We start from the raw sequence: 56,305 nt of genomic DNA on the forward strand, positions 1-56,305 counted from the left end.
AGCTGAATCATCAGCTCGTAGCCCTCGGCCTGAAGCCGGGCCGCCTCCAGCTGCTTTTCCAGCTCCTGGATGCGCTTTTGAAGTACTTGCGGATCTAACGGTTGCTCTGTGTCCAAGACGAACTGGACTTGTTGGCGTAAAGTAACAGAGTTTTCCGCTCTCCTCAATACAGCGGGGGTGGAAATGTAGCCTAGCTTGCGCATCCAGTTGAGCAGCTGCCCGTGCTCGTTTGATTGGCCGGTGTACTTGTGCCACAGCTCGGCTTTGGTATAGCGGCCCGTCAGGTACTCGGCGATCATCGCCTCACGCTCCTGCCAACTCAAAGAGCCGCCTGTTCTTGTGTTCTTCTTTTTGTCCATATCTGGCTTACTTGGTTGTGTAAACCTATTTCAGGACAAGACAAAGTTTTATAGTTACCGTGGTCCAACCACCCCTAACCCCTCCTTGTCTAAGGCGGGGAATTTTCTTTACTTACCAAAGTTGCTGCTTATCTCCTGAAGCACAGCATCAAGTTGCTGGAATACATCTTTGTTTTCGAAGCGGAGGATTTTGATGCCTAATTCATTTAACGTTTGATCTCGCTCCATGTCTGCTTGCTCTGCAGCGGAATACTGGTGTACTTGCCCGTCTAGCTCAATTGCCAACTTCTCAGAAGGACAGTAGAAGTCAATAATGTAGCTACCAATACTATGTTGGCGCCTAAACTTGCGTCCTAACTGCTGACCTCCCTTTAAATACTTCCAAAGTTCACCCTCAGCGCCAGTTGAGTTGTTCCGTAAATTTCTTCTAAAGTTTTTCAGGTATTGCCTGTTATGCAGTTTCATCATTCAGTAGTGTTTGCTATCTGCAGACAAAGGCAACATAACAAAAATTCCCCGCCTTAGACAAGGAGGGGTTAGGGGTGGTTGGACCACGGTAACTATAAAACTACTCCCGCTCCCACTTCACCTCCGGAAACACCACCTCCAACTGCCTTTTAATCACCCGATAATTCCCTTTCCAAAAACTTGCCAGATCAGACACGGTTGTAATAGGCTTCAAATCAGGAGTGAGCAAAGCCAACTCCACGGTCATTTCCCCGTCATCTACTTTCGGGCTTTCTTCCCAGCCCAGCACATCCTGCAGGCGTATCTCCAGCTTTGGCTGACTTCCATCTGGCTTATACTCCAGCTCTATATCGGAACCATCCGGCAAAGCTATAGTTGCAGGGGCCAGTACCTCCAGTCGTGCGCGTTGCTCGTCAGTTAAAAACTTCTCCAGTATAGGCAGCAGCTCCAGCTCCATTAGCTCGTCCGGGTGCTCTATGTCGAACAGGTAGGACTTCAGCCAGTCCCAGTTGGTCATGAGTAGCGTGGCGGTGCTGACGTCGGGCCAGAACTCGGAGGGGCGCCATTTGCGCAGGCTCATTACGCGGTTTTGCCATTGGGTTACGTCGTGGTTGAAGTCCAGCAGGTGCTCGCCTTCGTGTTTGATGGCTTCGGAGATCGCCGGAACGCGGTACTTCTCGTCGGGTGGTGGCAGCGGTTTGCTTTGCAAAACTATACTTCCGATGCGGGTATCCATAGAAGCCGTTAGTTCGCCGTCATTCACATCCCAGGTATAGACGTCCTGCTGTTTTACGAGCGGGGCAAGGTCGCGGGGGTTGAGCGGCGAGGCCAGGAAAATGCGGCCGGGGTTGTCGCCGGTGCCGGCGTGCAGGTGCGCGATAGCCAGCCAGGGCTCGTGCGCCAGGTCGTCGCGGTGACCTGCAGAAGCGTACTGGCCACTTGCCAGCTGGAACTGTGCGTTGTTGCCGGGGCGGGCGTAGGCAATACGCTCCGGGTAGCAATGCGTGAGCAGCACACCGGTTTCATACTCATCAAATTTGCCGTTATCAGAATCTATACTGAACAGCTGGCGGTACGAGCGGGCTATCTTCTCTATCTTGCCGAAACGCTTGCCCTGCCCCTGCTCTTTTCTATACCTTCTGAGGGCTTCAATTCTTAAATTAATGTCGATGCCGGCGTTGCGGTCCAGTGGGTCGCGCTCTTCCAGGATGGCAGCAATATCACTTGCCAGCGCCACCTGGTCGGTTTCTTCGGCTTTGAGCAGCATGTGCGCGATACGCGGGTGGCAAGGCAGCGTGTGCATTTTTTTACCGTGCTCGGTAATGCGGCCATGCTCCAGCGCCTGCAACTGGTGCAGCATTTCGGTGGCAGATTGCAGTGCAGCGCGCGGCGGCGGGTTCAGCCAGGTAAGGCCACGGATATCCGTAATTCCCCATTGCGCCATATCGAGCACCAGGTTGGCCAGGTCGGCTTCCATGATCTCGGGGGTGCGGTGCGGGGCCATGCGCTCCTGCGTGGTTTTGCTCCACATGCGGTAGGCTGTGCCTGGCCCCAGACGTCCGGCGCGACCGGCACGCTGGTCGGCGGCGTCTTTGGAGATGCGCACCGTTTCGAGGCGCGACAAACCAGATTTCGGATCGAAGCGGGACGTTTTGCCGAAGCCTGTATCCACCACCACCGAAATGCCTTCTATGGTTAAGCTGGTCTCGGCTATACTTGTCGCCAGCACTATTTTGCGTTTGCCCTGGCGGTCGGGCATGATGGCGGCGTATTGCTTGCCGAAGGGCAGCATGCCGAACAGCGGGTGAATCTTAAAATCGCGCAGCTGCCTGCGGAGTAACTCTTCTACTTTCCGGATGTCGTTTTCGCCGGGCAGGAACACCAAGATATCGCCTTCCTGCTCTTTGGCGGCCTGCTGCACTACTTTGGCCGTCATTTCGGGCAGCATGCGGTCGTCGGCGTCGCCGGTGTAAAAAGTTTCGATGGGGTATTGCCGCCCCATACTTTGCGCCACCGGGGCCTGCAGCAGTTTGGTAAGCTGGGGCATGTCCAGGGTGGCCGACATCACCAGAATGCGCAGGTCCGGGCGAAGCGTGTGCTGCGCCTCCCGGCTCAGGGCCATGGCTACATCGGCATGGATGCTGCGCTCATGAAACTCGTCAAAGATCACAATTCCCACACCCGTAAGCGAGCGGTCGCTGTGGATCATGCGGGTAAGGATGCCTTCGGTTACAACCTCGATGCGGGTTTGCTCGGAGATGCGCGTCTCGAAACGAATGCGATAACCGACGGTCTGGCCTACCTCCTCGCCCAGCAGCTGCGCCAGGCGCTCGGCAATGGTTTTGGCCGCCAGGCGCCGGGGCTCCAGCATAATGATCTTCTGATCTTTCAGCCATACTTCATCGAGTATGGCCAGGGGCAGCAAGGTGCTTTTACCGGCTCCTGGAGGGGCGTTTACGATCAGTGTGTTCTGCGCCGCCAGGTGCTCCCTAACGGCAGGTATAATTTCCCGAACGGGTAAGTCTATGGTAAATGGGTTGAAGGGCAAGTTGATAGAGTAGCTTTAATAATGAATGTATATCTTGATTATAAACTTTGTTTGTAAAAGGTAAAGAAAACAGAAACTAGAAATAAAGTTTAATGATAAAAAGAGTAATCATTTATAGTTGTTTTTAGAATCAAAAACTATTTTATATTGTTTAAAATAATAGCACAAACTATCTAACTACCTACTTGAATTCTCGTAAATAAACTATAGATTGCAATATAGTATTTACTTAATACTGCTACTTACACACATCAACAGTAATTTTCTAATACCTTTGCTTTTTCATAATCTATTCAAAGATAAAAGGTGAGCCAGTTCGACTACATAAAAGATATTGCTAAATATGGTCTTGAAAATGATCAGGAAAGGTTATTAGCTGTATTGAATGAACTTATAGATCACTCTAAAAAGACAAGAAAACTTAACTTTGCTATTCAATTACAATCTATTTTAAAAGATTCGATTAGAAATCAGCAGATAAGTACTTTCTCAAAAGTTGATTCCACTCATTTTTTTACTACACAAGAGGACAAAGATTTAGATGGTTTAATTTTAGAAAAACTCACTTCTGATTATAGCTTTGAAAATATTGTTAGTGATGAATTTGTAAAACATGAATTACAATATTTCGTTCAAGAGCACTCTCATTCTGACCTTCTTAAAAGATTTGATTTACCAATTGCTAACAAAATTCTACTTCATGGACCTTCTGGATGTGGTAAAACTCTTGCATCGTATGTAATTGCTGGAGAGTTGCAGAAGATTATGATTGTTGTAAATCTAGGAGCTATAGTTTCATCTAAGCTTGGGGAAACAAGCAAAAACTTAGCAAAAATATTTAGAAAAGCAGCATCTGAAGACTGCATTATTTTCATTGATGAATTTGATTCTATAGGAAAAGTTAGGGATTATAATCAAGATCATGGGGAGATGAAAAGAGTGGTAAATACGATTCTCCAGTTATTTGATTATCTCCCTCAAAGTAGTATGGTAATTGCTGCTACTAATCAAGTTGAAATGATAGATGAAGCACTCTTAAGAAGATTTGACTTTAATTTAAAATTTGATTTACCTAATGCTAATCAAATTAAGGAACTGATTGATCTTACTTTAAGTAAAGGGCATTTTAAACTTGATGATAAACGAAAGTTGAATTCAATGGTAAAAGACTGTGAAGGATTATCTTATTACAGCATTCAAAAAACATTGATTTCAGCGATCAAACGTAGTTTATTTGAAATGACTAAAGATTCTATTCCTATGTCTGCTTCAATTAATATAGATATATGGAAGAAGTTAATAATTAATGAAAAAAAGGCTCTTATAAAATAAGAGCCTTTTTTTAAACTTCTAAATCTAAATTTAATTCGTTATCTAAGTCTACTGTATCTAAAACTTCAATATCATTTTCACTAACTAAACCTTGATATAGCTTACCAGTTAATCTTTTCTCTGGAAGTTGCTCCTCAATTTTAACAACCAAAGAGAAATTGTGACCCAATTTATATTTTTCTATTTGGCCAGGAATTAATTGGCTTCCGAGTTTACATAAAACTGCAATTTTGAATGTATTGCTCTCATCTTTCAACTCCTTTACCCCTATAGTGAAAGATATTTTATGTGTATTACTGTTTGCTTTGGGGTTTGTTTTGTAATATCCATCCTGAGTCCATCTAGCACGTAGAATTGAGTTTTCGTAATCTTCTTTAATATCATCTATATCTTTATTACGAAAAACTGAGAATGCCATAAATATAGGGCAATAAGATAACTGATTGTGTAGAACTGGCTCAAAACTAAAACATAAAGTTGCAGTAATACGCACAAGTTGGTTTTGTTTCTTTAAGTCATCTTTGATAAGATACTCTGGAAACTTAATTGGATAGGTTTGAATAATTTCAGGCTCTATAGAGTCTTCTATTATAATAGTGGCTGAATTGTTATCTGAATACACAGTTTTATCTGGGTCTACTAATCCATGCCCTGCAATTCTATTAAGCATATCATCTGGTATAGGATGACCTATATTAGAGAGAGAAGCTGCGTTAACTATAAGTGCCTTAATGGTCTGAGAACGTAAATTAGGATATTTCTTCAGAATCTTAGCTGCGATATTAGCAGCTAAAGGTGCAGAAAAGCTAGTACCAATGCTATAACAAAAACTTTCTGTTGGGTCAGAAGAAATGACCTGTACTGAAGCAGATGGTCCTTTGTCTATAAATTTTAAATATTTAGTTTCAATTAATTCATAGTCACCACCAGCCTCTATTACATCCGGTTTAAAAATTCGATTATTAATTTTTCCTTTTTTAAAGTATCTTCTAAAGTCTACATGGTACTTACGAGAGTAGAGTGTTGGATATTCTTTACTTGGTGAGATCCCTAGAAATGTGCCATCCCTAAAGCATTCAGCTGCAGCCCCTATTGTAATATTATTCATACTCTCTGAAGGTACAGAGAGATTACAATGGTGCTGATTAAAGTATAAGTGATCATAATCTGTATTAACACTCGAAGCATGATTGTTATTTGAAGTACATATAAATATTAAACAATCATTTTCATGTGCAAATTTGTCTAGTTCATAAGCATATCTAGATATTTCTTCATCGTCTTTCTTATTTTGTGAGTAACATATGGTAAGAGTATAAATCTTTAATTGAGGATATTTTAATTTTGCTTCCTTCAATAATTTTAATACATCATTATCTGAGATACCTCCATGGCCACCATCTAATATTTTAATTGACAATAGTCTTGCATCAGCAGAAAACTTCCCTCTGTACCCAGTTAAGTATGGATCTCTACCAAGAGCCGCTAATCCTGCTACGCCCGTACCATGATTTGCATTATCAATAAAAGATGAAACTCCGGTTACATTCAAGTGATCATCATTTATCAAGATAGACCTGAGAGGAGTAGTGTTGCTAATACCTGTATCTATAATCCCAACTATAGGTAGATTTTCATTGGCTGGCTCTATTTCAAATCCATAGCTCCTCTCTGGTTGTTGATAGGTAGAAGGGCTTATTATAGTTGCTAGTCCAGAAATAACATTCTGGACTATGTCAAAATTATCAACTACTTCTAAAAGATCTTCTCTTGATATTAACTGTATTTCAACAGTTTGTGTAGTTGGATTTAATTCCTGAATAATTTGTCTCTGCTCGAAATACTGTACTAAAGAATCATAAATTATATTAGGTGTATGGACTGGTATTGGATAGTCTATCAGTTCTAACTTAATATGAGAAAGGGGCTTACTTAAATCTAAATTTATCATATCATTTGAACTCAGCAATTCAAACTTATCGATAAATAAAATATTAGGATCAAAAGTTTTTGTTCTCCCATTATCTAAATGCAGTTTTACAAATATTTCTAACTGATTAAGTAATACTGAAAATTTAAATGTATCTGCAACGGCAAAAAGTACTGTGCTATTGAATCTTGTGAAAGAAACAGCTAACAAACCGTAATTGTGATAATAGATATTAAAATACTTAGGAATATTGAACTGACTATGAAAATGGATTTTGATATAATCTACATGCCTAGGAACCTGTAAATTCTGATTTCGCTTCTCGTACCTAAGTGTTTGTGCGGAAGATAAACTCGATAGGGAATAACTAAAAGTTTCTGCTTTGTTTATATAATTTGGTACAGCTTCATCTGAATTTTCCTCATCATTATCTCTTTTCTTACTTCCACTTAAATCTCTCTGCTTATAAGTGAACTTTTCATAAAGTTTAATTCTATCAACATTTAATTTTAAATGTGGGTTTGTTTGTTTCATAATAGACTTAATCCAATGAATATATATAGTTCTGGCAATAAAATAAAAATACATTGCTCATTGGTTTTAATCCAGTATTTTTTAGCTGCTCTCCCCGCTGGTGCGAACTTATAGCTCGTGCCTGTTCTTTATACGCAGCTATACCTTCACCACGAGTACCAGTACGAGCTACAATCTTACACTGGCTGACGATAAATGAACACTATAAACTATAAAAGCGCGGCTCTAAGGTTATGCACCAGCCCCGCTTTTATTTATGCTATTAAATATAATTTCTTTTCTGCAGCTACAGACCTAAGCCTCCTGTTTCTGAGCAGCCAGTAAGGCATCAAGGTTTTCCATGGCCATTGTCAGGCCTTCTTTAAAGCCTCCGCTGGCGCGAGCTTGTAGCTCGTGCCTTTTCTTTTCCACGAAGGTATACCTTCAGCAAACGTAACAGTACGAGCTACAAACTCGCACTAGCAAGTCTCCTGATCTCACACAAAGGCACCTTCTGGAATATAAGCAGGTATACCCCGTTGCTATTCCCTTTAAATGCGTACCTTATAGTATGAAAGACAACAAATTCCCCATTGGGTCCGACGTGTTCGCAAATGTGAATCCAGATCTGATATTAACCATTCGCCAATACCTGAAACGCATTTATTACTGTACTGTAAAAGATCATCCTTCGCAGAAGGACCTGGTATACTACGAGCGTGAGTTAATACCTGTACCGATAAAATAAACTATAAAGCCCCTGCCAAAGCAGGGGCTTTTTTTATGCCGGTTAAACCGTTGTTGTAAAGCTAATCTTCGAAGCCTTCCCGCAGTCCTTTCAGGTGGGCGTAACATAGGGGCTGCTGTTTTCCTTCCGCTCGGCTTTTTCCTTTACCAGTTCCTCGTAGTTGTCTGGGGTGGCTAAGATCCTGCACTTCGGGTAAAGCACTACGCCCCGCCTTACGATCTTACTGTTTACCTCTATCTCCTGCGCGTTTACCCCTTCCGCCCCATACACATGAATCGTGAAGAAATGATAGTTCGTTTTCTTCGCATACCCTTCTGCCGTTATCCTGCCGGTTATCGTCCGCTCCCCGATAAAGTCTGATATCTCTCCTTCTGTATAAGGCGTGTACACCGACTCTGTCCACTCTACTTTACAACCTACTGTCAAATTCATACTCCTGCTATATGCTTTATCAGTTTTACGTGTACCGTGCCGCAACATACAAGTTCCCGGGCTCAATCTTCTGGTATACCCTGCACCGCCAGCCAACTATTATTCAAGAGAAGCTAATTCCCCTGCTGCCACGAGCTTGTACCCTAAGGCATTTCTTCTTTACGCAGACATACCTTCTGCTGCAGCGTTTGTTTTCCTTCCATACGGTGCCACCCCCGCTAAATCCAAACCTCAGTTAGAGGCATTCGTACCTAATATATACTTACTTAAACGTATTCCATTTAAAACTAAAATAAAGCACCTGCATATGGCTAAAAGTAACACTTCGGATGACGCTGCTGAACCTCGCTTTGTGGAACGGCTGGCTGAAAAATTAGGCACAGCGGCTAACAGCACTACTATTTATGGCGAGCCGGTAGAACGGGAGGCTGTTACGGTCATTCCTGTATCAAAAGCTACCTTTGGTTTTGGTGGCGGTGAAGGTACCGGCAAAGAAGGAAACGGAGCAGGCTCTGGCGGCGGCGGCGGCATGGTACTGGCGCCCGTAGGGTATATTGAAATTAAAGACGGCGAAACCCGGTTCCGTACCATCCGCGACCCGCAAACGGTGGTAAAAATAGTAGCCATCGGAAGCTTTGCGCTGATGATGACAACCAAGAGCATTGTCAGTATCTTTAAAAACAAGAAAATTGTAAAGCTATTGACGAAGTAAGTTTACGGTGGCAGATAAGATGAAAATACAGCCTCTCCCCGCTGGCGCGAGCTTATAGCTCGGGCCTTTTCATTTCCACGCAGCTATATCATTAGCAAAAGTAACAGTACGAGCTAGAAGCTCGCACTAGCGTGATACTACCAAAACACTGACGCAGCTGTTACAAGTATAACTTGGAACATGAGCCGGAAGTATAAATTTCATAACCCGGAAGGGCTATACTTTGTCATTTTTGCGGTGGTGTACTGGATAGACGTATTTACGCGGGAGGAATACTTTTCCCTACTTACCGAAAGCCTGAACTACTGCCGGAAGAACAAAGGCATGGAGATCTATGCCTGGTGCATTATGCCCAGTCACGTGCACCTTATCTTCCGGGCCAAAGATAACAACCCGAGTGTGTTGCTGAAGGAGCTGAAGACCTATACTTCAAAACAACTACAAAAAGCCATAGCCGAACATAACCAGGAGAGCCGGAAAGAGTGGATGCTCTGGCTGATGGAGCGGGCTGGCCTGAAGAACAGTAACATAAAGCACCGGCAATTCTGGCAGCAACACAACAAGCCTATAGAGCTTTGGAGCCCTACGGTCATAGATCAGAAAATCGACTACATCCATAACAACCCGGTAGAAGCTGGCTTTGTGTCGGAGCCGGAGCATTGGAAGTATAGCAGCGCGATAGACTTTAGTGGAGGTAAGGGTGTGCTGGAGATTGATATAACTTGATGTATGGAGGTACGAGCTACAAGCTCGCACCAGCGGAAGAATATAGTAGCAGGTTGTCGTTTGCTGGCGCGAGCTTGCAGTACATGCACCTTCTTTTCAACGCAACTATACCTTCAGCACAAGTAACAGTAAGAGCTATCCCCCCACCCGCTGGCGCGAGCTTGCAGCTCGTGCCTTATCCTTTCCACAAAGCTCTACCTTCAGCACAAGTAATAATAAGAACTACAGCCCCCTCTCCCATTAACCATAGCCCACCTGCACACAAGCTGCTAAAGAATACTTCTCTGCTAAACCCCGTATGTATAAACCTAACGGAAGTTTGCGCTGCGCCAGTTAGGGAGGCAGCGACAGGCGGATATGGTTAAACTAAATAAACAACAAGTGCTATGTCGAAGAAAATGAAAGCCGCTATTTACAGGGAATTTGGCGGGGCAGATAAAATAGAAGTTACTACCGTTGATGTGCCCGAGATAAAGGAAGGCGAAGTGCTGGTCCGGATAAAAGCCGCTGGCGTAAACCCCGTTGACGCAGCCGTGCGGGAAGGCTACCTGAAAGACTACCTGCCTTATACTTTCCCGATCATACCGGGCTGGGACGTGGCAGGCGTAATAGAAGAAAGAGGCTTCAGCGCCAGGCGGTTTGAGGTGGGCGATGCCGTGTATGCCTATGCTAGACGCCCCATGGTGCAGCACGGAACCTTTGCCGAGTATATCGTTATCCCGGAAAGCTACCTGTCCGCTAAGCCAGAAAGCCTGTCGTTTGAAGAAGCAGCCGGCATTCCGCTGGTGGGCCTTACTGCCTACCAGTCCTTGTTTGATGCGGGCAAGCTGCAGCAGGGCCAGACGGTGCTACTACTGGGCGGCTCCGGCGGTGTGGGAAGCCTGGGCATTCAGCTCGCCAAAGCCGCAGGGGCAACCGTTATCGGGGTAGCCAGCGAAAAGAACCATGCCTTCATGAAAGAGCTCGGCGCCGACCATACCATCGATTATAAAAACCAGAACGTTGGCACCGCAGCCAAAGAGATAGCCCCTGACGGTGTAGACCTTATTTTCGATTGCGTGAGCGGCGAAACCCTGCAGCAGAGCCTCTCGGCTTTAAAGCCGATGGGCAAGTTGGTTTCCATCCTGAACCAGGGCCAGGACCTGGACAAATCACTTGATTTTACCTATGTGTTTGTAGAGCCAAACTCCAGCCAGTTAGATATACTGCGCGACCATGCCGAAGCCGGACAGCTGAAGGTGCACGTGAGCCATGCGTATAACTTAGCGCAAACTGCCGAGGCTTTAAACCAGATCCAGACGCTGCACACCAAAGGTAAGATCGTGATTATGCCTTGAGGTGGGGAGAGATTTATACCAGTTGTTAAGCCTAATTTGCCGCGAGGTGGAAACCAGGGCCTGATCTTTTCTTAACAGCTATACTTTCAGCACGAGTAATAGTACGAGCTACAAGCCTTATCCTGTCCCATAACTTTACTGGATTAGGTCCTTCTTTAGAAGAAATGTCCCCTTGAGGAGACTATAGGGGTGTTTACATCTGCAGGCACACCCGTTTTTGACTATAGAAAGCAGCCCGTTCCATAGCTTTACACCCCTGCGGTCCCCTCAAGGGGACAATTTTGATACTCCTAAGGCAAAATAGTGTTAAATCTAAAAAGTTATGGGACAGGATAAGGCGAGGACGCTCGCGCCAACGGGTTACATTCCAGTTCACGATTGTAATCCTCGCTCCTTCCAAATCAAGTCCGGGATTTTCAATGGGGGACTTTTTTGGCAGGTGTAAATATTAAGAGCCCGGGTCACAAATCAAGTAGACAAAATATTTTGTAAAGTTAACTTGACATAGTGAAATGTAATGTGCTACTTTGTGTAAATAAAACTTTACATTATATCAAACGTTATTTACATATGGAAAATCAAAACTTTAACACCCAGCTTCGGCATAACACCAGGCAATTGGCTTTCTGGACTTTTGCCTGGGTTGCCTCAATGGCCCTGGCAACCTTTGGCCCTAAGTTTTTCTGGCAAGAAAATCTGCCCTTCACCATATTTGCCATAGTGCTGAATGCGGCACTTGGCGCAGGGATGATCCTGACAAACATCCGGCACACCAAAAGTATGGACGAGATGCAGCGCAGAATTCAGCTGGAGGCTATGAGTATTGCCCTGGGCGTAGGTGTGGTTGGCGGACTCAGTTACTCCTTGCTTGATACCACCAATGTTATCTCGGGCGATGCTGAGATCTCATTCCTGGTCATCCTGATCGGCCTTACCTACTTGGGCGCTACAGTTATCGGGCAAATGCGCTACAGATGAAAAACCGACTGAAGGTATTAAGAGCCGAGCGTGATTTAACGCAGGCAGACCTGGCCGATGCGCTGGCGGTTTCCAGGCAAACGGTTAATGCCATCGAGAAAGGCAAGTTTGACCCCAGTTTACCATTGGCCTTTAAAATATCAAGGCTATTCAACCTGTCGATAGAAGCTATTTTTCAGGATGGTGAAGAGTTGTAGGAATTAAGTGGCACAGCCTTAGTTTCTGTTCTTTCAGGTATGTAACCCGCGCAGTGTTAGTCAACAACAACTGCCGGTGTTGCGGCTTATACCGCCGGGAAATCGAGTACGATGTTTGTGCCTTCGCCACGCTCGGCAATGGTTTTAGCCGTCAGGTACCGGGTTCCAACATGATAGTCTTCTGAGCCTTCAGCCAGCCCTCGTTGAGTATAGCCAGCGGCTGCAGAATGCTTTTACCAGCTCCGGGAGTCGATCAGCGTGTTCTGCGCCGCCGAATGCTCCCTCGCTACAGGTAACTTATTGGAGACAGTAGGGCTATAAGCTTGAAGTACAAGAGGCAAAATGCCGGTTAGATTACTCTTCCGTTTCCAGCTCCTGGAGTTGGAGCGGGTCATCAGGACGGTAGACGACCAGCAGGGTGCCCAATCTTGAATTCAAGCCCATGATTGGAGAAGCAACAATTACTCGCTCCGGATCAGAATCATCAACGGTGGTAGCATCTGTCTGCAGGTATTTGGAATCGAAATGATCGGCAAAGGCTGAGCCGGTAAAGTTCTGATCAGTAGAGCTGATTATGTTGCCTTCGGCGTCAGCCACAAGTACCATTGCAAACTTTTCTTCCTGCACAAACTGGAACAGATACTGGTTCACCTGCTCTACGTTCCCAGTCAGAAGTGCCGAGCGCAGGGCCCAGGAAAAAGGTTTAGCCACTACCTCCAGCAGGTAGTGGCGGTTCTCGGCTATGCGCTCATTCGCTCTTTCCAGCAGTAAAGCCCTTTCCTCCGCAGCCTCACGCCGCGCCTCCTTCAACTGTGATTCCTTATACAGGTACACACCCAGCACCACTAGCAGTAAGAGTAGCGGGATAAAGACAACTGGCTTTTTCAGTTGCTTTACAAAGCCATTCTCTCCTGAGCTTTTTGCAGAAGTACGATGTTGTTGAGTATCTGTGTTATCCATGTTTTTATGTTCTTTCAGATTTTATTCAATAATCTCTATTTCGACTTTCCGGTCTAAAGGGTTTTCTTTTTTAGAAGCTTCTTCATTGCCCTTATAAATTGTTTTAATACGATCACCAGCTATTCCCTGGTCAGTCAGGAAATTCTCCAGCGCCTTTACCCGCTTCCGGCTGAGGGCCATGTTATAGGCAACGTTCCCAGACTGGGAGGCATAGCCGGTGAGCTTTACCTGCAGGTCCGGGTTCTCCTGCAGAATGCTTAGTACCTGCTTCAGGTCTTTCAGGCTCACCGTCGTGATGCGGTGTGCGTTAATGGGAAAAAAGACCGTAGCGCCTGTGAACTTTGGAGGGGGAGCTGCTGCCAGGGTATCGGGGATGGCCTTCGCTTTTTTCAGCAGGGCTATCTCTTGCTCATACTGGTTCAGGCGCTGCAACAGGCTATCGGTGCGGGTAACTTGCAGTTGCAAGTTTTGCATAAGGCTGCTGTCTACGGCCACTTCCCGGACGATACGGACGGTGTCCGGTTGGCTTAGCGCCCGGAGCGAGTCCAGCCTGCTTTGTAACTGCCTGATCTCTGCGTCTACGGTTGCCTGCCGGAGCTGCTCTTCCCGAAGCTGTGGGGCATCGGCCTTTGTTACTGGAACGGGTACTACCAGTATTTCGGAGGGCTCACTTATCTTTTTCACTGGCACCTGCGTTTTTTTCGTTTTACCTGCAGAAGCAGCTTTCTGTGTTTTAATAGCGCCTTTTTGCGCAGGAATAGCAGTGCTTTGCACCTGTACCAGTGTATCAACAATCACCACGACTTTTTGCTGCTCCGTAGGCAGTGGTCGCAACTCTCCCTTCTTCAGCACGGAATCAAAGCGGATGACGGACCTTGCAGAAGAAATGGTCTGTAGTGCTTTTGTTGCAGTATCCGAAGCTTGCACTAATTCGACTGCTTCTACTTTCAGGATGCTGGTTTGGGGTTTTGCGCTGGAATCGACCTGGACCGGGCTATCTATTACCAAAGCCGTATCAACCCTTGTTTTCTTAATGTCAGGCACCTGAAGATAGGAGACACCTGCTGCGCTGCTGATTTGAACCTCCTTGGACTCCAGTTTCAGAATGGTTTCCAGTATATTTTGCCTCGGCTGGCTTGGCTCCGCCACTGGCCGTGTAAGGTCGCTGTCTCCCACATAAAACTGCGGCGCTTTGAAGGTTGACTTCCTGAAGCCGAAGCTATAGCCTATCGTGATGCCGGTGTGCAGGTAGCTATCATGGCGGTTGTTTTGCTCCAGGGCTGCCTCGGGCAGGTGCCGTTCGGTATGGTACACCCACTCAGCCTGTAAAGCCGCCTGCCAGCGCTCGCTGATACGGAACTTCATGCCTACGCCGAAGGGTATGGTGGGCACGTAGCGTGACTCTTCCTGCAGGTCTTCGTGCGAAGTTTCGAGGATGCTGACCCCATACCCCCCGAAAATGTAAGGCGATACCAGGGCTGACGAATTCAGCAGCCAGCCGTTATCGGTGTAAAAATAGCCTCTTACCAATGATCGGTGCACGGCTGTCGTAAAGGTCCTCCCCTGTTGGTCGTACCCCAGTATATCGCCAAAGGTATAGCCTAGCGACAGCCCAAAACTGTTGCCCAGATTACGGCTTAGCTCTACCCCGTACAGCAGGTTACCGTCTGTTTTAAAATAGTCGGTGCTGCTGTTCGCATCGTTCACGTAGCGGGCGATACCCGTATGGCCGCTCAGCCGCCACTTATACAGGTCCTGCTGCGCCGAGGCCACCTGGTAACCGAACAGGAGCATTCCTAGAAGTATGAATCCTTTCATGGCTACCGGTTTAAGTCCAACCATAAATTAAGCTCGAGGCTTATACCTATAAAAGGCCGCACGTATACCCGGTCAACATTAAAATCAGAGATGGAAGTAGGCTCCTGATCGCTCTGCAGCACAGTGGCCCCTGCATTGATGCGGACAAAAGGAAGGGCACGGTAGCCCAGGGCTACGTACACCGGCCGCTGTACCACCGGACCTGTGGCCACGTTATCGTCGCCAAAGTCGAGGTCCTTTAAAAATATACCCGTTGAGATACTGGACCTAGACCAGAAGGTAGAAGAAAATGGTGCCCGGCCCAGGGGGATAGAAATACCCGCATAAGGCGCAGTGTCAGATGAAAAATTATCGGTATCTCCAGAGTAGTATACTCCGCCGTAGCCCACATTAATAGAAAGCACATTCCTGGTTTTCTCGGTGGCATAGTCCGTTATTTTCTTACTGTCGACCAGCACAAGAAGCCGCGTGTTGGCATACTGAGCAACTTCCTGGTTTACCATTTCTTTCAGGGCCTCGATCTGCTCCTGCGCATACTTTAGCCGCAGGGTCCGTGCATCGTCGTCTTTTTTAGCCAGGATGTTTAGCTTAGCTTTCCTGAGCCGCAGGTCATCTATCTGCTCCAGTTTATCCAGCACAATATCAGAGAACCCATTAAAGTCGTAGTTTATCTGGTTCCGGTAAAGGTCCAGACCCTGGTTCACGATGGCGTTCAGGTCGCTGCGCAGGTTCTTGGGGTGCTTGCGAAGCTCCACGCTGCTCTTGCTCACCACAAAAGACTGGTCGATGTAAGCATCCAGGGCAGAGGTAAGTTGCTGCATAAGCTGCTGTTGCTGTCGCACCGAGGCAGGTGTGTAATAATTTAGTACAAGCGTATACTTCTCGTTTCCGCGCAGAGGGTAATTAATGGGCAGTATAAACTGGTTGTCGGTATTGTTTGCGCCGTGTGCTTTCCAAATGTTGGTATAGAGCGGCTCTTTGCGTGTTTCAGGAGTGCGGTAAATGGCAAGCTCCACCAGGCTTATGTTGCGCCCCACCTTGCCTGTCAGCATCAGGTTACTTTCGGCGGGCAGGGGCTGTCCTTCATTAAAGTAGGCTCTGTCATAGTTAAACACCACCGTCTCGTACTGCGCAAAAAGTGGGGAAGCGCTCAATAAAAGAAAGAGGAGTATGTAGATTTTTTTCATGGGACTGCATTTAAGTTAAAATTAGGTTGCAGGGTTACAAAAAGGACAGGCGAGAAATATAGCCTCCCACATCTCATGTTAGGTAATACGAGATATACCTATAGTATGGGAACATCCCCAAAGCAAGTTTGTTCTGGGAAAAGCTATATTCAGATAGTCTATTAATTATATATCATTATTTTACAAAGCTCAAAAACATCACTATTTTTTACTTTTTGAAAGGAAGGGACCGGCTCTCAACTTAAGAGCAAGGAGGGAAATTGCACTCTTATTTGTAATAAATTTTGATTGGTGATTTTACCCTTGGCAGGACAAAAAAGCCAGCGGCAGTGATGTATTTTCTTACAAAAGGTATAATTTCCGGAACGGGTAGGACTATGGTAAATGGACTAAAGGGCCAGGTTCATATACTTTGTATTAAAATTGTAAGTGAGTATTTTAATACCTGCTTGAAATTTACGCAAAGTTAGATGGGGTTATAAGGTATAGTTTGCAAAGGATTCTTATGCAACAACCTGAGTTAACATGTAATTGACTTGATTACCAAACAAAGAAAAAAGATTATCACCCGTTGGCTTGAACTTAGAGCTTGTACCTTTTCCTTTCCAAGCAGCTATACCTTCTGCACACGTGATAGTGCGTACCAAAAGCTTGTATCAACTCACTAAGACTTGTTATGATCAATAATCCTTTGCGGTGATATGAAAGGTAGCCGTTTTTCACGCGGAAGAAATACTGTCACATCAGTGTTCCTTGTGCTAAAGAGAATACGTAACCTCCTTTATCACTATCTTGCAAGGAAATTTCCATCACTTAACCGGAGCAAAACCTTGCGCTACTTCTTTCATATCGGCTATAGCGGCACACACTACAATGGCTGGCAGCGACACCCCTATGGTGTGGGGGTGCAGCAGGTGATAGAGGATGGCCTTAAAAAGATTCTGAAGCAGCCCGTAGCGATTGTGGGCTGTGGCAGGACAGATGCCGGGGTACATGCGAGCCAGTTCTTTTTTCACCTGGATGTAGCGCAACCCTGGGAATTTGATATGCTTTTCCGGTTGAACAAAGTGTTACCGCCCGATATCGCCGTGTTTGATATCATCCCGATGGAGGGCCTGCCCCATGCCCGGTTTGATGCCTGTAAAAGAAGCTACGACTATTTTATACACACTTACAAAGATCCGTTTTTGCACCAGGTAAGCTCCCTGTACCACGTCCGGAACCTGAACCTGGATACCATGCAGGCGGCCACCGCCCTGCTCCCCCTTTACACCGATTACAGGCACCTGTGCCTTACGCCCGAAGAGCATGACAACACCATCTGCCATGTAACAGAAGCCCGCTGGTTTATAGACCAGCAGGGTGACAGGCTGCGATTTCAGATAACGGCGAACAGGTTTCTGAGCCGCATGATCCGCATTATAGTGGGCCAGCTCCTGCAGACCGGAACCGGTGTGCTTAGCCTGCAGGAGTTTGAAAGTTACCTGGCGCTTGAGAAAGCTCCCAAACACCTGTCACCGGCGTATCCGCAAGGGCTGTATCTTTCCAAAGTAACCTACCCTTTCCTGGACATGTCGCCCAGTCCTTCCTTCTCCTCCGCTGGCGCGAGCTTATAGGTGCTGACTGGCAAATACCCTAAGGTATACTAATAAAAAACAGTTGCTGTAAAGTTAGTCTTCGAACCCTTCCCGAAAATTTTTCTGATGAGCGTAACATACGGGGCTGCTGTTTTCCTTCCGCTCCGCTTTTTCCTTTACCAGTTCATCGTAATTGTCTGGGGTGGACAACAGCCTGCACTTCGGGTAAAGCACCACACCCCGCCGGACGATCTTACTATTCATTTCTATCTCGTGTGCGTTAACCCCTTCCGCCCCATATACATGAATTGTGAATAAATGATAGTTCGTTTTCTTCGCATACCCTTCTGCCGTTATCCTGCCGGTTACAGTCCTCTCCCCGATAAAGTCCGATTTTTCTCCTTCTGTATAAGGCGTGTAAACCGACTCCGTCCATTCTACTTTACAACCTACTGTCAAATTCATACTCCTGCTATGTGCTTTATCAGCTTTACGTATACCATGTCGCAAAATATAGATTTACTGGCGCACTTCTTTCGGTGCCCCCTACACCACCGGATACCTACACTTGAAGAAGAATCTATTCCCAAACCGGCGATCATAAAGGATGGCGCACACTCAGATGTGGTTAATAAGCGATAAGGCAATTATTCTTTACCAAGTGTAAATTCATACAACACCCGAACAGAAGCATCCCAGTCGGGACGGTTGATACTGCGACGCACACCTGCAATGACTTCCCAGCCATGAAAACGATTGACGGCAATTCCAGTACCTACATACCAGTCTGCTTCTTCGAGATAGGTGCCTGTTACCTCCAGCAGCGGGTGCCAGCGCCCGCTGCCGTATACAGCAGCAGCATTGTAAAACCAGTTGGCCTCGTCTGCCTGTAATTCGGCACCGCCACTTAAATGCAGTTGTGTTCGGCCGAACTGCCGTGCGTATAGCAACACTGGTGAGTAAGACAAATCGTCTTCTTCGATTCCTCCTACCTCTATGTCAGGTTTGTTTAGCGGAAGTTCAACATCCAGGGCAAAGGTGGCCGCCTGCTTTGAAGAATTGAAAATACAAATCATGGTGCCCATTTCCAGGCGATGGGAAGTATAGTTCCTGGCTGTTCCCCGTAAAAGGTTGTTCTCTAGTTCCGCAGATACCTGTAACCAATCCGTTATGCCATACTCCAGGTCCAGGCTCAGCGAGTTACCCACCTGAATGTCGAACTCAGTCCGGAAATAACTTAAAGTTGCCTGCACTTCGCGGCGCTCCTGCAGATACACGGCCTCTGAAAAAGAAAACTCCTGGATCAGCTGCTGAAAGCCCTGCTCTTCTTCCTCTTCCTGGGCAAAGGCGGTAACAGTACTACCAACAGATAGCAACAGGAAAAGGAAAAGGAAAAGGAACAGGGTTTGGTTTTTCATAGTCAAGTACCGCATGCTTATACTTGTACCAAAACACAGCTCCTGAAGTTACTCTGTACTGCTTGCTCAAACATGCAGCTCACACTTTTTAAAGAGCTATACCTTCTGAATAACACTGTACTTTCATCATACTTTAAAAAGCCAGAAGGGGCTACCTGCTTCAGGTGCCCCTTCTGGTAATGCGTTGAATTATGCTTTGCCTCAGACAAAACTACCTACTTCTTGTGTGCAGTAAGGTCAAATTCAATATCCACTTCCGGCAGGATATGGTGCTCGCCCAGCGCGGGATCGGCTGCGTAGTTCATGCCCCACTTGGTTCTGTCCAGCTTAAAGTTTGCATCCAGGTTCAGGTTACTTCCTTCCACCGCTATTTTGGCTGGGAACGTGATCGGGTGTGTCTGTCCCAGCATGGTAAAGTCGCCGGTAACGGTGTAGTTGGTACCTGCTGCTCCGTTGGTAAGTTCCTGCACCTTCGTGATCTTAAAGAAAGCCGTAGGGTGCAGTGCTAGGTTAAAGAAATCCGGGCTCTTGAGGTGCTCGAGCAACACAGGCTTTATGTGGTCAGGCAGATCGAAGTTTTCAATACTCGCAATTGGGATCGTGAAGGTACCAGACACCACCCTGCCATCTTCCACTTTTATGTCCTGGCTCTGCACGTTAAAAGAACCATCGTGAAACAGCACAGGACTGTAGCCTTTCCATTTTACTTTAGAGTTGCTCTGGTCCAAGGCATAGGTGCTTTTGCTTACTTCTTCCTTCTCGCAGCTGGTAAAGCAAAGGGCACTAAAAAGAACACACGCGGATAAAAATACTTTTTTCATAGTTTTATTTTGTTTGAGTTATAAAATGTTTTGGATTTATGATTTGAATAAGCACTTGCGCTCCCCTTCCGATAGAACAGCCGGAGATGTATAGCCTGGTTAAGGCTGGCCGCTGTTACACGCCATAGGCTCAGAGATATTCCTCCTTGCCTGTACCAGGTGCCTTTGATTGTGGGCTACCAGAAACTGCAGTACATCTCCCAGCTTCAGGTGCACCCAACTTAAGAAAGAAGCCGGTATCTGGATGCTACTTAAGTTGATGTCCTGACAGCTCCTCAGGCATAACAGGAGCTCCTCTTGCTGTTTGATAAACTCCCTGACTACGGCGTAAGCATCCAAGTTAGCAGGCGGTATGTGCGCTGCAATGGCTTTATACTTTTTGTACCCTCTGGCGGGGTCCATCATGTGTATGAATAACCTCCCGATGCAGCTACTCCTGAACGTTGCATCCACAGGCATTCCCTTCTGACATTTTGTGCCAGCCTTTATGCGTGGCAGGTAATAGTCGCCGTAGCTGTTGAGGTGTGCCAGGCACGCTGCTATACTCCACCCGCCGTTGGCTGCCTGCCTTAAAAGATCGCCTTCCGGCAGGTTCTGGAAAACGCTTACCGCTTCCTCTATGTGCCGCTCTACGGTGTCTTCCAGGTTTCGCAGCAGCTGCTCCTGGTTTACAGACTTCATTTATACTGCCTTATTTGTAGTCGCAGGTTTTCTGTTGGCCAGCGCCAGTACGAAAGCAAGTATAAAAAACACCGACTCTGTTATCAGCCACTGATTTCCAAAGTCACCGAGGGCCCCTTCTGCAAATATGGTGATGGTGCGCGACAAGGCATAAAAACCCCAGAGCAGGGACAAAAACAGCAGTCCTTTCTGCGTGTCGAACAGCATCAGGTAAAACAGGCTGAAAAAGAGCGTCATCCCCACGCCACCATACACTCCTCTTATGGAGCTGAAGGCATCGTTGTTGTTTAACTGCACGTTTACCAGGTCCATGACAGACTGCGGATTGGCAAAAGCCATAATGCTTACAGACAGCAGGCTTATCGCTGAGAGGAAAATAAAGCCTTTGGAGGCCAGGGTCACGGTTCTTTGCATCTTCATAACATTTTGGTTTAAGTTTATGCTACAAAGATGGCGTGCCTCGGAAAGACTATTCTTGGTAAATACCAAGATTTCAGATTCTCACTTTGTTGAGTAGTTTACTGAAGTTTGTCGGATCAATGCCTAAGTAATTGGCCAAGTACTTATGCGGCACCAGTTGCAAAATGTGGGGGCTGCGTTGCAGTAGTTTCCTGAACCGCTCTTCTGATGAATAACACTGCAACTCTACAAGGCGCTCTAACAAACCGGACAGATTATAGGAAAGCCCTTCCCTGATCATGGACTCGATAGCCGGCATGGCCTGCATGAACCGTTGAAGCTCCAGAAAAGGCACTCTTAAGAATACAGACGGGGTTAAGGTTTCATAGTAGTAACGGGAAGGCTGCTGCAACATTAAGGAATCGAGCACGCCGCCAAAGGACGGTTGATAGGTGAAAACAAGCGTCGCTTCCCGGTCCTGGTCATCGAAGTAATACACCCGCTGCACCCCATCCACTACAAAGTACAGGTAGTCCTCAACATCCCCGGCCAAGGTAATGGGTTCCTTCCTTTTAACAACATGTCGGGTCCAGGCAGAAGAGAAAGCCTCCCAGTCTTCTTCGGGCAAAGGACGGATGCTGGTAACCAGTTGTTTTAGCTTCTGAAGTTCTTCAACCATAGGTATGGGTTTCCTGTTGCTTTTAACTGCAATTTAACCTGGGTTTGTTTATTTGCCAATTATAACGATACTTCATTCCTCCAAAGAAAATAATATACCATCAGGCAACCGCCCTCCCCTGTTAACCATCTAATTAAAAGATCAACCCTACGAACTATGAAAAAGCTTTTACTCGCCGCAGCCTTTCTGGCAGGTAGTTGCCTCTCTCCTCTACTGGCACAACAAAATAATACAGTAGGCAAAGAAGGTAAGGCACAGGTGATGCTGTTGGGCACTTTCCATTTCGCCTATCCGAACCAGGATGTGATCAAAACCGACAAAACCGAACAACTGGACATTACCTCCCCTGAGAGCCAGCGGGACATAGGACGCATCACCAGACAGTTGGCCAAATTCAAACCTACCAAAATTGCCGTGGAGGCCTTCCCGGGGAAGCAGGCAAAGCTGGACTCGCTGTACCAGGCATACCTGGAGGGCCGCTATGAACTGGGCGTGAACGAGATATACCAGTTGGGCTTCAGGCTGGCGAAGCAACTGGGGCACCCGCGCGTATACGCCACCGACAGTTGGGGCAACCTGGACAGCTATCAGAAACCTGGCAGCGAAGAATTTGAAGTACGCGACGACATAAAAGAACGTATGGAAAAGTTCTGGGCATACAGGCAAAATACCGTTAAGGCCCGGGCCGAAGCCGAAAAGAAACAGGCAGGTACACAGCCGCGGTCCCTCTACAAAACCATACAACTAATGAACCAACCTGATGCCATTCGCAGAAACCACGAGAACTATTTCCGGGAGGCTTTTCAGTATGAGGAACAGCCCTACGATTATACCGGCGTAGACTGGTTCAGCGCCTCCTGGTTTAACCGCAACCTGCGCATCTTCCGCAATATTCAGCGCATCACCGAAAGCCCCAACGACCGCATCCTGGTGATCTATGGTGCCGACCACCTAGGTCCGCTACAGCAAGCCGTGGAAAGTTCGCCTACACATAAATTGGTGCCTGCACATAAATTGCTGCGGTAAGGGTTTGGTTTGAGCGGGGTTTGTGAGATTCTGTAGTTTCTCCTGGAAGTAGTTTGTTCGTGGTGTAATATGCCTGGGGTGTATGTATCATGCGGGTGTAATCATCCCCCTTCCAAGGTGGACTAATAAAAATGTGTTAGCGCTGTTAAAGGTTTGCCAGGGATTGATTTGTTTTGATTATGAGCACGAGCTGCAGTTTTATGCCAGTGAAGATAACTCTGGCAGGTTTACTTTATCGCCTGTAAAGTTTCAGCAGAACAGGAATGGAGAAAGAGCCTCCCTATTCTTTTCCTGAACTTATAGCACGGCACACAGGGTTTCACTAGTAATTAGTTAGTGAGCCTGTTTAGGGTTTAAGAACCCAAAGGAATTGCATTCCTACTAAACACACCATCTCCTCTATAAAAATTTTACGCGTTGACAGTGCGTGCGTACCAGAATCCCTGCTCCTTTTCCTGTTTAAATTACGTATATTGTTTCTACCTAATCACTAAGCTATGCTGTACCAGGAGATTACCCCACATCCCTAACTGACCCCATATATTCTAAACTACTGGATTTTTAAAATGCCACCTTACGAAGAACTGGGGCAACAGGAGGTGCAGCATGTGGCACCAGCCGACGGTTGCGTATCTATAGTGCTCATGGATAGGAAGCCGCAGCTCTTTAAGATGGCTCTTGTAACGGGCCCGACCACTGATATGATCCGGACTGTGGTGCAGCCGGACACTATTTATCTGGGTATCCGCTTTGTGCCCGGTATGTTCTGCGCTGTTTTTGATGTGAAAGACATTGACCTGAAGAACCAGAAGTTCCCGGCACAGCACTTGCTCCCTTACCTGGACCTACAGCCCCTGCTCCAGCACCTCTACTTCGATTTCAAAGACTTTGGCCTGATAGACGATTTCCTGCTAAACCTGCTGGCGCAGCACCCCCCTGTTCGTTACGATGAAGAAGTGAACCGGGCGGTGCAGCTGATCATGGCCTCTGCAGGGGGTGTGCTAGTGAAGCGTGTGCTAGAAAACGCATGCCTGAGCGAGCGGCAACTGCAGAAACGATTTAAGCGGAGCACGTACCTTTCTATGAAAGAGCTGGCAAAGATCTGCCGGCTACACCAGACTATTATTAAAGTACATCTTGAGAATAAGTCAATTTCGGATGCGGTGTACGAGTCGGGCTTTTTCGATCAGGCCCATTATAATCATAACTTTTACCAATCAACAGGGCGAAAACCTGAGGAATTTTACAAGTATATCAGCAGGATAAAACACGTGGATGTGAAGCCTGTAAGTAAGAACGAAAATTGACGGATTTTTACAATACACCCGAAAATAAAGACTATACCTTTGATCAAAAAACACTATGAAAAAGCTCGCGTTTATACTTTGTACGTTCCTGCTCAGCAGCTTCGCGAATGCACAGGCATCCCTTAAGCCTACCGTGCAGGAAAAAATGGAAGCACTTGAATGGGTCACCGGCAAATGGCAGGGTAGTGGCTGGATCAGCTTTGGCCCAAACCAGAAGCATACTTTTACCCAAACCGAAGATATCTCCTACAAGCTTGACAACACAGTGCTGCAGATAGAAGGCCTCGGCAGGAACGGTAATGACACTATACATAATGCTTTGGCCCTGATGACCTATGATCACGGCAAAAATGCCTATACATTCCACTCCTATACTTCTGAAGGCCGCTTTCAGACGAATGCAGACGTAACGGTAGCCGATAGAAAATTTATTTGGCAGATGAATAATAACCCAAACCGTAAAATCCGCTACACTATCTGGCTGGACGATAAAAACCAATGGCAGGAGATCGGGGAAATGAGTACGGACGGCCAGAACTGGAATAAGTTTTTTGAAATGACGCTGAAAAAGGTGAAATAGACTGAAGGTGTCCCATGTATTAAAAGCGGGCCTATGGTATAAAAACTTCTTTATTTCTGATAAAAATTTTGTTTCCAAATAATAGAAGGCAGCAGACCATCTACATCATCAAAACCTGTTTTAGAATATTATAGAAAATAGCTTAAAAACACCTTCTAACCGTGAATCCACCTCATTCACCTGAGGAAATCAACTCCTACTTTATAGAACAAATAAAAAAAATACGCCATTCCTGCGATAAATACAGAAAGGATCATCACTACCTGGAACCAAGGCGTAGAAAACCTGTTAACCCCGTTGACCCGTGAAAAAAGGCACCGTTCAGAACAGTTGTTAAAATAAATAACCACACTGATACATCCCAATGGCACCTTTCATAAAATACTCATTAATAATCCGTTTAATATGGATTAAACTGCGTAAATTAGAGTATGTCAGAAAATAAATTTCAAATAGGATCCGAAGTGTTCGCGAAAGTGAATCCGGATCTAAAGTTAACCATCCGTCAATACCTAAAGCGTATTTACTACTGTACTATAAACAGCAATCCTTCGCACAAGGACCTGGTATACTTCGAGCGTGAGTTAATACCTGTAACAATTAGATAGTATTTAAAGCCCCTGCTAAACACAGGGGCTTCTTTAATAGTATTCCTTCCTCTCTCGTTGTGTCTTTTCCCTTCTTGCAAAGCTACAGACTTTGTATGTGTTACTGCGTAATATCAAGCACACCAGCCCTTAACTCCCTTCTCAAAACATTACGTTTTAAGTTCAGTTAAAAGATTATGCCCATACCGGCTATGTGTATTTTATAAATCTAAAACCAAAGCAAACTTATTATGCCATTTATTGAAACAGAAGACATCCAGAGAGGAGAAAACGTTTACCTGAACTACCAGGACTACGGCGAGGGGCAGCCTGTTATCCTGATCCATGGTTGGCCGTTGAGCCACAAGATGTGGGAGAACCAGGTACAGGCCATTGTAGATGCAGGCTTTCGTTGCATCGCCTATGACCGCCGTGGTTTCGGCGACTCCGACCGGCCCTGGTTAAACTATGATTATACATCCCTGGCCCAGGACCTGCGGGGCCTGATAGAGCATCTTGACTTGCGGCATTGCGTGCTGGTTGGTTTCTCGATGGGCGGCGGTGAAGTAGTACGCTACCTGAGCATGTTTGGCGACGATCGTGTAGACAAGGCAGTGCTCATCAGCTCTATCATACCCCTTGTTAAAAAGACAGACAACAACCCGAATGGTGTTCCGGAAGACAAGCTGGACGAGATTATGGAAGCGCTCAAGACCAAACGGGTTACTTTCCTGGCTGAGTTTAGTAAGCAGTTCTACAACTACAGCGACAACAAGGACAAGGTAAGCGAAGAGCAGTTGAGGTATGACTGGGCCATTACTTCGGCAGCATCGCCACGTGCCACGATCGAAACAGCCAAAGCCTGGGCCAACACCGACTTCCGTCCGGAACTGCGTAACGTAACAGTGCCAACGCTGATCATACACGGAGAAGATGACCAGATCGTACCAATCGAAACAAGCAGCGACCAATCTTCTAAAGAGATCCGAAACAACAAGTATATCCAAATAAAAGATGCCCCACATGGGCTGTTCCTGACGCACAAAGAGGAGCTGAATACTGCTTTAATAGATTTCCTGAAAAGTTGATTATAACTGAGTTAGCTTAAAGCAAAACAGCCGCTGCGGATTACGTAGCGGCTGTTTTGTTAATACACTATTCCAGAAATTTCAGAACTAATACTATTCAGGTGGCGGTGCAGCCCTATCATTCTCTACTTTTACATGGGCGCCAAGGCTAACTTACGCGTATAGGTTCTCTCTGGCTCTACCTCATGTTTGAGGTTCAGTTTTCCTTTAGACGGTGGCAATAGGCTCTCCTTAACCTGCTTCCCTACCGGACCACTTACCAACAGATTTCCACCATCTACAATGTGTAGCGGCCCGGGTAATATAAAAAGTGCTGCGGATATTTGCTCCCAGAAAGACTTCAAATTTTTCATCTGAATATTCAGCAACAGGTTTTATATCCAGCATGATGTCCGCATTGAATATCAGTATGTCTAGTTTACCAAAAGCTTGTAGCGTGGCCTATATGGTTTCTTCTGCTTTACTTTTATACCTTAGATTTTTCTTCAGGCCCAGTACCTTAGTGCCATATTTACTTCGATCAAAGATTTACTTTAAAGGACTCATAGACTTTATAAAGGATGTTGACAAAGGAGAGGCGGTAAATTAATGTCACATCTCTTTCCTCCGCTGGGGTAATTATAAGTTCGGTTATTTATATTGAAGACAGATACACTTGAGTACAATGAAGTATAAGAAACTTTGCTATACCAAATGAGAAGAGCAGGCACATATGAGTACCTGCTCTTCTCGTTTTTATCTTACGATAAATGCTTCCTTCTGTTAGGATTAGGAGCTTATCTATTCATTCTTCAATCTGAGTTAGCAGGTCGCTGCAGATCCAGAAGCCTTCCGTTTTCTGGTAACGCCAGCATGGGAAGGTTAAGGTTGCGAAGCAGTTTAGCTGACACACTGTTGTGCGTCATCCTTTCAAGGAAAATCCTGTTTAGCATAGTAAAGGAAAGTAAACTGGTGTTGGTTTCATGAACAAAGCGGCTAATACCTTCAGCTACATTCTCATTTGCTATCTCTACGAATTGGATATCTGCCTGCGGAAACTGTTTTATCAGTTCTTCCTTCACATATTCATCATTAATAAGATCGGGCTGGCTTTTACTCTTTATGTGAAGAAATGTTAAAGTAGAGTTGAATAGCTCTTTCAACTGCATTAGCTGTAACACAGTTACTTGATCTCCGTTTTCAAAATCGGCGGCATACACAATGTGCTCAATCGGTTTTATAGTTCCACTTTCGGGTAGAACAAGCACAGAACAAAGGCCGCGCTTCGCAATAGCTTCTGTTCTGGTACCAAAAAACCTTTCCTTTAAACTTTTTTCTCCAGCAGTTGCCATTACCACTAAAGAAACCCCTAGTTCATCTATAGCATCCACTATCTCCTCTACTACATTACCTCCTTTAATTACAGGTTCTGTCATAGCACCCTCGCATTGTGATTTAGCCAGGAAGTTACTCATTTTTTGTTGGCACTCCTCATTGTGGGCTTTCTCCCTTGCGATAACAAAGCTAGGGAGGGCTGATTGATCATAAATGTGACAAACGATTACTTTCGCACCGACTTCTTTAGCCAGATCGCAGGCATAATCAAGTGCTCTAAGGGAACTATCAGAAAAATCAGTTGGAACCAAGAAAGTCTTCATGTGCATATAAGTTTAAGTTTATGACTATAGGTGTTTGAACTTCCTGTCTAAACACTAAGGTGCGTGCTACACTAGTATAATAAAATAGTGTATATCTATCTTATACATAATCTAAGTCAACCTATCTTCACTAGCAGAGCTGACAATTTTTACGAAAGAAAGATATAGTTAACTAGGATTTATTCCATTTATTTTTACAAAACACTTCCCTTCTGCCCTATATAAGCTCCAGAGTGTTTCATCTTTTAGCCTCTTTTTACGCTTGCTATTTTTCTTCTTCTCCTGATAAAGTCATTCATTATATTAAATTTCTAATAAACTATGCCTTAACACACGCGTACTATAGGAGCTATTAGCAAATAACCTATATAGAAACTTATGATATTAACTCTACACATAAATTCCCTTTCTTAAATTAAATTGAAAATTTTTATGAAAAAGTTAATATTAATACCTCTTTGCTTTTCCCTTTTCTTCACTTCTTGTAACGATGAAGAAAACGAAGTTGTCATTCCGGCGGTCTCAGAGATAGATGCTGACATGAGGGGCGACTGGACAAACACATCAGTTAAAAGAATTTACTACTCAGATACAGACACCATAATGTTTGCCGACTCCGTAGAACGTCGCGCTAATTTTAGTTTCAACGGTCAGAAAATGACCGTTACCCTGCCTGGTAGTTCTGAAACAGATGTGTGGAACTACAGTTTTCCGAAGGAAAACGATTCAACTTACATACAGCTGCGCCAGGGCTCTGAAACAACCGATTATATCATTACCTCTCTTTCAGATACAGAAATGATCTGGGTAGATGAAATAGATTGGGCGGGATTTCCGGAGGAAGTACCTGACGATCAAAAAACTACTTCCAAAAAAGGTGTTTACACCTGGAAGTTTGAAAGGAAGTAAAGACCAGGCGGACCAAGTAGAATGAAGAAGGCACGAGCTTACCGCCCGTGCCTTCTTCATTACACCTTCCCCATCACCAACTTGTAGATAAGGATCAGTACACTTATAACAACTATAGTGGTATAGATCTGCTTGTTATACCGGGCCAGCCAGTTAGGGAGGTAAATGTCAAAATTATCACGGGTAGAGGCAGAATATTTTCGGGCCACCACTGTTATGGGGCACATGTTTTTAAAAACAAGAAGTATAAGTCCCTCCAAAAGTATCAGTCCCAGGCAGATCCATACCCACTTATCAATTTTGTTTGTGACCACAGCATACAGCAGGTAGAAAATTACTATATTGAAGAAGACCCAGATCAGCGTATGCACTACCTTTATTAGAACAAGTGCCTTCTCCTTACTTAACAGTTTGCGTTGCTTCCGCACTTTCTCAGCGTGTTTCATAGGAATCCCTTATCTGTTTATATACTTAAAATATAGGTAAGAGATAAGCTAAAAAAATAGCTTTATCTACCGGAGACACATAACCTCTGAGCATTGTACAGGAGTAATTCAGAATATGGAAAGGGTGCTTTTAGCTACAGTAGTAGCCGTATTAAGTACATCCGGAAAAGACAATCTCCGTTAAAAGGAAAAAGAAAATTTAATTAAAATGGCATGAAGCAGAAACAGAAAGTCTTAACGTTGCTCCTATTCCTCTCCACTATCTTTATGACCAATTGTAAAACCGGGGGTACTCCTGCCGAATCTGAGGGGAGCCAAAGCCTTGCACCTCAAAGGGTAGACATACGAGGGGGTATTATTTCTTCCCAATATGGAGAGGGACAGGTGGTACTGGAGGTAGAGGGATTTGCTACGACCCCTGACTCCCGATATAACCGGGCCTATGTGCTTGTGCTGCCAACAACTCAAATCACGGGACCAAAGGGACAGTCGCTGAGCTTGAGCGAACTGCGTATGGGTCAGAACGTAGCCATTTTGCTCAGAGGCGGCGGCGAAGGGAACCGGGTAGGTCTGGGCGTTGCCCGCAGGGTTTGGATAGAAGACATATTTTAAGAGTTACCGCTTTTATTTTAAATTCTTGCCTGGTAAGTGTACAACTGGTAGTATCTCCCCTGCTTGTCTAGCAATTCTTCGTGCTTTCCTCTTTCAGCGATCTGCCCCTGTTCAATTACCAGGATCTGGTCGGCTTGGCGGATAGTGCTGAGGCGGTGGGCAATAACGAAGGTAGTGCGGCCCTGCATCAATGTTTTAAGGCTGGCCTGAATCAGGCTCTCGCTCTCGGTGTCCAGGTTGGAGGTTGCCTCGTCCAGGATCAGGATGCGCGGGTCGGCCAGTATTGCCCTGGCTATTGCAATGCGCTGGCGCTGCCCTCCTGATAATTTTACGCCTCTCTCCCCAATCAGTGTATCCAGCCCATCTTCGAAACGGTTGGTAAACTCCTGCACATAGGCCGCTTCAACGGCTTGCTGCAATTGGGTCTCCGTAGCACCCGGTCGTGGAAAAAGGATATTTTCGCGTATAGTGCCTTCAAACAGGAAATCGTCCTGCAGTACCACACCTAGCTGGCTTCGATAACTTTTAAGGCTGATGGTTTGCAGATCCTGCCCGTCTACGGTAATTGTGCCGCTGTCAGGGTTCAGAAAGGAAGCGGCCAGGCCGGCAATGGTAGTTTTGCCGGAGCCTGAAGAACCCACCAGTGCGGTAACGGTACCGGCAGGCGCATTGAAACTAACCTCCTTTACCACCTCTTTTCCTTCTTCATAGGCAAAAGAAACCTTATCAAAATTTATTTCGCCGCGGATGTGGTCGAGTTGCAGCTTTCTGTTGCCGGTGGCGTCTTCTACGGGTGTATTTAAAATCTCCTGCGTACGGTCAAGACCGGCGAAGGCTTCTGTAAACTGGCTCCCGATGTTGCTCATCTGCAGGATAGGCGCGATCATAAAGCCCAAGTATAAAGTAAAGGCCAGGAAATCTCCGAAGGTCAATTCGCCTTTCATGATCAGGTAACCACCAATCCCCATGATGCCTGCCGAAGCCAACCCCAGCAACAAAGTAGCCGATGAAGTAACCATACTGGTAGTGATCAGGCTCTTTTTCACGTTCAGAAAAAGACGGGTAACGCCATCTTCAAAAGTCTTTATCTCCTGCTCCTCGGCATTGAATCCTTAAATTACACGTACCCCTCCCAATGTCTCTGTCAGTCTGCCGGTTACTTCGGCATTGATCACACCACGCTCCCTGAAAATAGGTCGTATCTTACCAAAGGCCTTCAAAGAAATAAGTCCGAAAATTGCCACCGGGAACAAAACATACAAGGTCATAAGTGGGCTGATCACGATGAGCAGCACCAGGCAGATCAGCGAAGTAAGCACCCCTCCTATCATCTGGGCAAAGCCTGTACCTACCAGGTTTCGCACCCCTTCCACATCTGTCATGATGCGTGATACCAGCTCACCGGTTTTCGTATTGTCGAAAAAACGGATGGGCAGCTGGATAATATGCCGCTGCACTTTAGCCCGTAGCTGCGAAATAAGGTGCTGTGCCTCCACGCTAAGTATTTGTGTCAGGGCAAAAGACGTCACTGATTGAATAACGATAGCAGCAACAACAGCCAAAATTAACCACCTCAGCAAGGTACCATCTCCATTGGGAATCACATCATCGATAAGAAACTTACTGGCACCAGGCAACACCAATCCTGCTAACCGGCTGATAACAATCAGGACCAGTCCGCTGGTTAAGTACTTTCTTCGGGGCCAGATGATGGTTTTGAAAACCTGTGCTACGGTAACGTTCTGAAGCTTTTTTGATTTAGACATGCATTTGTGATATGGATCCCAAGGTACGACTATTTTAGTAACACGGCACAAGCATGCCAGCACCCTGTGCTTCGGGTGTAGCTGCGTTAATCATTGGCCTGAACAGAGTTAAAATGGCTCCTGCAAGAGTACTTGCTAAAATTAATTCATCCGCTGATGTTCCGGGTAGCCCAAGACTATACTCTTATTATAGTTACAGAATTACCTTATGGGCTTTTAAGCGACAAAACCAAAAAAGAACACCCTGCAGAACATTATTGTCTGGCAGGGTGTTCTTAAAATGATGATCCCTTTGTAGGGTATGTCTATAGTACTCATGGGAAGTATTTTGCAAATGCATAGGACTTCCACCATACAGAAAGCCACTGCTTAATGGCAGTGGCTTTCTGTATTTCAGATTTTACTAGTAGTATCTGTTCAGTTCATCTCTTCTATTCCCTGAGCTGTACCAGTTGTCTTCATGTCTGCTGTCACGACTGTATGTTTTGTCTCTGTCACGACCATAGTTACCGGAATAACTTGTGCCGCCGCTGTAACTTCTGTCGTTATAACGTGATTTACCGTAGCCAACACCGGAACCGGAGTAATAGGAGGATTGGTCGTTCATGGAGCCACGCCTACTGTCACTGTCTAAGTCCCTGCGGCTACCAAAAGTGCCATCATAGTATGAAGTAAGGTACCCCTGGCGTCGGTTACCCTGCTGTTCCTGATTTCTGTACCTGTCATTGTCACGGTCACCCCAGTTCATATCCTGGTTTGATCTGTAGTTACTGTTTCTGTCGCGGTCGTAGTTACTGGAGTAGTCTCTCTCGCGATCATAGTCGTGGGAGTAGTTTCTGTCACGGTCGTATCTATCCCATTGGTGCTTGTCCGGGTCTCTGAAGCCACCTTCATCTCTTCTGTATTGTTCATAGGCACCGCCCATATTACCTTCGTGGTAGGTGTGCTCACGCCGGCCTCTGTCACTGTACTCATCTCCATAGCCTCTTTCGCGCTGGTAGTCTCTCTCGAATTTATTTGTCAGGTTTCTGGCACTGTGGTAATGCTCATCATCTTTGCTATAACCCTCATACCGGCTATAATCAAGTCCGTAGTCGTTGCGGTCGTAGTGATCTCTGTCTCGTCTGTCCATAGTTCTGTGTTAGATTTGGTTACAAATTTGTTTTCTTTCATAAATAAACGACTCCAGGCATTTACGGTTTTGATTACATCAGAATCACACGCATTTGGAGAAAAGCCCCAGAGGTTGATATTAGGCATTTACGGCATCAAATTAAGGGCTGCACCCTGGCCAGGTTTTCCAGTAATTTCATGACAAGCTGCAGCTTGCTCCTGCTCCAGAGCAAGGGTAACTGAGTTATCTTAAAAAGGTCTTTGAAACAAAAACAGCAGAAGCAGGTTATTGCTTTTCAAAAAAGAGCAAGAGAGTATTACTTCCTCCTAATTAACAGGTGTTTCATTATTGTGAGTCTTTATCAACAAAACCTGATAGAAATAGACCTGCTAAAACCTAACATCAAACGTGAGGCGGGAAAATTAGGAAAAGTGTACTTTATAATTAACTTTACCAGGACTTAAATTAAATGCGGATTTTTACTCTATAAATGATTGATTTCGAGAACGATTACCTGCACATCTGGGTAGACCAGGAAGTACACTTGATGCATTCGGATTGGCTGCGTAAGGTGTCCAGCGAGGAGTACAGGCAGGGAAATGACATCCTCATCAACATCTTAAGACAATATGACATCAGGTACTGGATTGCAGATTCATCTAAGTTGGGAGACATTACAAAGGAAGATCAGCTGTATACCATACAAGTGATGGTGCCGCAAATAGGTTCTACAGGATTAAAGAAGATAGGGCGTATAAGCGGGGAAGACCGGGTGAGTATCCAAAAATTCAGGGAGTTTATGGCAAAAGCAGTCACACCAGAGTTAAAGGACCTGGAGGTTCGGCAGTTCGAAAGTTACAAAGAAGCAGCAGACTGGATAGGAAACATACATCCTTAAGTAACTTCTGTTATCCTCCCACTAACCATAAAGCAAAAATCCCCTGAAGTTTAAAATAACAACTTCAGGGGATTTTTGCTTCACCATATTTTACTTTGCTTCTTCCTGTCCGGGATGATATGTTTTCCTGGCTCTCTTCTCCACATCCTCCCGATAGTAAGCCACATCCTTGAATTTAATGTCAGCATACCGCTGTGCCTGGTCAGCGAAATGGGGTGAGGCAGGGTTTCCGCTCTGCCCCCCGGCGAGCATTGTCTTTGCCTTTACCTTATCTCCAAATTCCACTACCGCCACAAAGCTATTGCCGGAGGTGCCATATAAACGTTTTGTGTTATAGGTGTTTGCTCCATAAGAGGCCAGTGCTCCCCAATTTCCGGAAGCCATTCCTACAGGTATACTCGGCTTAGTATCGTTAAAAGCCTGTTGAATGTCTCCGTTAATGCGCTGGTATCGGTTGATCTCGCCCCATGGCGTATTCCATTGGCCAAAATCTTTTTCAATCTGGGTTAAAGTCTGGCGGAAAAGCTCCAGCCGCTCTTCCTCTGGTGAAATTTTGCTGTAATACTCAAACCGCTCCATCAGATTTAGCCCTTTAGGAGCGCTTCCATTTCTAAGAGAGTTAGTAGCATAAAAGTGAGCCAGCGACATAGCCACAGACTCTTTAGACACGGCATAGTTCCAGTTGCGCATTACTTCGATGGCTTCCTTCAGATTTGGGTCATTTGGCTGCTGCTTGTCATATGCTTTTACTAGTCCCGGAATCAACACTTCAAAACCCGGCAGGTATGGATCATAAGCAAGCTCTATGAGTTTGTCCAGCGTCAGGTTGTCCGCTTTCTCCAGCAGACGAATAGCATGAACGCCACGATAGTTTTCGGGCGAAGGAGCCATATAAACCGGATAGTCTTCTTTCTTCGGGCTGAATTCTGCGGCACTTGTAAAAGGGGTGGAATTGCAGTTTTGTATCCAGCCGTTTGGTGGGTTGATTACTCTGATTGTTTCCTCTAAAGAGTGCAGACCATTCCAGTCCGTTTTAGGATTACTGCCATCAACCGGCTTGGAATAATCAAAAGAGGTATCACGTTTTGGAAAGAAATTTCCGTGATAGTAGGCTATATTACCATCTGCATCAGCATACACGGTAGCATTGGAGGAGTTTGTGCGCATCTCCATCATTTCATTAAACTCCTTCAGGTTGCTTTTCTTGGTCCTGGTGTAGGATTGAATCAATGCATCTACTGGCTTCCACATCAAAGCTGTTGCCACCCATTTATCACCATTCTTATGCGTTATGGGGCCGTGGTGCGTGCGGTAAGTAGTAAATGTTTTCTGCTTTCGCTCCTCTCCATCTTTGAAGTATAAAGCTACCTCAGAGGTTGTTACAGGCCTGAGCTCTTCTCCATACTTATAATACAGCTTCCCATCCTGCTTCACAATCGTTTCTTCAAACTCATCAATTACATCTGCATAAGCAGAAGTGTGCATCCAGCCGGTCTTTTCGTTGAAGCCCTGGTATACAAAGAATTGTCCCCAGGTAACGGCACCATAAGCATTCAATCCTTCTTCGCTCACTGCATGTACTTCGCCGCGGAAAAAGAAGGAAGTATGCGGGTTGATCAGCAGCATCGCATTTCCGGAAGCCGTGTGTTTGCCGGAGATAGAAAAGCCATTGGAACCTTTAGGTTCCTCCAGCAGAGCCGGCTGCACTAAGCCATGGCCGTAGCTGTTTAGTCCCAGCGATTTATTATCCTCATAAAAAGCTTTGATTCCTTTTGTAGATACACTTTCTATGTCGCCTCCAATAGATCCTTCACTGAAGTACATCGGCATCCAGGGCTCGAAGCGTGTAAGCAGCCTGGGTTTTACCTCCGGATGAGTGTACAGGTAATAGTTAATACCGTCGGCAAAGGCCTGGCATAGTTCTTTCAGCCACTCCGGGCTCTGTTCATACTGCGCAATGGCCTCTTCTTCTGACATATACAGGCGGGCACGAAGGTCACTATACAGCATTTCCTCCCCTTCTACTTCTGCCAACCGGCCTATGGCCCACAGGTAGTTTCGCTCTACCCTGTTGAAGTCGTCTTCACACTGGGCATACAGCAACCCGAATACAGCGTCTGCATCTGTTTTACCATACACGTGCGGTACACCAAAATCATCCCGAATGATGGTTACGCGCTCTGCCTGCTCCTCCCACTTTGCCACCTCCGTAGCGGAGTCGGTTTTGCCCTTCAGGGTACAGGAGGAAAGAAGAATAATGAAAAGGAAAAGGAATCCCTGGCTTTTCAGAAAGTGTCTCATGAATTGGTTGGATAAGAAGAAACGATCTACCAATTTAAATATAATTTAGTTCTGGATAAAATGGTTCTTATCCAGTCTCCACCAGATCATATTTTCTTCCTGCTTATACCTTACAAACGTGTTCTTTTCCAAGGTTCGGTGGGAGGCCAGGTTATCTTTTTCTGTTTCGCCTAAAACTGCTGTAACGCCTGGCTGAGAAAATGCCCAGGTCACTATAGCTTTTATGGCTTCTGTCATGTAGCCTTTCCCCTGGTAAGCATCGTAGGTTCCATAGCCAATTTCTACTTGTCCTTTATCTGTTGGTTCGCCTTTAAAACAAAGATCAGCTACCATTTGGTTATGTTCTTTGCTGATAATGGTCCAAAGTGTGGTGAAGAGGTAATTCTTAGATTTGTCTGCGACAGCAGGCAAAATGGTTTCCTGAAAAGCCTCCGCCAGCTCCTGCGGAATAACCCGCTGCGCTCTGGCTAAGCCCAATTCTTCCTCCAGTTTATTATCCGCCTGCAGGTACAGCTCCAACTGGTTGTGGGTCAGGGGTAGCAGTAGCAAACGATCTGTTGTGAGCTTCATCAGTAGCAATTTAGAAACTGCAATATCTAAATTGTTTTGGAGAAGCAAAAAGGTGGTTTATCTTCTAACTGAAAAACCAACTCCCACTGTAATAAACCACTCGGAAAAGTCATGTGTCTTGACTCCTCCCCTAATGTTAATGCCCTTTATATCGCCTATTAGTCCAGCATCAAAAACAGGGGCCCAGGAAGTCTCATCTGTGTTTCGGGCCCACTCTTTCTCCTGTTTATATATGCCGGTACCCATAGATGCTTCTGCCTCCCAATAAACAGGATTATAGGCAGCCCCGCCTCCGGCATATATCCAGACAGGGTAAATCAGCTTTTTGGTGAAACCGAAAACTCCTTCTGCGTTGCCGGTACTGGTCCTCTCTGTAAAGCGGACATTACCATTTACATCTCCTGACACGTCACCATTACCGTCCACCGTAAAATAAGAGCCATGTTTGAAAATTTCAGCATCAGCTCTGGCTGTAAAATATAGCCCTATATTTTTTTTATTTATGGTGCCATAAGTCATCCCAAAGGTGCTCATCCTGTCGTGTACCAAAGCAAAAAAGAACCTGTCCTGCATCCCTAAGCGGGCTTCTTCTTCCAGAACAATTTGCAACTCTTCTTCCAGCGCTTTCCTGTTTTCAAGAGAATCAGTCTCCTGTGCCTGTGCCAGCTGACCACCGATCAGCAAAAGGAAAAGAATAATGAATTTTATAAGTGCTTTCATAAGGACTTTATCATCTTTGGTTAAGCTATATATGTCAGGCATTATATCTATAATAGAACCAAAAGGTTGTTCTTTTACAACAATTTATTTACCTATTCTAACTTAAAGTATGTAAAATAATAGAAAAACCAGTTAAGAAATAGCAGCAGTCGGAAAGAACGATGACATCATTCCATCAGAACAGCAGCTGATTTCATACCAGGCAAGAACATCATTTCTGTTATTCCGTTTAACCCGATTCAAGTATGAGCGCAACGAAGATCGACCACACCCGGGTCAACAAAACTTTACTGACTATTTTCCTGGTAACTTTACTCATGTATCTGGGAAAGACTTTCCTTATTCCGGTAGCGATTGCTGCTTTTTTTTCTATGCTTCTTTTTCCTGTGATGCATAAGCTACAGCGCCTGAAGGTTCGAAAGCCGGTAGCTGCACTGGCATCTATCCTGCTCCTGCTCCTGGTCTTAGGTGCTATCGGGACTTTGCTTTACTTCCAGACTGTCAGGCTGGAGGCAGACCTGCCCAGGCTGGAGGAAAGAATACAGGTTAAGACCAACAGCCTGCAATGGCTTTTATATGAAACCACTGACCTGACGCGCTTAGAACAGGATGCCATACTGGAGGCTAAAAAAGCAGACATTGCCAAGGCCTTATTCAAGAGTATCAGAGACATCCTGATGGGAGGATTTGCCATTCTGCTGTTTGTTTTCATAGTGCTTACCTACACCTTCTTTTTCCTGGTATACCAGCAGAAGATCCAGAATTTCCTGGTGCAGTTAAAGGTTTTCGAGAATAAAAAAGCTGCGAAAGTAATGCTTGCCCGAATCTCCAGGATTATCCATAATTACTTAAAGGGGGTTCTGACTGTTACTTTCACCATCGGTTTTCTTTACGCCTTAGGCTTCTGGGCCATGGGTATGGAACATGCTATTCTGTTCGCTTTGCTGGCCGCACTGCCGCGCATCATCCCTTATTTTGGCTCCTTTTTGGGCATAGCCTTCCCGATTGCCTTCACCCTGTTAACCAAAGATTCTTTGTGGTTCCCTGTGATGGTGCTGCTTCTGTTTATGGTATCACAGGTGCTATCCACGAACATCCTTACGCCTTATATAACAGGATCCCGGGTTAAGCTCAACCCGATGGCCATCATCCTTGTCATTTTGTTTGGTAAACTTATCTGGGGAATCGCCGGCATGATCCTATTTGTGCCTTTGTTTGCAACCATAAAAGTGATTCTGGATGAAATACCTCGTTTCAACCCTTATGCTTATGTCTTGGGTAAAGAGTATGAGGAAGCCCCTGAGCCCTCTTAATCTGGAATCATACCTTCCAAAAAATTTATATATTTACCTGCATATCTTTCTCCTGTTTTTCACCCAAAGCAACAGTTTATGAAACACATTATACCTGTTTTACTGCCAGGACTACTTCTGCTCTTCCTGGGCTGTTCTACCCCTGCAGACACGGCAACAATGGACAATAACCCCCCTGCCCTTTCCCAATACCACGATTACTCTGGCAATGAAACCCAGTTAAGCGGCGGAGCTCGTAAGATCAGAATCTCAACTCCTAAAGGCGGGTTCGATGTATGGACGAAGCGCGTAGGAAATAACCCCACCATGAAGGTATTGCTACTGCACGGAGGTCCGGGTGGTACGCATGAAGCCTTCGAGTGCTTCGACAGCTATTTGCCAAAAGAAGGGATCGAGTATTATTTCTATGATCAATTAGGTTCTCATTACAGTGATCAGCCAAACGACACGAGTCTCTGGAATACGGCACGCTTTGTAGAAGAAGTAGAGCAGGTAAGGAAAGCTTTGAAGCTGGATAAGAATAATTTTTACCTGCTAGGCCATTCGTGGGGAGGAATACTTGCGATGGAATATGCCCTGAAGTACCAGGAAAACCTAAAGGGCCTTATTATCTCGAATATGGTATCAAGCATTCCGTCTTATAACAAGTATGCTGATGAGGTACTAGGGCCTCAAATGCCGGAAAATGTGCTGGCAGAGGTAAAACAGATTGAGGCAAGCAACGACTTCGCCAACCCCAGGTACATGGAGCTCCTTCTTCCTCACTTTTATACGAAGCATGCTCTCCGTATGCCCCTGGAGCAATGGCCTGATCCGGTTATGCGTATGTTCAACCACATGAACCAAACGGTGTATGTGCAAATGCAGGGACCGAGTGAGTTTGGAATAAGAGGCAACGCTTCACTTAAAAACTGGGACCGTTCAGGTGACCTGGCAAGGATAAAGGTACCTACTTTAACAATAGGCGGACAGCACGACACCATGGACCCGAAACATATGGAATGGATGGCTGATCAGTTGCCAAACGGACGTTACCTACATTGTCCGGAAGGAAGCCACATGGCCATGTACGATGACCAGAAAACTTATTTCGATGGGCTGATCAGGTTCATTAAAGAAGTGGACAAAGACGCACCGAAAATTTAGGCTACCACTTATATCAGGAACATTGAAGGGCATGTTAAGTAGTTTAACATGCCCTTTTTCTATAGGCAAACCAGAAGAGTTAGCTGCTACTTTGCATGATAATTGTTGATGTACTGATCTCAGTTTTACATAGCACTTATGATACGCGAACGCGGTTTGCAAGTATCTTAAAGAGGATATACAGCAGGGCAAATACCGCCATGGCGATCAATGCCCAGAACTTCTTCTCATTCATATCCATCCAGTAGTCACGTTCTGCTTCTGTCTCTCTAAGCTGCTTTTTCACAAAGTCATGTGCAACGCGTTCCTGCTTCAGTTCCTGGTCTAATGCCTCTAATTTAGCAGTGTCCTCACGGTAAACTGTCTTCGTAATATAGTTAGTCTTACACTCAGGGCATCTTTTTAGGCTTCTTGGGGGAAAAGCATCCTGTTTCCGTTCCAGCATTAAGGTTGGCAACAACCTGCTTGGAATGATTTTCTCTTTTAAGAATACGGGGGGAGGATAAAGCTTAGGAGGAAAATGCTTTACGGCATAGGCACCGCCATACTGCTGGGTATAAGCCTCATTTTTATCTACATAATCAGCTAGCTTATCCGGATTCGCATCAAAATACTTTTCCGCCTGGCGTTGTGTGGCGCATGAACACAGCAGCAGCATTAGTAGTAAAGTATATCTCATTTACGCAACAGGCTTGTCAGTTCTCATTGTCCCCGCTCAGTTCTCTATATTCCTCCACTTTTTGTTAGGTACGGAAAGTAATGTGATCCCGCTGCTTTACATCCGGAAAAGTACCAACTTAACAAACACCAAACTATTCGGCTGTACTCTTGATTACAACAGTAGGACATTCGTTCTAAATGATCAGCTGTATAATAAAAGTGTGATTATTCTTTATTTAAAAAAATCATTCCTCTGCCTGCAAAATTTGATTATACACCAAATAGTACCTTTTAATACAGGGTATAGTACAACATAAAACGAAATCAACAGTAACTAGTTTTTGATGGTTTAATTGGTTTAACCCCAATGAAAACCTAGAGGCTTTATTCTAAAGCTAAATAAGTTAGCCATCATTTTACCCTGCTATCATACCATAACATAAATCTTAATACTCAAAGAGGCGCATATGAAAGTATTAGTTATAGGCGGCACAGGAACAGTGGGTTCCCAGACAGTTAAAGAACTGCTTCAAAAAAATATGGAAGTACATGTTTTAACCCGTGATCCTGAAAAGGCAAAGAGTTTACCTGAGGGTGCAAAAGCCGTAATTGGAAATATCCTGGACCCAGAAACTGTTAAGTCCATATTTAAAGGAATGGACGGAGTATTTATGTTGAACCCTGTAAGCACGGAAGAGACGACCGAAGGTCTTTTTGCGATAAATGGTGCTCGCATGGCTGGTGTAAAGCGCTTTGTCTACATGTCGGTTCAAGATATTGAAAAGGCTGTACATCTGCCCCACTTTGGCTCAAAGCTCTCTATTGAAACAGCTTTAAAAGACTCTGGTATTCCTTATACGATTTTACGGCCAAACAATTTCTATCAAAACGACTATTGGTTTAAAGACGCCATACTTCAATATGGTGTATACCCTCAGCCACTTGGAAATAAAGGCACATCAAGAGTGGATGTGCGTGACATTGCAGAACTAGCCGCTATCGCCATGACCTCTGATGAACATGAGGGCAAAACATATAACCTGGTGGGTCCTGAACCATTAACTGGACCAGGCACAGCAGAACTATGGAGCAAGGCACTTGGAAAGAAAGTCTCTTACGGTGGAGATGATCTGGAAGCCTGGGAACAACAATCGTTGCAGTATCTGCCTGCATGGATGGTTTTTGATTTTAAACTCATGTATGACCATTTTCAAAGGAATGGCTTTTATGGAACACAGGAAGATGTAAATCGTCTTACAGAGGTTTTGGGACATGCACCACGTAGGTTCGAGGACTTTGCAAAAGAAACAGCTGAGCAATGGTCTGTCCTGGCCTGAGAAAATAAACCAATACGAACTATAAAAAAACATCAGAAGATGGAGCAGGATAAAACACCAGGAGAAACCAAAAAATATTCTTTTATAGAACGCCTGGCCGAAAGGCTGAGTCTTACAGCCAATGCCGCTACTATTTACGGGGAGCCCATTGAAAGGGAAGGTACTACTGTTATACCCGTGGCTAAAGCAAGCTATGGCTTTGGAGGAGGCAGTGGTACAAAGGCGGGTGACGAAGGTATGGGGGGCGGAGGCGGTGTTACCTTAACCCCTGTGGGTTTCATTGAGATAAGTGCCGGAAACACCAGGTTTAAACCTATAAGGGATCCGCAAAACGTGCTAAAGATAATAGCTGTGAGTGGTTTCTTCACTTTCCTGACAGTCAGGACTGTTTTGAAGTTCATTAAGAAGTAAATGATATAAAAGCTCTGGTCTAAATCAATGGCCAGAGCTCTCTTTTTTCCTAGCCTTTCTTAGAAGCACTTGTTGCCTAATACCGGAAATACAAAACTTTTATCATTCCAACTTTGTATTTATAAGGGAAACACCCTTAATAATTATATTTTAATTCTCTGTTTCTCAAACCAACAGCAGAATCAAACAATAAAGCGAATGAAGCCCTACTATATACAAGTACCCATCTTAAATCTGTGCTTTTACATAACTTTACTCTTCACACCTTTTCTGGTACCAGTTAATCCGGCAGAAGCTAAAAGTCTTTACACATTTGCCCAGGTAGTCGGTAAAGAAAACCAGCCTGAACTTAGTGAAGATTATATCAGCCAATACCTTAACCAGGAGACAGAATTCCGGCACCACCTCGATCTGGTACAACAATTCTACAAAGACAGAAGCTTTGAGTTGGCTTGGTTCAGGAATGGCAAAATGATACCACAGGCTGATAAGCTGATAGAAGCTATCGGAAATGCCAATAAAGAAGGCTTAACCCCAAAAGATTATAAGGTAAAAGATCTGCGGGGATTATACCGGCGTTATGAGTCCTTGCCAGCTTCAGACGAAATCAAGCAGAAAAAACAACAGGAACTTGATTTGGCCTTAACTGCATCCTACTTTAACTATGCCTCTGATTTTTACAAAGGTGCGGTTGATCCGCATAGTGCTGCGGCTATTGAATGGGAGGTAAAGCGAAATAAAATCAAACTTAACAAAGCGCTTGAAACAATTCTGGAGGAAAAAGAACACACGCCCTATTACGAATTTGAAGCCGTGCACGAAGGATATAAAAAACTTCGCGAGGCCCTTGTAGAGTATCGCCGGATTCAAGAAGCCGGGGGATGGTCTAAAATAGAAGGACCTAAAGTAGTGAAGCCTGGTGATACGGCTGAAGTTGTACTTGCATTACGAAAACGCCTCCTGCCACAGCAACAGGTAATTGAACAGGATACTGCCTTTCTTGTGTATGACAAAAAGGTAGAAAATGCAGTTACAGATTTCCAAAATCGCCACGGCTTACTTGTTGATGGAGTTCTGGGCCCGCAGACATATGAGGCTCTAAACGTACCCGTAGAAGACCGGATTGAGCAGTTGGTACTGAATATGGAAAGATGGAGATGGTTACCTAAAGATCTATCACCTAATGGTAGTGAGTATGTAATGGTGAATATTCCTGCTTTCAGAGTTTATGTAATGGAAAATGGTAAGGAGGTTTTGCAAATGAAGTCTGTTGTAGGAGAAACGATGCACTCTACCCCTATTTTTAGCCACCAGATACAGTACCTTATGTTTGCCCCTTACTGGAATGTGCCTAACAGTATCGTAGAGGAAGACATAAAACCAAAGCTTCAAAAGAATATCAATTGGCTGGAGACTCAGAACATGGAAATGGTTACCACCTTTGGACCTAACGCTAAACGGGTACCTGTTTCCCGTGTTAACTGGAATACTATGACGAGAAATAACTTTAAATACCGCATACGTCAGCGCCCAGGGCCACAAAACTCCCTTGGAAAAGTAAAGTTCATGTTTCCGAATGAGTATAGTGTTTACCTGCACGACACTCCCGCCGACCACCTTTTCTCAGAGGCTGACCGTGACTTTAGCCATGGCTGTGTACGTCTTGAGAGACCTGCTGATCTGGCAACCTATCTGCTTAAGGATAAGCCAGGCTGGGACAGGAACCGCGTCATACAAGCTATGAATGCACGTGAACAGCAGCGGGTAGATCTGCCGGATAATATGCCGGTGTACCTCGTTTATTTTACTGCCTGGGTAGATGAGGAGGGTAACGTACAGTTCCGTGATGACCTGTATGGACATGATAAGGATTTGGCCCGTAAGCTATTTTAAGAAAAACTCTTAAATCCCCCTTAGTCTACCTTTTTTTTATTTTAAATTAAGCTTTTCTGTTGGCTACAGTACTCCTGATAAGTAATTTATTCTAAGTTCGCCGGCAATGTTAAACTTTTACCCAATCAAGATCTCCCTTTCATCTTTAACTTAGGGCATGGGTTTCTTAAAAAGGAAATTAAGGTTTAATAAAACAAGAGGAGCTGCTTAAAAGCAGCTCCTCTTGTTTTATTAGATAAAGAAAATTATCACCTTTTTTTTCGGGTCAAAAAAGCTATGGCGGCGGTAGTGATCAAAGCGGTTACAGCTATACTTTTAAGCGTTCCTGCCTTGTCATACTTCCACTGTGCCTTCATTCCTCTTTCCTTCCAGATGTTCGGGAGTTTCCCTTGTTTCAGGTCATCAATGATACCTTCCACCACGTTTATACGGTCAGCAAAAATAAGTGGCAGCCAATGGGCAAAGCTGCCTTCGCCATATTGAAAGGCATATCGCCTGATCTTGCCGCTGAGTCCGGTTGGAGGCATAGCTGTTCCGAATACGGCTGTAATATTTGGCCGCTCTATAGAATGCAGCACCTCCATATTTACAGGTTGAAGCGGCGGTCGCTCCCAACTATACCCTTTGTGATCATCCTCTGATCGTTTACGCATGGGATAAGTTGGGTCATTCTTAGGGTCGGCATCAATGCCCCACCCTTTAATTTGGTTGTAATCTATTGTTTTGTTTTCCATAGTCTTTCTTTTTTACATTTTAGCTGATGGTGGAATAAGTACAGGCTTTATACAGTTATCCAGCTTATCTGAGAAAATGCGGTAAGCATCGGCTATTTCCTCCAGCGGAATGTGGTGCGTAATTAGTTCTTTGGGATTGATAACACCATTTTGAATGTGCTTGATAAGCCTTGGCAGCAGCCGTTTCACAGAGGCCTGGTTACCACGTATGGTAAGTCCTTTATTCAATGCGTTCCCAATCGGTACCATATTTAAAGTAGGACCATACACACCCACTATTGAAACGACACCACCTTTCTTAGCGGAGTTAATTGCCCATTGCAAGGCCGTGGCAGAACCCGCCTGCAGCAGTGTCTTTCTGCCGGTAAAAGTTTGCAGTTTACTACCAGCCGCCTCTGCCCCTACCGCATCAATACAAACATCGGCTCCCAGGGAATCCGTTGTCTTTTTCATGAACACAACAGGATCTTCTATCGACATGAAATTATAGGCCTCGCACTGTGCATACTTCCGAACAAAATCAAGACGGTACTCCTCTTTATCAAACACGATCACTCGGCCAGCTCCAAACAGCCAGGCACATTTTGCAGCCATTATTCCAATCGGGCCTGCGCCAAAAATTGCCACAGTATCTCCTTTCTGAATACCACCCATTTCAGCTGCCTGGTATCCTGTAGGAACTACGTCTGTCAGCAGAACAGCATCATCCGGATGCATATCCGCTGGAATTACCATAGGACCCACATCGGCGTATGGTACCCTAGCATATTCAGCCTGCCCCCCGTTATAGCCCCCGGCTATATGGGAATAACCAAAAATACCACCTACTGCCGTAGCCTGAGGATTAGCTTCATGGCAATTCCCGTATAGCTCCTGCTTACAAAATGTACACTGCCCGCAGGCAATGTTGAAAGGAACAATTACCTGATCTCCCACTTTAAGCTTATGCACGTCAGGTCCTATTTCCTCCACTATTCCGATAAACTCATGGCCAAAGGTTTCCCCTACCCGGGTATCAGGCACGTTTCCGTTATAAAGATGGAGATCTGAACCGCAGATACAGGAGCGGGTAACCCGAACAATGGCATCCTGTGGATGAAGAATTTCGGGCATGGGTTTGTTACGATCAAGGCGGACCCGTTGTGGGCCGCGGTAATTCATTGCTAGCATAAGTTTGTTTCCTAAGTTAAATGAGACATCTTATGATCTGATAGTGACAAAGAAGAAATTACTTCCCTCTGACTCAGTCACTGGACCACGTATAGTAGTTACTTTACTCCATTTCAGGATCTTCTGTTATTTTTTATGACAATGATTCTCCTGATCGACAGGAAAAACAGATACTGTTACAGAAAATTTGCTTTATTGAGAGTTTAATTCAGGTGGATAAATGCACAAGACTCATGGAAGGAAAAAGGCTCACCGTTCAGGATAAGCCGGCAATGTTGCATAATTCGCAGAATAGCCCCAGTTTTAGTAATTGATTCCCATGAACAAACTATTACCTAAAGAAAAATCGGCTGAGTTACTCCATTCCATCCAGGAGAAAGGCACCCCCTTTGTCTATGAACAGGAGAAGCACCGTGTAGTTCTTTTGGATGAAGCCGGAGAGGAGACTTTTTATTTCCGGCTACCCATTACTCTTTCTGCTCCAGTCCATAATTTACCAGAAGAAAATACAAAGATTAACTATGTGGTTCTGTTAATACAGTCGGGCAACTGTGCGTTGGGGTACTTTGAAGATGGAAGGAACCTGGACCACAAGGTTTTCCGCTCCTACATGGTTCGGAAGAAACAAGGAAAAAGCCAGATAAAGTACCTAAAGACAAAGGGTAAATCACGGGCTGGCTCAAGAGTTCGTTTAGGTGAAACGGTTGAATTTTTCGAAAATATCAATGAGCGTCTGCAGCAGTACTTTAAGGAGCACGTTGTTCACCGGATTGCTATCAGCTGCTCTAAAACACTTATCCCCTACCTTTACAGTTCAAAGATTGCCACTCCTTTTGATAAGAATGATCCGCGGCTGTACAAAATACCGAAGCACATCCACACTCCGATTTACGAAGTCCTACTAGAGGCAAACCGTTTTCTTATGCGTGGGGAATTGATATATGATGCTGCCCGACAAGGTATGGTGGAGGAACTGTTGTCTTTAGTTGATCTGGATGCAGTTGCGGAGGAAGAAACAATTCAGGAAAACGAGCTGGAAGACGAGTATTACCTTGATGAGCCAGATGATGAAATGGAATGGTAAACCAAAGTTTCTTTTCAGTCTCCGTACGTTCACATATTTTTCAAAATTATTAGTAGTCATATAACCCTGGGGACGTTTTACAGTATCTATAGCTGAACATTAAGCAATATGGATACTCCAGAAGAGGTTATAGACGAAGCAGGCGCTGTATTACCAAATCCTAAAGCAGTTGTGCCTAAGGCATTGCAGGACGTGAATGTTGTATTTATGGGACCTGTTGTAGATGGCTTCTTTCAACCCGTGCCAGACAGTCTGAACACCCCTCCAAGATGGGAACAAGGCAGCTACAGCATCACTGCCGGCAAGTGGCCTTCTCCGGGTCTTACGCCTAACCTGATGGACCTTACAGCTTACAACGGCTATTCTATAATGGTCATGGCCTCTGCCTGGGACAAAGAGGTGATCAGCCAGGCCCGCATCTTTGGGGTGCTGAGCACCATGGCCTGTGATGTGATCGCTAAGTTCGCTTACCAAAAGCTACAGGAAAAAGAAGAGGAAATTGCTGCCTATATCTCCGGTATCAGCAACTAAGGCTCCATTCCTATTCTTACTCCAGATCCTGTTATCATTCCTTTCCTAATACACCTTTTATGCCAGGTAAAAACCTGATTTATAAAGGAAACTCCGTCCACATTTGCCTTTGACTTTTCTTTTCCGCAATTGCTAATGTAAATGATTTTTTCATTTACCATTACGTATAAGTAAAACCAACTACATAACGTCCGCATATGGTTGAGTTTGAAAGTGATTACCTGCATATCTGGATAGATGAGGAGATCAACCTGATGCATTCGGAGTGGTTGCGCGTGGTCTCCAGTGATGAGTACAGGCTGGGCAACTGTACGTTTCTTACCCTTTTAAAAAAGTATAGTGTTAAATACTGGGTAGTGGAATCCTCAAAATTAGGTGATATTTCTGAAGAAGATGAAAAATGGACCTTAACTACATTAGGTCCGAAAATCGTTCAATCTGGCGTGATCAAGCTTGCCCGTGTAGTTGACGAAAAGCAAGTCAGTTACAACAAGTTTAACACTTTTTCAGAAAAGGCTCCGGCTATACATATGGGAAAGGTCGAGATACGGCACTTCCCGACCTTCAAAGAAGCGGCAGATTGGATGGGAAGTATCCGCAGTTAAGTCAATTAGCTATCTGTGGGAGCAAAACAACTACTAAAATTATTTGTTTCTACGTAAGCGATCTACAAGAATAAAAACCGTATACCTTTTACCCCTACACATCCCTACAACCTATTATTGTTTGTGCTGAATTCACTTAAGCTACTATGGATACATTGATACGAATTCAATTAAGCAGCCCTGCTTTTGAAAACGGGGAAAAAATACCTGAGGAGTTTACCTGTGATGGGGAAAATCAAAGTCCGCCCCTTCAGATCGCAGAGCTTCCTGTAGGAACTCAAAGCCTTGTTCTCATTATGGAAGATCCTGATGCTCCAGCAGGTACCTGGACGCATTGGCTTATGTGGAATATTCCGCCAACCAATGAGATAGAAAAGGGAAGTTCACCAGGCGTACAAGGGAAAAACGACTTTGGCGACCAAGGTTACAAAGGCCCCTGCACTTCTCTTGGCACCCATCGGTACTACATCAGGGTGTACGCCATAGACATTAATATTGATTTACCTGCCGGCAGCACTAAAGCAGCCTTACTTAACAGCATGAGCTACCATATATTGGGATCAGGTGAACTAATGGGTTTTTACAGCAGGTAAGGTTTTGTTAATTAATGCTCAGACGCTGTAAAACAGCTTTACAAGGCACTTCAGAAGTTATCTTCACTTTGTGCCGTGCATGTAGTGGTACAGCAAAAAAATCCCCTGCTTTAAGTTTAAACACCTCTCCCTCCACTATCATGTCACAAGTACCTTCCAATATCAGAAAACGCTCATTTTCATCATGGTGCACTTCATACTCAGACATGTCTTTTTTTATCCACACAATAGCAGTTATAGCAGCAGGAGTGTATCCGATTATTTTTGCATAAATTTCATCAGCATCAGCGGGCAATGTCATGTCTTCCCGATTTACCCACTGCGCATATTCTTCCGCACGGGATTCTTCTGTAACAACAGGTGGTATAGCAGGTAGCTCCCCCTTCTTCATCCGTTCTATATAATCAATAGAAGCTAAAAGAAGAGGTTTAACTGTTTCTTTTGGCTTAACAGCATTTGCAAGGGCATAATTCTCCATCGACAGGCTAATCTCATCTAATTCCTGGCGAACAACAGCGTGGGCTGCTGCCATTTGTTCTACCTCAAGGTTTTGCTCCGGAGTAGTAGCACCCAAAACGTAAAGCTCTAAAACCCCTGACTCTATAAATTCTTTAATAGGGCTCATGCCTGCTTCCTTTGTTTTAAAAGTATGAATGCCTTTTTTAAGCTTGTTACTAATTGCTGTTCCGTTAATCCTAATTCTTTTGCGGCTTCGGAACAACTTCTTCCTTTCAGATACACCAGTTCAAGAACTGCTCTCTCCTGAGGCTCCAGGCTCAGAACAGATCTCAAGTTAAACCGGTTCTCCTCTTCTACCCTTGATTGGGTGTTTTCTTTCGCTTTGTTGTTTTCTTGCTGTCCGTTCAGGCTTATTCCCTTCAACTTACCTGAGTTCACTGCCTGCAGGGCAATGCCCCTGGCAATTGCCAGGCTCCAGATCAGAAACCTGCTTTTTGTGGAATCGTACACTCCTATCCGAGACCAAATGGCTACAAAGGTTTCCTGCAGCACCTCTTCGGCAACTTCAGTATCTTCCACAATTCTGGAGATCATTCCCATCAATACAGGTGCATAGGCATCATATAACTGGCCCATTACCTCCTGCCTTCCTTGTTTAAGTGCCTCGATAAGACTCAGCTCTGCTTCTCTCCTTATTTCTGTTCCTGACATTGTACTGGATTCCGATGCAGGGTCTCCTTAAGGTCTAAGGCCTGCATTTTAAAGTTAATAAACCTTTTCAAATAAACTAGAAGTAGCGCCAGCTTATCTCCTTAGAGTATCTATTTTGAAGTAATTACCCTTGACATACCTCATACGTCTTTAGTTATGATCAGGATTTTGTATGATTCTTTTAAGATTTTTGTTTCGCAAAGATTTGCTCTCACCTTAAAACCTTTTAAAGTGGTTTTATTTAAAGATGCAGGTAATAAGTGGGTTGATCCCCTACAAACTATTCAGGCTGCCTTTAAAAACCAATGAACTGCACTTGCAGAAATATCATCCGGAATTTCATGTCCGCCTTTAAACTCTTTGAATTCCAGCGCCAGCCCCTGCTCCCTTAGGAGAGGAGCAATTCGTCTGCCGCAAGGATCAATAGGCAACACTGGATCATCTATTCCATGAGACATAAACACAGCAGGTATGCCTCTTTTCTCCACCGTATAGGCAAAACCAGGTGAGAAAGCAATGATATGTGTAAAAAGATCTCCGTTTGTCAGACCTAAGCTTAAAGCATAAGAAGCCCCATCTGAGAAACCACCAATCCCGATGTGTTTGGAGTCAATAACAAATTCTTCAAAAACATGAGCCAATGCCTGATCCAGTAGACTTACATCTATCCCGAAATTGTGGTCTACGATAATGTCCCATGACTGAGCATGAGAAGCAGGTGCCATGATAAGGATGTTGTTATCATCGGCGTACCTGCGGATGAGTGAAAGCCCTTGTTCAGCGGTAGCTCCGGCCCCATGAAACATAACAGCCAATGCAGCTGAAGTAAGCCGGTTATAGTTTACTGGCACGTATAAATAACCATTCTCCTGATCGTCTAAGCGAAGTGGTCTAACACCTGTAGCGACCTCTCTTTTAGTTGTTTTGCTACTTTGCTTTGCCGTTAACCTTCCTGTTTTATCTTTGTCTCTTGCCACAGTCATACGATCTCTTATTCTTTTCCCTACCTGTTCAATACGCAGGAACTCCGGCCTTGAATAAAAAGTCCTGATCAGCAGCGCCAATCAGGACTTAGAGTAATAGGTATAAATTTATGCTCCGTTTATGGACAGAGAAACGACATCAGTTAAACACTTTTTTCTTCGCCGGAAATCTCCCTTTGCCGGATATCAAGTAATATTCCGTTTTCTGGTAATGCCAGCATTGGAAGCTTTAAATTGTGAAGCAACCTGGAGGTTACACTAGTGTGCCCAATCCTGTCTACCAGGTGCCTGTTGATTATTGTAAATGCAAGGAGACTTGTTTCATGCGCCTGCACAAAGTCAGAAATGCCTTCAGCTACTTCTTTTTGTTTGATTTCTATAAACCTGAGTCCAGCTTCTGGGTATAGCTGCTGAAGGTTCTCTTTTATGTACTCATTAGGAATGTAGTTCGGTTGCTTATCATTTTCTATATGCAGAAAAGTGATGGATGCATTAAACAGTTTCTTGAACTGCAGAAGCTGCAGCACAGTCAGCTCATCCCCGTTTTCAAGGTCAGCAGCATAGACAATATGCTCTATGGGTTTAATAACAGCACCCTCCGGAATTACGAGTACCGGACATAATCCTTTCTTGGCAACAGCTTCCGTCGTAGTTCCAAAAAGCTTCTTTGCGAGGTTCTTTCCACCACCTGTTCCCATTATCACCAAAGAAATATTAAGTTCTTTAATGGCCTTAGAAATTTCCCCAACAACGCCTCCTTCTCTAACTATAGTGGAGAGCGATGCTCCTCTATGGTCTATCCCTGAAAGGAAAGCACTCATCTCTTTCTCTGTTTCCCTGAGCGTCTCCTGCATCATAACTTCAGCAAAGCCGGGTAAGACGGCAGCTACTTCATAAACGTGGATAGCCAGCACCCTAGCTTCTGTTTTGATAGCCAAATCAAGAGCATATTCAAGCGCTAAACGGGAGGTATCAGAAAAATCTACTGGCACTAAATACGTTTTCATAATTATTGAACTTGAGTGATTACAACAGTTAAATTTTGCCTTATGGCAGCACATCAAAATTACTTTGCCACAAGACTTTTATTGAGTGTATAAGTCATTTTCAAACATGATCTTCATCATCATTGGAAAACACTCCAGAAAAATCAATTCCATCTTCTCGCCCTGGAAAGAGTTGGCAGCAAATTTTATTACTTAAAATCCGTAATGGGTAGAATAACTGATTGTATACCTATGGACCAGAAATATAGCATCCCTCCTCAGACATCTATCGGGCATGTACACCTGAAGGTAGCAGACCTTGACAGGGCTTTGAAGTTTTATTGTGACTTGCTCGGATTTGAACTTACCACCACATACGGAGAAGAGGCCGCTTTTATATCAGCCGGAGGATACCACCATCACATCGGCCTTAACACCTGGTATAGCAAAAATGGATCACCGCCACCGCATAAAAGTACCGGCCTTTTTCATACTGCTATCCTCTACCCTACCCGTAAAGATCTGGCCGCAATTGTGAAAAGGCTGATGGAGTCGGGATATCCTTTGGCCGGTGCATCAGACCATGGCGTATCAGAAGCAATTTACTTATCTGATCCGGACCAGAATGGTGTGGAACTATATTGGGACCGACCCAAAGAGCAGTGGCCAAAGAATTCAGATGGTTCACTTAACATGTACACCCGTCCGCTGGACATGAAAAACCTTTTAGGGGAACTTGATAAGTAACAGACAATCGTATTGCGTCTGATTCGTAAACAATGTAACCGGGGGATTCCAGCTTTCACTGTGTATATAACGAAAGAAGATCAGAGTTGTGGCTAACGATCGGGGAAAGAGCAGTGAGGTAAAGTCTCATGGAAATGAGGAAGGCAGGGTAAGCAGACGTTCCCGAGGCTCCAACACGGGTCCGGTGCGTGGCAGGCGGAGCGGAAAAACACGTGGTAAAAACAAGCCGAACAGAGAAGGCACCAGTGGTGGAGCGAAAAAAGGAAAAGCAAGTTCAGGACCTGATAGCCCAAGTGATAAACCAAATACGCGAAACAGTAACTGAAAAGGCCCTGAAATTTATCAGGGCCTTTTCAGTTATTTAAGTTCATCCAGAACCTTATACATTTTTTTAACGATGGCGCCTGCAGAGCCATTGTAGTTATTTACCAGGAAGGAAAAAGTATACTCTTTACCGTCTTTACTTTTATGATACCCAGTATAGCCTTTTGCTCCCTGGATGGTGCCGCTCTTCATTTTCATATTATTGTAAAGGGGCAGCGAAGCATAGAAACCATTGAACCAGGATTGGCCGCGTGCGTGCTGCAGTACGGCTACCTGGGCATGCGTTGTAACACGGTTAAGAGGAGAAAGACCTGATCCATCTACCATACTAAGCTCTGTTTCAGTGATACCGCGCTGCTTCCAGTAGTCTCTGATAACTTGAAGACCTGCTTCGGTAGAACTGCTTTCTGTATTTTTATAAGCGATTGTTTTAACTAGTGCCTCTCCAAATAGATTCACGCTTTTGCGGTTAAACCAGTAGATGATACTATCCAAAGGTGGGGAGGTAACAGTGTGAAAAACAGAATAACTGGCACCCGCTACCGGGGATTTAACTGTAAAGGCTGGACTTGTAGAAATTGTGATGCCTGATGCCTTTAATGTGTCAGCTAATGTGTAAACAAACTGGTGTGCAGCAGATGGCATTGCACCAGAAATTTTGAAACTACTCTCGTTAATAGGAATGGTTCCTCTAATAGTGGCAGCAGGAGCATTTAAAGGGAAGTAGATGTAAGCATTATCACCAGTACCGGCAGCTGCTGAAGTCAGTTCAGACCTTAATCCGTAGTTATACATGTAAGGAACTGTTCTTATCACGGTGACAGGATCTCCTATACGACTACCCGACTTTAAAAATACATCGTACTGATTCTCGCGCCAGTTTAATTGTGCAGGTCCTGCGCCATAATAGTTAGCAATATCCTGCCACAGCCAACCGTCTAGCACTGTTTCATCATTCCATCCAAAATTGTTAATCACTACCTCATTAAAAGTCTTTACGCCAGTTTTAGCTATAGCCTGTGATAAATTCTCAAGCACTTTTTCCTCCTTTGTTTCGTCCCAGCGCCAGCTACCGAAAGTAGGATCGCCACTGGGTAAAATCAAAAGCGTTGGCTTGTTGTTATTTTTCTGAAACGCAAATTTGGTTTCGTACCGGAAGTTTTTGCCCAGAAGTTCATAAGCGCTTATGCTCGTGATAACTTTCATAGTGGAAGCCGGGGCCAACCCCATCATGCCATTCTTCTGAAACACCACTTGGCCAGTTTTAGCATCTGCTACATACAGCGAAGCAATACCATTGCGCATCTGCAGATCCTCTTCAAAAGCTTTGAAAGCAGCAGCTAACTTTTCCGGAACAGCCTGTGCTAACGCAGTTGTCTGTAGAAGAATCAAAATCAATAAAAGGGCAAGTTTGAAAGGCGTCCTGGCTAACTTCATAATCTATATCTGTCTATGCTGTGTATGTTTTAGAGCAGCTACTTTTGATAAGCAACAATAGACGTAAATGACACTTTGCGCATTGGCTTCCGTGAAACTGGGTTTATAGCCTCTATCACTCCTTTTTTCCGTAGTTCTTCGAATGCCTCCTGGTAGTTACCACGGATGTAGTTTGTGCCAATGTTATGATGCCTGTAGATGCTATCTAGAGGCAGGTTATGATAAAACCCTGCCTTGCCCGATAAGTCAGAGATCAGGTTTTTGATGGAGTACCTGTACTGGTCCTGGAAAAGCGACATCTGGTGTTTGATGTTCGCACCAAACAAAGGGACTCCATCCTCCTGGTAATCACTGTACATGAGCATCAGCTCCTTCATTTTCATGTAAGCTGTATCTGTTTTGGAAACGAAAAAGAGGTAATGGCTCGTCTGGTTTTTCTTTGGAAGACTTATTTTAAAACGGAAGGTTTTATACTCCTTCTCCCTGAATATATCCTCAAAGCTGTCTATAATAAAATCTTCCCGCTGAGAGGCATCCTGATACCTTTCACAGAAGTCCCTGATTTTAGCAATCCTATCCGCTCCGAAAATATCAAACAGAATATCCTTGTCATCGGTATGCTGAATAGCAGCACGCATTTTAGCCGGGCTGAACAGCATAAAAACATCCATACTCCACCTACTGATTGACTGGAGCAGCATCTGTTGTGAGAAAGTATAACCAAAGGGATCTGTGAACATTAACGCAGATGCACCTTTTCCTAGAACACGGGCAAGATAGCTGAAGTTTATCTCCTCATTAAGCATAACAGGCTTATGAGCCAGCTCTTCGTAATAAGGAAGGCTTTCCAGGTTGTGCTTCAACTTTCCGGCAATGGTTTGCTTTTCGTCAGTAAAGAACGTCCAGACGATTTTATTGAGGTTATACTTATCTGTAGCACCAAATATACTGTTAAGGATCTTTACGGGTGTAGCTGGCTTTCCATCTTCACTTACGCCTTCCCCAGCATACAGATCAATATAGGCAAGGGTATGATCTGATTTATAACGCTGCCCCTGTAGCATGGCATTACACCATGCTTTGAAAAATTCATTTAAAATTTCAGCCTTTATCTCAGATGTGTCCCGTTGTGTCTTGAAAAATTCGCTGGTTTCCACAGTAGACATGGTAGGTAATCTTTTATGTTTTTCGTGTATAAATGAAGTAAACTTTATCTGAACAAAGTTAAGATGGAAAACGGAAGGGAGGGCATTATGTCACTGGTAAATTAAAATAATAGGATCTTTGGGGTATAGATACCTTGAAAGAGATTGCCAGAGAATTACCGGCGAGACAGAAAATATACTACAGGATAAGAACTTATAAAAAAAAGCCCAATAAATGGGCTTGGCACTTTAGAAGAAACCTAACTGGCAAACTCCCGTAATGGTTAATACTCTACAGAATGAATTTCTTTTCGGACTTCAGAAAGCGAGAAGTTATTGCCGGTACTATAGGAAAGACTTTCCCTTAAGACTGCTGTCCCTGTGAAAGTTCACCCTGGTTAGTATTATTCTCTTCCAGGCCCATTTGGCTTCCTTGTCTGTAAAGGTACAGCCCATACATCAGAAGTCCGGCGGCGGCGGCAAAAACCACATAGCTTTTATGCTGTTCCGAAAGTTCGTCCCAGAAATCCATGCCATACTTTTGTGGATTTTTAATCACTTCTGAAATCTCTGAAGGGTTATCAATCAGGTTGTCGATAGTCTTGTAATTCGTCTTCATAAGTTTTTACATGTTTTAGTTTTAGTACGGTGTTAA

General features: G+C 44.7%; 58 protein-coding genes and 1 pseudogene. 27 read left to right on the forward strand and 32 right to left on the reverse strand.

The window, feature by feature from the left end; genetic code table 11:
* The 3 genes from ACFSRY_RS00005 to hrpB all read right to left on the reverse strand — a co-directional run.
* Positions 1–359, reverse strand: a 359-nt coding sequence (locus ACFSRY_RS00005) for a hypothetical protein (RefSeq protein WP_377501916.1), incomplete at its 3' end; no start/stop codon positions are given.
* Between the two features lie 108 nt (positions 360–467).
* Positions 468–827, reverse strand: a complete 360-nt coding sequence (locus ACFSRY_RS00010) for an endonuclease domain-containing protein (protein WP_377501919.1) — start codon at positions 825–827, stop codon at positions 468–470.
* Positions 828–927: 100 nt separating this feature from the next.
* Complete coding sequence (gene hrpB, locus ACFSRY_RS00015) at positions 928–3,375, reverse strand: ATP-dependent helicase HrpB (RefSeq protein WP_377501922.1); 2,448 nt, start codon at positions 3,373–3,375, stop codon at positions 928–930.
* A 306-nt stretch (positions 3,376–3,681) separates the two neighbouring features.
* Between hrpB and ACFSRY_RS00020 the strand changes: the two genes are divergently transcribed.
* A complete protein-coding gene (locus ACFSRY_RS00020; protein ID WP_377501925.1) occupies positions 3,682–4,707 on the forward strand; it encodes an AAA family ATPase in 1,026 nt (341 codons plus the stop codon).
* A 10-nt stretch (positions 4,708–4,717) separates the two neighbouring features.
* Here ACFSRY_RS00020 and ACFSRY_RS00025 read toward each other — a convergent pair whose 3' ends face one another.
* Positions 4,718–7,171, reverse strand: a complete 2,454-nt coding sequence (locus ACFSRY_RS00025; protein WP_377501928.1) for a S8 family peptidase — start codon at positions 7,169–7,171, stop codon at positions 4,718–4,720.
* 550 nt (positions 7,172–7,721) lie between these two features.
* Between ACFSRY_RS00025 and ACFSRY_RS00030 the strand changes: the two genes are divergently transcribed.
* Complete coding sequence (locus ACFSRY_RS00030) at positions 7,722–7,898, forward strand: hypothetical protein (protein ID WP_377501931.1); 177 nt, start codon at positions 7,722–7,724, stop codon at positions 7,896–7,898.
* A gap of 90 nt (positions 7,899–7,988) precedes the next feature.
* Here ACFSRY_RS00030 and ACFSRY_RS00035 read toward each other — a convergent pair whose 3' ends face one another.
* Positions 7,989–8,330, reverse strand: coding sequence for a hypothetical protein (locus ACFSRY_RS00035; protein ID WP_377501934.1), 342 nt, complete (start codon positions 8,328–8,330; stop codon positions 7,989–7,991).
* A 307-nt stretch (positions 8,331–8,637) separates the two neighbouring features.
* Here ACFSRY_RS00035 and ACFSRY_RS00040 point away from each other — a divergent pair, with 307 nt between their 5' ends.
* From ACFSRY_RS00040 to ACFSRY_RS00060, 5 genes are all read left to right on the forward strand, one after another.
* On the forward strand, positions 8,638–9,042 hold the full coding sequence (locus ACFSRY_RS00040; protein WP_377501937.1) for a spore germination protein GerW family protein: 405 nt from the start codon (positions 8,638–8,640) through the stop codon (positions 9,040–9,042).
* A 180-nt stretch (positions 9,043–9,222) separates the two neighbouring features.
* A complete protein-coding gene (locus ACFSRY_RS00045; RefSeq protein ID WP_377501940.1) occupies positions 9,223–9,768 on the forward strand; it encodes an REP-associated tyrosine transposase in 546 nt (181 codons plus the stop codon).
* Positions 9,769–10,154: 386 nt separating this feature from the next.
* On the forward strand, positions 10,155–11,105 hold the full coding sequence (locus ACFSRY_RS00050; protein ID WP_377501943.1) for an NADP-dependent oxidoreductase: 951 nt from the start codon (positions 10,155–10,157) through the stop codon (positions 11,103–11,105).
* A 570-nt stretch (positions 11,106–11,675) separates the two neighbouring features.
* Positions 11,676–12,083, forward strand: coding sequence for a hypothetical protein (locus tag ACFSRY_RS00055; protein ID WP_377501946.1), 408 nt, complete (start codon positions 11,676–11,678; stop codon positions 12,081–12,083).
* Positions 12,080–12,280 (forward strand): helix-turn-helix transcriptional regulator, encoded by a 201-nt coding sequence (locus tag ACFSRY_RS00060; RefSeq protein WP_377501949.1) that lies wholly within the window; start codon positions 12,080–12,082, stop codon positions 12,278–12,280. Before ACFSRY_RS00055 ends, ACFSRY_RS00060 begins: the two co-directional genes overlap by 4 nt.
* A gap of 354 nt (positions 12,281–12,634) precedes the next feature.
* Here the strand turns inward: ACFSRY_RS00060 and ACFSRY_RS00065 are convergent, their stop codons facing one another.
* Genes ACFSRY_RS00065 through ACFSRY_RS00075 form a run of 3 tightly spaced genes read right to left on the reverse strand, consistent with a single transcriptional unit; the run spans position 12,635 to position 16,245 of the window.
* On the reverse strand, positions 12,635–13,240 hold the full coding sequence (locus tag ACFSRY_RS00065) for a PDC sensor domain-containing protein (RefSeq protein ID WP_377501952.1): 606 nt from the start codon (positions 13,238–13,240) through the stop codon (positions 12,635–12,637).
* Between the two features lie 21 nt (positions 13,241–13,261).
* Positions 13,262–15,082: an OmpA family protein gene (locus ACFSRY_RS00070; protein ID WP_377501955.1), complete on the reverse strand. Its 1,821-nt coding sequence runs from the start codon at positions 15,080–15,082 to the stop codon at positions 13,262–13,264.
* Positions 15,061–16,245 (reverse strand): hypothetical protein, encoded by a 1,185-nt coding sequence (locus ACFSRY_RS00075; RefSeq protein ID WP_377501958.1) that lies wholly within the window; start codon positions 16,243–16,245, stop codon positions 15,061–15,063. Before ACFSRY_RS00075 ends, ACFSRY_RS00070 begins: the two co-directional genes overlap by 22 nt.
* Positions 16,246–17,075: 830 nt before the next feature.
* Between ACFSRY_RS00075 and ACFSRY_RS00080 the strand changes: the two genes are divergently transcribed.
* A complete protein-coding gene (locus ACFSRY_RS00080; protein WP_377501961.1) occupies positions 17,076–17,861 on the forward strand; it encodes a tRNA pseudouridine synthase A in 786 nt (261 codons plus the stop codon).
* Positions 17,862–17,915: 54 nt separating this feature from the next.
* Here ACFSRY_RS00080 and ACFSRY_RS00085 read toward each other — a convergent pair whose 3' ends face one another.
* The 6 genes from ACFSRY_RS00085 to ACFSRY_RS00110 form a co-directional block, all read right to left on the reverse strand.
* The gene (locus tag ACFSRY_RS00085; RefSeq protein WP_377501964.1) at positions 17,916–18,287 is read right to left on the reverse strand and encodes a hypothetical protein; all 372 of its coding nucleotides are present in this window, start codon (positions 18,285–18,287) and stop codon (positions 17,916–17,918) included.
* A gap of 182 nt (positions 18,288–18,469) precedes the next feature.
* Positions 18,470–19,240 (reverse strand): hypothetical protein, encoded by a 771-nt coding sequence (locus tag ACFSRY_RS00090; protein WP_377501967.1) that lies wholly within the window; start codon positions 19,238–19,240, stop codon positions 18,470–18,472.
* A gap of 215 nt (positions 19,241–19,455) precedes the next feature.
* Positions 19,456–20,061 (reverse strand): YceI family protein, encoded by a 606-nt coding sequence (locus ACFSRY_RS00095; protein ID WP_377501970.1) that lies wholly within the window; start codon positions 20,059–20,061, stop codon positions 19,456–19,458.
* Between the two features lie 99 nt (positions 20,062–20,160).
* Positions 20,161–20,742: a DinB family protein gene (locus ACFSRY_RS00100; RefSeq protein WP_377501973.1), complete on the reverse strand. Its 582-nt coding sequence runs from the start codon at positions 20,740–20,742 to the stop codon at positions 20,161–20,163.
* Positions 20,743–21,162, reverse strand: a complete 420-nt coding sequence (locus ACFSRY_RS00105) for a DUF4345 domain-containing protein (protein WP_377501976.1) — start codon at positions 21,160–21,162, stop codon at positions 20,743–20,745.
* 73 nt (positions 21,163–21,235) lie between these two features.
* The gene (locus ACFSRY_RS00110; protein ID WP_377501979.1) at positions 21,236–21,820 is read right to left on the reverse strand and encodes a Crp/Fnr family transcriptional regulator; all 585 of its coding nucleotides are present in this window, start codon (positions 21,818–21,820) and stop codon (positions 21,236–21,238) included.
* Positions 21,821–21,976: 156 nt separating this feature from the next.
* Here ACFSRY_RS00110 and ACFSRY_RS00115 point away from each other — a divergent pair, with 156 nt between their 5' ends.
* The 5 genes from ACFSRY_RS00115 to ACFSRY_RS00135 all read left to right on the forward strand — a co-directional run bounded on the left by ACFSRY_RS00115 (position 21,977) and on the right by ACFSRY_RS00135 (position 26,408).
* Positions 21,977–22,846, forward strand: a complete 870-nt coding sequence (locus tag ACFSRY_RS00115) for a DUF5694 domain-containing protein (RefSeq protein WP_377501982.1) — start codon at positions 21,977–21,979, stop codon at positions 22,844–22,846.
* A gap of 542 nt (positions 22,847–23,388) precedes the next feature.
* On the forward strand, positions 23,389–24,153 hold the full coding sequence (locus tag ACFSRY_RS00120) for a helix-turn-helix domain-containing protein (RefSeq protein ID WP_377502510.1): 765 nt from the start codon (positions 23,389–23,391) through the stop codon (positions 24,151–24,153).
* A 55-nt stretch (positions 24,154–24,208) separates the two neighbouring features.
* Positions 24,209–24,733, forward strand: a complete 525-nt coding sequence (locus ACFSRY_RS00125; RefSeq protein ID WP_377501985.1) for a hypothetical protein — start codon at positions 24,209–24,211, stop codon at positions 24,731–24,733.
* Positions 24,734–25,164: 431 nt separating this feature from the next.
* The gene (locus tag ACFSRY_RS00130; protein WP_377501988.1) at positions 25,165–25,341 is read left to right on the forward strand and encodes a hypothetical protein; all 177 of its coding nucleotides are present in this window, start codon (positions 25,165–25,167) and stop codon (positions 25,339–25,341) included.
* Between the two features lie 230 nt (positions 25,342–25,571).
* On the forward strand, positions 25,572–26,408 hold the full coding sequence (locus tag ACFSRY_RS00135; RefSeq protein WP_377501991.1) for an alpha/beta fold hydrolase: 837 nt from the start codon (positions 25,572–25,574) through the stop codon (positions 26,406–26,408).
* Between the two features lie 131 nt (positions 26,409–26,539).
* Here ACFSRY_RS00135 and ACFSRY_RS00140 read toward each other — a convergent pair whose 3' ends face one another.
* Complete coding sequence (locus ACFSRY_RS00140; RefSeq protein WP_377501994.1) at positions 26,540–26,761, reverse strand: hypothetical protein; 222 nt, start codon at positions 26,759–26,761, stop codon at positions 26,540–26,542.
* Between the two features lie 438 nt (positions 26,762–27,199).
* The gene (locus ACFSRY_RS00145) at positions 27,200–28,045 is read right to left on the reverse strand and encodes a universal stress protein (RefSeq protein ID WP_377501997.1); all 846 of its coding nucleotides are present in this window, start codon (positions 28,043–28,045) and stop codon (positions 27,200–27,202) included.
* 432 nt (positions 28,046–28,477) lie between these two features.
* Here ACFSRY_RS00145 and ACFSRY_RS00150 point away from each other — a divergent pair, with 432 nt between their 5' ends.
* Entirely contained in the window at positions 28,478–28,954 is a 477-nt protein-coding gene (locus ACFSRY_RS00150; protein ID WP_377502000.1) for a hypothetical protein, read from the forward strand.
* A gap of 59 nt (positions 28,955–29,013) precedes the next feature.
* Here ACFSRY_RS00150 and ACFSRY_RS00155 read toward each other — a convergent pair whose 3' ends face one another.
* Positions 29,014–29,400, reverse strand: coding sequence for a hypothetical protein (locus ACFSRY_RS00155; protein ID WP_377502003.1), 387 nt, complete (start codon positions 29,398–29,400; stop codon positions 29,014–29,016).
* Positions 29,401–29,613: 213 nt separating this feature from the next.
* On the opposite strand from ACFSRY_RS00155, the gene ACFSRY_RS00160 reads away from it, so the two are divergent.
* The gene (locus ACFSRY_RS00160) at positions 29,614–30,012 is read left to right on the forward strand and encodes a hypothetical protein (protein WP_377502006.1); all 399 of its coding nucleotides are present in this window, start codon (positions 29,614–29,616) and stop codon (positions 30,010–30,012) included.
* A 17-nt stretch (positions 30,013–30,029) separates the two neighbouring features.
* On the opposite strand, the pseudogene ACFSRY_RS00165 reads toward ACFSRY_RS00160, so the two are convergent.
* Positions 30,030–31,778, reverse strand: a pseudogene (locus tag ACFSRY_RS00165) (ABC transporter ATP-binding protein).
* Positions 31,779–32,181: 403 nt separating this feature from the next.
* Entirely contained in the window at positions 32,182–32,910 is a 729-nt protein-coding gene (locus tag ACFSRY_RS00170; RefSeq protein WP_377502009.1) for a hypothetical protein, read from the reverse strand.
* A gap of 472 nt (positions 32,911–33,382) precedes the next feature.
* On the opposite strand from ACFSRY_RS00170, the gene ACFSRY_RS00175 reads away from it, so the two are divergent.
* Positions 33,383–33,790, forward strand: coding sequence for a hypothetical protein (locus tag ACFSRY_RS00175; protein WP_377502012.1), 408 nt, complete (start codon positions 33,383–33,385; stop codon positions 33,788–33,790).
* Between the two features lie 90 nt (positions 33,791–33,880).
* Here the strand turns inward: ACFSRY_RS00175 and ACFSRY_RS00180 are convergent, their stop codons facing one another.
* From ACFSRY_RS00180 to ACFSRY_RS00190, 3 genes are read right to left on the reverse strand one after another with little or no spacing between them, the layout of a single operon-like run.
* A complete protein-coding gene (locus ACFSRY_RS00180) occupies positions 33,881–36,091 on the reverse strand; it encodes an acylase (RefSeq protein WP_377502015.1) in 2,211 nt (736 codons plus the stop codon).
* A gap of 45 nt (positions 36,092–36,136) precedes the next feature.
* On the reverse strand, positions 36,137–36,661 hold the full coding sequence (locus tag ACFSRY_RS00185; RefSeq protein ID WP_377502018.1) for a GNAT family N-acetyltransferase: 525 nt from the start codon (positions 36,659–36,661) through the stop codon (positions 36,137–36,139).
* A gap of 57 nt (positions 36,662–36,718) precedes the next feature.
* Positions 36,719–37,381 (reverse strand): hypothetical protein, encoded by a 663-nt coding sequence (locus ACFSRY_RS00190; protein ID WP_377502021.1) that lies wholly within the window; start codon positions 37,379–37,381, stop codon positions 36,719–36,721.
* Positions 37,382–37,626: 245 nt separating this feature from the next.
* Between ACFSRY_RS00190 and ACFSRY_RS00195 the strand changes: the two genes are divergently transcribed.
* The gene (locus ACFSRY_RS00195; RefSeq protein ID WP_377502024.1) at positions 37,627–38,694 is read left to right on the forward strand and encodes an AI-2E family transporter; all 1,068 of its coding nucleotides are present in this window, start codon (positions 37,627–37,629) and stop codon (positions 38,692–38,694) included.
* Between the two features lie 78 nt (positions 38,695–38,772).
* Positions 38,773–39,840 (forward strand): proline iminopeptidase-family hydrolase, encoded by a 1,068-nt coding sequence (locus ACFSRY_RS00200; RefSeq protein WP_377502027.1) that lies wholly within the window; start codon positions 38,773–38,775, stop codon positions 39,838–39,840.
* 136 nt (positions 39,841–39,976) lie between these two features.
* Here ACFSRY_RS00200 and ACFSRY_RS00205 read toward each other — a convergent pair whose 3' ends face one another.
* Positions 39,977–40,519 (reverse strand): hypothetical protein, encoded by a 543-nt coding sequence (locus tag ACFSRY_RS00205; RefSeq protein ID WP_377502030.1) that lies wholly within the window; start codon positions 40,517–40,519, stop codon positions 39,977–39,979.
* 448 nt (positions 40,520–40,967) lie between these two features.
* Here ACFSRY_RS00205 and ACFSRY_RS00210 point away from each other — a divergent pair, with 448 nt between their 5' ends.
* The 3 genes from ACFSRY_RS00210 to ACFSRY_RS00220 all read left to right on the forward strand — a co-directional run bounded on the left by ACFSRY_RS00210 (position 40,968) and on the right by ACFSRY_RS00220 (position 44,141).
* The gene (locus ACFSRY_RS00210) at positions 40,968–41,837 is read left to right on the forward strand and encodes an SDR family oxidoreductase (RefSeq protein ID WP_377502033.1); all 870 of its coding nucleotides are present in this window, start codon (positions 40,968–40,970) and stop codon (positions 41,835–41,837) included.
* 39 nt (positions 41,838–41,876) lie between these two features.
* Positions 41,877–42,248 (forward strand): GerW family sporulation protein, encoded by a 372-nt coding sequence (locus ACFSRY_RS00215; protein ID WP_377502036.1) that lies wholly within the window; start codon positions 41,877–41,879, stop codon positions 42,246–42,248.
* 198 nt (positions 42,249–42,446) lie between these two features.
* Positions 42,447–44,141, forward strand: a complete 1,695-nt coding sequence (locus ACFSRY_RS00220; protein WP_377502039.1) for a L,D-transpeptidase family protein — start codon at positions 42,447–42,449, stop codon at positions 44,139–44,141.
* A gap of 248 nt (positions 44,142–44,389) precedes the next feature.
* Here ACFSRY_RS00220 and ACFSRY_RS00225 read toward each other — a convergent pair whose 3' ends face one another.
* Positions 44,390–44,875: a hypothetical protein gene (locus tag ACFSRY_RS00225; protein ID WP_377502042.1), complete on the reverse strand. Its 486-nt coding sequence runs from the start codon at positions 44,873–44,875 to the stop codon at positions 44,390–44,392.
* A 12-nt stretch (positions 44,876–44,887) separates the two neighbouring features.
* Positions 44,888–46,045, reverse strand: coding sequence for a zinc-dependent alcohol dehydrogenase (locus ACFSRY_RS00230; RefSeq protein WP_377502045.1), 1,158 nt, complete (start codon positions 46,043–46,045; stop codon positions 44,888–44,890).
* A 319-nt stretch (positions 46,046–46,364) separates the two neighbouring features.
* On the opposite strand from ACFSRY_RS00230, the gene ACFSRY_RS00235 reads away from it, so the two are divergent.
* From ACFSRY_RS00235 to ACFSRY_RS00250, 4 genes are all read left to right on the forward strand, one after another.
* Positions 46,365–47,129 carry a hypothetical protein gene (locus ACFSRY_RS00235; protein WP_377502048.1) on the forward strand — a complete coding sequence of 255 codons (765 nt, stop codon included), beginning with the start codon at positions 46,365–46,367 and terminating at the stop codon, positions 47,127–47,129.
* Positions 47,130–47,237: 108 nt separating this feature from the next.
* A complete protein-coding gene (locus ACFSRY_RS00240) occupies positions 47,238–47,660 on the forward strand; it encodes a hypothetical protein (RefSeq protein ID WP_377502051.1) in 423 nt (140 codons plus the stop codon).
* Positions 47,661–47,857: 197 nt separating this feature from the next.
* On the forward strand, positions 47,858–48,265 hold the full coding sequence (locus tag ACFSRY_RS00245) for a hypothetical protein (RefSeq protein WP_377502054.1): 408 nt from the start codon (positions 47,858–47,860) through the stop codon (positions 48,263–48,265).
* 146 nt (positions 48,266–48,411) lie between these two features.
* On the forward strand, positions 48,412–48,858 hold the full coding sequence (locus ACFSRY_RS00250; protein ID WP_377502057.1) for a YbhB/YbcL family Raf kinase inhibitor-like protein: 447 nt from the start codon (positions 48,412–48,414) through the stop codon (positions 48,856–48,858).
* Positions 48,859–48,865: 7 nt separating this feature from the next.
* Here the strand turns inward: ACFSRY_RS00250 and ACFSRY_RS00255 are convergent, their stop codons facing one another.
* The 4 genes from ACFSRY_RS00255 to ACFSRY_RS00270 all read right to left on the reverse strand — a co-directional run bounded on the left by ACFSRY_RS00255 (position 48,866) and on the right by ACFSRY_RS00270 (position 52,018).
* On the reverse strand, positions 48,866–49,483 hold the full coding sequence (locus ACFSRY_RS00255) for a cupin domain-containing protein (protein ID WP_377502060.1): 618 nt from the start codon (positions 49,481–49,483) through the stop codon (positions 48,866–48,868).
* Positions 49,480–50,028 carry an RNA polymerase sigma factor gene (locus ACFSRY_RS00260; protein WP_377502063.1) on the reverse strand — a complete coding sequence of 183 codons (549 nt, stop codon included), beginning with the start codon at positions 50,026–50,028 and terminating at the stop codon, positions 49,480–49,482. The genes ACFSRY_RS00255 and ACFSRY_RS00260 overlap by 4 nt, the downstream gene beginning before the upstream one ends.
* A gap of 284 nt (positions 50,029–50,312) precedes the next feature.
* Entirely contained in the window at positions 50,313–51,092 is a 780-nt protein-coding gene (locus tag ACFSRY_RS00265; RefSeq protein WP_377502066.1) for an alpha/beta hydrolase, read from the reverse strand.
* Positions 51,093–51,154: 62 nt separating this feature from the next.
* The gene (locus ACFSRY_RS00270) at positions 51,155–52,018 is read right to left on the reverse strand and encodes a universal stress protein (protein ID WP_377502069.1); all 864 of its coding nucleotides are present in this window, start codon (positions 52,016–52,018) and stop codon (positions 51,155–51,157) included.
* A gap of 231 nt (positions 52,019–52,249) precedes the next feature.
* Here ACFSRY_RS00270 and ACFSRY_RS00275 point away from each other — a divergent pair, with 231 nt between their 5' ends.
* On the forward strand, positions 52,250–52,744 hold the full coding sequence (locus ACFSRY_RS00275; protein ID WP_377502072.1) for a VOC family protein: 495 nt from the start codon (positions 52,250–52,252) through the stop codon (positions 52,742–52,744).
* 88 nt (positions 52,745–52,832) lie between these two features.
* On the forward strand, positions 52,833–53,069 hold the full coding sequence (locus ACFSRY_RS00280) for a hypothetical protein (protein WP_377502075.1): 237 nt from the start codon (positions 52,833–52,835) through the stop codon (positions 53,067–53,069).
* Positions 53,070–53,101: 32 nt separating this feature from the next.
* On the opposite strand, the gene dacB is transcribed toward ACFSRY_RS00280, so the two are convergent.
* The 3 genes from dacB to ACFSRY_RS00295 all read right to left on the reverse strand — a co-directional run bounded on the left by dacB (position 53,102) and on the right by ACFSRY_RS00295 (position 56,269).
* A complete protein-coding gene (dacB, locus tag ACFSRY_RS00285; protein WP_377502078.1) occupies positions 53,102–54,505 on the reverse strand; it encodes a D-alanyl-D-alanine carboxypeptidase/D-alanyl-D-alanine endopeptidase in 1,404 nt (467 codons plus the stop codon).
* A 38-nt stretch (positions 54,506–54,543) separates the two neighbouring features.
* Positions 54,544–55,671, reverse strand: a complete 1,128-nt coding sequence (gene tcmP, locus ACFSRY_RS00290; protein WP_377502081.1) for a three-Cys-motif partner protein TcmP — start codon at positions 55,669–55,671, stop codon at positions 54,544–54,546.
* A 343-nt stretch (positions 55,672–56,014) separates the two neighbouring features.
* The gene (locus tag ACFSRY_RS00295) at positions 56,015–56,269 is read right to left on the reverse strand and encodes a hypothetical protein (RefSeq protein WP_377502084.1); all 255 of its coding nucleotides are present in this window, start codon (positions 56,267–56,269) and stop codon (positions 56,015–56,017) included.
* Positions 56,270–56,305: the final 36 nt, after the last annotated feature.

The organism is Pontibacter locisalis (assembly GCF_042684605.1).
In the GTDB taxonomy this organism is placed as follows: domain Bacteria; phylum Bacteroidota; class Bacteroidia; order Cytophagales; family Hymenobacteraceae; genus Pontibacter; species Pontibacter locisalis.

Coding starts and splice junctions, on each gene's coding strand:
- ACFSRY_RS00270 (WP_377502069.1), bottom strand. CDS start 52,018: ATGAAAACGTATTTAGTGCCAGTAGATTTTTCTGATACCTCCCGTTTA.
- ACFSRY_RS00155 (WP_377502003.1), bottom strand. CDS start 29,400: ATGAAACACGCTGAGAAAGTGCGGAAGCAACGCAAACTGTTAAGTAAG.
- ACFSRY_RS00010 (WP_377501919.1), bottom strand. CDS start 827: ATGATGAAACTGCATAACAGGCAATACCTGAAAAACTTTAGAAGAAAT.
- ACFSRY_RS00060 (WP_377501949.1), top strand. CDS start 12,080: ATGAAAAACCGACTGAAGGTATTAAGAGCCGAGCGTGATTTAACGCAG.
- ACFSRY_RS00150 (WP_377502000.1), top strand. CDS start 28,478: ATGAAAAAGTTAATATTAATACCTCTTTGCTTTTCCCTTTTCTTCACT.
- ACFSRY_RS00195 (WP_377502024.1), top strand. CDS start 37,627: ATGAGCGCAACGAAGATCGACCACACCCGGGTCAACAAAACTTTACTG.
- ACFSRY_RS00070 (WP_377501955.1), bottom strand. CDS start 15,082: ATGGTTGGACTTAAACCGGTAGCCATGAAAGGATTCATACTTCTAGGA.
- ACFSRY_RS00115 (WP_377501982.1), top strand. CDS start 21,977: ATGAAAAAGCTTTTACTCGCCGCAGCCTTTCTGGCAGGTAGTTGCCTC.
- ACFSRY_RS00185 (WP_377502018.1), bottom strand. CDS start 36,661: ATGAAGCTCACAACAGATCGTTTGCTACTGCTACCCCTGACCCACAAC.
- tcmP (WP_377502081.1), bottom strand. CDS start 55,671: ATGTCTACTGTGGAAACCAGCGAATTTTTCAAGACACAACGGGACACA.
- ACFSRY_RS00075 (WP_377501958.1), bottom strand. CDS start 16,245: ATGAAAAAAATCTACATACTCCTCTTTCTTTTATTGAGCGCTTCCCCA.
- ACFSRY_RS00095 (WP_377501970.1), bottom strand. CDS start 20,061: ATGAAAAAAGTATTTTTATCCGCGTGTGTTCTTTTTAGTGCCCTTTGC.
- ACFSRY_RS00100 (WP_377501973.1), bottom strand. CDS start 20,742: ATGAAGTCTGTAAACCAGGAGCAGCTGCTGCGAAACCTGGAAGACACC.
- ACFSRY_RS00245 (WP_377502054.1), top strand. CDS start 47,858: ATGGTTGAGTTTGAAAGTGATTACCTGCATATCTGGATAGATGAGGAG.
- ACFSRY_RS00105 (WP_377501976.1), bottom strand. CDS start 21,162: ATGAAGATGCAAAGAACCGTGACCCTGGCCTCCAAAGGCTTTATTTTC.
- dacB (WP_377502078.1), bottom strand. CDS start 54,505: ATGAAGTTAGCCAGGACGCCTTTCAAACTTGCCCTTTTATTGATTTTG.
- ACFSRY_RS00215 (WP_377502036.1), top strand. CDS start 41,877: ATGGAGCAGGATAAAACACCAGGAGAAACCAAAAAATATTCTTTTATA.
- ACFSRY_RS00045 (WP_377501940.1), top strand. CDS start 9,223: ATGAGCCGGAAGTATAAATTTCATAACCCGGAAGGGCTATACTTTGTC.
- ACFSRY_RS00275 (WP_377502072.1), top strand. CDS start 52,250: ATGGACCAGAAATATAGCATCCCTCCTCAGACATCTATCGGGCATGTA.
- ACFSRY_RS00225 (WP_377502042.1), bottom strand. CDS start 44,875: ATGGAAAACAAAACAATAGATTACAACCAAATTAAAGGGTGGGGCATT.
- ACFSRY_RS00190 (WP_377502021.1), bottom strand. CDS start 37,381: ATGAAAGCACTTATAAAATTCATTATTCTTTTCCTTTTGCTGATCGGT.
- ACFSRY_RS00175 (WP_377502012.1), top strand. CDS start 33,383: ATGATTGATTTCGAGAACGATTACCTGCACATCTGGGTAGACCAGGAA.
- ACFSRY_RS00220 (WP_377502039.1), top strand. CDS start 42,447: ATGAAGCCCTACTATATACAAGTACCCATCTTAAATCTGTGCTTTTAC.
- ACFSRY_RS00170 (WP_377502009.1), bottom strand. CDS start 32,910: ATGGACAGACGAGACAGAGATCACTACGACCGCAACGACTACGGACTT.
- ACFSRY_RS00250 (WP_377502057.1), top strand. CDS start 48,412: ATGGATACATTGATACGAATTCAATTAAGCAGCCCTGCTTTTGAAAAC.
- ACFSRY_RS00205 (WP_377502030.1), bottom strand. CDS start 40,519: ATGAGATATACTTTACTACTAATGCTGCTGCTGTGTTCATGCGCCACA.
- ACFSRY_RS00210 (WP_377502033.1), top strand. CDS start 40,968: ATGAAAGTATTAGTTATAGGCGGCACAGGAACAGTGGGTTCCCAGACA.
- ACFSRY_RS00110 (WP_377501979.1), bottom strand. CDS start 21,820: ATGGTTGAAGAACTTCAGAAGCTAAAACAACTGGTTACCAGCATCCGT.
- ACFSRY_RS00145 (WP_377501997.1), bottom strand. CDS start 28,045: ATGAAGACTTTCTTGGTTCCAACTGATTTTTCTGATAGTTCCCTTAGA.
- ACFSRY_RS00035 (WP_377501934.1), bottom strand. CDS start 8,330: ATGAATTTGACAGTAGGTTGTAAAGTAGAGTGGACAGAGTCGGTGTAC.
- ACFSRY_RS00180 (WP_377502015.1), bottom strand. CDS start 36,091: ATGAGACACTTTCTGAAAAGCCAGGGATTCCTTTTCCTTTTCATTATT.
- ACFSRY_RS00050 (WP_377501943.1), top strand. CDS start 10,155: ATGTCGAAGAAAATGAAAGCCGCTATTTACAGGGAATTTGGCGGGGCA.
- ACFSRY_RS00130 (WP_377501988.1), top strand. CDS start 25,165: ATGTCAGAAAATAAATTTCAAATAGGATCCGAAGTGTTCGCGAAAGTG.
- ACFSRY_RS00200 (WP_377502027.1), top strand. CDS start 38,773: ATGAAACACATTATACCTGTTTTACTGCCAGGACTACTTCTGCTCTTC.
- ACFSRY_RS00125 (WP_377501985.1), top strand. CDS start 24,209: ATGAAAAAGCTCGCGTTTATACTTTGTACGTTCCTGCTCAGCAGCTTC.
- ACFSRY_RS00160 (WP_377502006.1), top strand. CDS start 29,614: ATGAAGCAGAAACAGAAAGTCTTAACGTTGCTCCTATTCCTCTCCACT.
- ACFSRY_RS00030 (WP_377501931.1), top strand. CDS start 7,722: ATGAAAGACAACAAATTCCCCATTGGGTCCGACGTGTTCGCAAATGTG.
- ACFSRY_RS00055 (WP_377501946.1), top strand. CDS start 11,676: ATGGAAAATCAAAACTTTAACACCCAGCTTCGGCATAACACCAGGCAA.
- ACFSRY_RS00255 (WP_377502060.1), bottom strand. CDS start 49,483: ATGAGCCCTATTAAAGAATTTATAGAGTCAGGGGTTTTAGAGCTTTAC.
- ACFSRY_RS00025 (WP_377501928.1), bottom strand. CDS start 7,171: ATGAAACAAACAAACCCACATTTAAAATTAAATGTTGATAGAATTAAA.
- ACFSRY_RS00040 (WP_377501937.1), top strand. CDS start 8,638: ATGGCTAAAAGTAACACTTCGGATGACGCTGCTGAACCTCGCTTTGTG.
- ACFSRY_RS00090 (WP_377501967.1), bottom strand. CDS start 19,240: ATGAAAAACCAAACCCTGTTCCTTTTCCTTTTCCTTTTCCTGTTGCTA.
- ACFSRY_RS00085 (WP_377501964.1), bottom strand. CDS start 18,287: ATGAATTTGACAGTAGGTTGTAAAGTAGAATGGACGGAGTCGGTTTAC.
- ACFSRY_RS00235 (WP_377502048.1), top strand. CDS start 46,365: ATGAACAAACTATTACCTAAAGAAAAATCGGCTGAGTTACTCCATTCC.
- ACFSRY_RS00295 (WP_377502084.1), bottom strand. CDS start 56,269: ATGAAGACGAATTACAAGACTATCGACAACCTGATTGATAACCCTTCA.
- ACFSRY_RS00240 (WP_377502051.1), top strand. CDS start 47,238: ATGGATACTCCAGAAGAGGTTATAGACGAAGCAGGCGCTGTATTACCA.
- ACFSRY_RS00260 (WP_377502063.1), bottom strand. CDS start 50,028: ATGTCAGGAACAGAAATAAGGAGAGAAGCAGAGCTGAGTCTTATCGAG.
- ACFSRY_RS00230 (WP_377502045.1), bottom strand. CDS start 46,045: ATGCTAGCAATGAATTACCGCGGCCCACAACGGGTCCGCCTTGATCGT.
- ACFSRY_RS00065 (WP_377501952.1), bottom strand. CDS start 13,240: ATGGATAACACAGATACTCAACAACATCGTACTTCTGCAAAAAGCTCA.
- ACFSRY_RS00135 (WP_377501991.1), top strand. CDS start 25,572: ATGCCATTTATTGAAACAGAAGACATCCAGAGAGGAGAAAACGTTTAC.
- ACFSRY_RS00140 (WP_377501994.1), bottom strand. CDS start 26,761: ATGAAAAATTTGAAGTCTTTCTGGGAGCAAATATCCGCAGCACTTTTT.